This window comes from Sporosarcina jeotgali (assembly GCF_033304595.1).
GTDB classification, from domain to species: Bacteria; Bacillota; Bacilli; order Bacillales_A; family Planococcaceae; genus Sporosarcina; species Sporosarcina jeotgali.
Window position 1 is genome coordinate 335685 of the sequence record NZ_CP116341.1, and the last position, 57671, is coordinate 393355.

The window sequence follows — 57671 nt, forward strand, 5'->3', positions numbered from 1 at the left end:
AACAGACGAGCGGATCGACTACGAAGACGTTCGTCAAAAAGCACTTGAACACAAGCCGAAGATGATCGTAGCAGGCGCAAGTGCATACCCGCGCGAAATCGATTTCAAGAAGTTCCGTGAAATTGCGGATGAAGTCGGCGCATTCTTAATGGTAGACATGGCGCACATCGCCGGACTTGTTGCAGTCGGAGAACACAACAGCCCAATACCATACGCACATTTCGTGACAACGACAACACACAAAACATTACGCGGACCACGCGGCGGACTCATTTTGATTAATGAAGAGTTTGCTGAGCAATACGGCAAAAAGATCGACAAAACGATCTTCCCGGGTGTTCAAGGCGGTCCATTGATGCACGTCATTTCAGCGAAAGCAGTGGCATTTGGCGAAGCGTTGCGTCCTGATTTCAAGACGTACATTCAGCAAGTGAAAAAGAATGCAGTCGCTCTTGGCGAAACTCTTGTCGCTGAAGGCATCGACATCGTTTCTGGCGGAACGGACAACCACTTGCTTCTATTGAACTTGACGAGCTTAGGCTTAACAGGAAAAGTTGCAGAGCACGTGTTGGACGAATGCGGAATCACCGTCAACAAAAATACAGTACCATTCGATAAAGAAAGCCCGTTCATCACTTCAGGTATCCGAATCGGTACACCAGCAGTAACATCCCGCGGTTTCAAAGAAGACGACATGAAAGAAGTCGGCGCGATTATCGCGAAACTTTTGAAAAACCACGAAGACGATGCTGTGAAAGAAGAAGCAAAGCAACGCGTTAAAACACTAACAGACCAGCACGCGCTGTATGCGTAATTGACAGCCTGGCCGCCATCCTTGTGATGGCGGTTTTTTTGGTGAGGGAAAGCTGATGAGTCCTTTTGACATAGATGAATTGTGTGCGTTGGCTGATTAATTCGCTCACATGACCGATTGTTCGCAGAATCTGGCCGATACTTCACGCCAAGTGTCCGATTCATTACAGAAAGTGTCTGATACTATCCGCCATCTGGCCGATTCCACCCGAGCTGTTGGAATAGCCCATCCCTCAACAAGCGAAGCGCCACCAATTAATCCCTTAATGCAGTTGAATTGTGTTCCGTTATCGAGAAACTCCGCTAACTGATGAAGAAATACAAAGAGTTGATTGGTAAAGTGCACTTAGTGATGAAGAACCTGTGATGAGTGTCTGACAATCCGCTATAAGTGATCAACAACGCAAAAGCTGCACAGCACAACCGTGTAAATGTTCCGGAAATTCCAAACTTCGCACCAGACAACCGTTGGCGGCATCATTCTGGTATACTGTATTGGACTAAGTAAAAGGAGCGATTCTAATGGCTAAAGTACACGTATTCGATCACCCGCTCATCCAGCACAAACTTACATTCATCCGCGATGTAAACACAGGAACCAAAGAATTCCGCGAACTCGTGGACGAAGTTGCGACATTAATGGCTTTTGAAATTACACGGGAGCTCCCCCTTCAAGAAGTAGACGTTGAAACGCCGGTTTGCATGGCGAAATCGAACGTACTTGCAGGGAAAAAACTTGGAATCGTGCCAATTCTGCGCGCAGGAATTGGAATGGTAGATGGGATTCTAAAACTGATCCCGGCAGCAAGAGTAGGACACGTCGGTTTATTCCGCGATCCGGATACTTTGCAGCCGCACGAATATTTCGTGAAATTGCCTTCTGACGTATCAGAACGTGAATTGATCGTCGTCGATCCAATGCTTGCGACAGGCGGAACAGCAGTAGAAGCCGTCAATTCATTGAAAAAGCGCGGAGCAAAACACATCAAATTCATGTGTCTGATCGCAGCACCTGAAGGCGTAAAAGTATTTACAGATGCACACCCTGACGTAGACGTTTACATCGCAGCACTTGATGAAAAACTGAACGATCACGGATACATCGTACCTGGACTCGGCGATGCCGGGGACCGTTTGTTCGGAACCAAATAATTGGGGAAGGCGTGAACAGTTTGAAACGCAAATGGAAAGTAATGACTATTTTCGGAACGCGTCCGGAAGCCATTAAAATGGCTCCGCTCGTTCTCGAACTGCAAAAGCATGAAGACGAAATCGAATCGATTGTGACTGTAACGGCTCAGCACCGTGAAATGTTGGACCAAGTGCTGAAAACATTCGGGATCACACCTGACTTCGACCTGAATATTATGAAAGACCGTCAAACTCTTATCGATGTCGCAACTCGCGGACTTGAAGGCCTTGACGGAATTATGAAAGAAGCACAGCCCGATATCGTACTCGTTCACGGTGACACGGCAACGACATTCGTCGGCAGTCTGGCAGCATTTTATAACAAAATCGCAGTCGGACACGTCGAAGCGGGTCTTCGTACATGGGACAAGTACTCTCCATATCCGGAGGAGATGAATCGTCAGCTGACGGGCGTCATTGCAGACCTTCATTTCTCACCAACAGAAAAGTCGGCGCAAAACCTTATTAATGAAGGGAAGCCGGAAAACCGGATCTACATCACGGGGAATACGGCGATCGATGCGCTGCATACAACTGTCGATGACGCGTACACGCATCCGATTTTTGAAAAGCTCGGAACTGACCGGCTTGTCTTACTGACAGCACACCGCCGCGAAAATTTAGGGGACCCGATGCGCAATATGTTCCGTGCGATTAACCGCCTGCTCGAAAAACACGGAGACATTCAAGTGATCTACCCAGTCCACATGAACCCTGCAGTCCGTGAAGTTGCGGATGAATTGCTCGGAAATAACGACCGGATTCATTTGATCGAACCGCTCGAAGTTGTGGATTTCCATAACTTTGCGGCACGTTCGCATATCATCTTAACGGATTCGGGCGGCATCCAAGAAGAAGCCCCTTCACTCGGCAAACCGGTTATCGTCCTTCGCGACACGACAGAACGGCCGGAAGGAATCGATGCTGGAACACTCAAATTAGCGGGAACGGACGAAGAGACGATCTTCAACTTAGCAGATGAACTTCTATCTAACCAAACCGCCTACGATTCGATGGCGAAAGCGTCCAATCCATACGGAGACGGCCACGCATCCGAACGAATCGTAGAAGCTTTGAAAAAATATTTAAACGAACAAAATTAATTGTATAAAAGTCAGTGAAAAAGCAGAGACTGAAAAGAGGCCACTGAAAAACTTGCGTTTTTTAAGCTAGCAGGTTGTAAAAACAAAAAAGAGGCACCATTTCGTTCGAAATTGAACGAAATGGTGCCTCTTCCTTTAATTTTTCTTACTGCGCTTCCTTCATTAAGGTGATAATTCGTTTAAGATTGACAGCGAAAATCGATAGGGCTCCTTGCATCTGCATGCCAAATAAACCCCGGTATGTGGCAACATCATACCCGTGTCGATTTTTCAATTCACTATTTTTCGCTTCGATTTTGTAGCGAGATTTCGCTTTCTCCTTAAATTCCTCACTATTTTGAAACTCTTCTTGTTCCTTGTGTTCTGTTGACTTAATGGAGACAGAATAGGTCTTGCTTTTCGCTCCTTCTTTATAACAGCCTTCGCGGAATGGACAAACCTTACACTTTTCTACATCAAAATAATAAGTTTGCATTTTATTGGTCCTGAGTTTTTTTGTTCCGGTCCGTGCCTTTCGAATTGCCATATGCCCAGCTTTACAGACGTACATGCCGGCATCTTTATTAAATTCAAATTCCTCTTCTTTTGTTCGGGTGCCATGCGTGATAAAAGGATGTAATTTAGAAACCAATTGAAGCTCATTTTCTTTTGCATACTGAATATTATTTTTTCCTGAATACGCGGCATCTCCAATGACCGTATCGATTTCCATTCCTGTGTTTTGACTCTTCACGATTAATTCCTGTAGATATTTCCCATCACTTCTTTCACCAGTTGTGACAATCGCAGCCGTAATCAGGCGTTCGTCGTTCATCGCAATATGAGTTTTATAACCAAAGAAAGAGGTGTCCGCTGTTTTATGTCCGACTCGGGCATCTGGATCCGCTGAGAACGTAAGCCCTTCTTCATAATCCTCAACTACTTCCTTCAACACATTCAATTTTTCCTGAACAGCAGGAATTCGTGCAATATGTTCTTCCTTTTCAATGACGGAGATGACTTCTCGGCAATAGTCTAGTTCATCCTGCACTTCGTCAGAGGAAGCCTTTTCAGGAAACTTATCTTTCATGGATTCATCAATTTGATAGACTGCTTTTCGTACATTTTTCGATTTCTCCGTTAGAAATTCTTTCGGTGATTTTTGGTTATAACGCGATTTAGTATGGGTGGCATCCACAATGATGTGTTTACTTTGGATCAGGTTCTTTTCCAGTGCAATCTCGATCGTCTTATAAATGAGCATGTCCAATAACCCCGCATCTTGAAGACGGAGTCTACGGAACTTCGTCAATGAACTAGGATCGATCACACCCTCTTCCGGTGCCATGTCCAAGAAGTATTTAAAGGACATATCATATCTTGAACGGTCTACTATATCCACGTCCGACAAATCAAAGATTGATTTTAACAGGAGGTATTTGAACATGCGAATGGGTGGCACGGCATTACGTCCGTTCACCAGGCAATACTTACTTTTTAATTCCTCGAGAATGAATGTGAAATCAACCAGTTCATTAATTTGACGAAGCGTATTGTCCGCGGGGACAACGAGATCGTAGATTGCCATATAAGGACTGAGTTGTAAGGTTTCTTGGTTAGAGATCATGGGGACACCACCTGAATGTAATACATTTATTATACAACAAACGCAAAGAGCTCATCACTCGTTTCACGGATGATGAGCTCGCTATATTTAAGAATGTACCACTGGTCATCCTTTATGGGTGAATGACAACGCCCGTTGATTGGAGCGGAAGGCGGCGACTCCGGAGGGATCAGCGAAGATTGAAGACCCCGCAGAAGCGAAGCGACGAGGAGGCTGAAATCAAGCCCCTCGGAAAGCGTCCGCCTGGAGCGCAAATCAACAGTCTCCTACGCTTAACCAACTATTAATGGACTTTTTCAGTGGCCTCTGAAAACCCTCTGCTTTTTCTATTTCTATAGTTCTCTCAAACAGTACAAGTAAGGAAAATAAGAGAGAAGTACTTCAAATATGCTGAAAATCTAAATCTGCAAGTGTTATCGCACGATACCTGTTGTGAAAATTCACACGGAAAAGCAAGGGGAATCCCTAAATTTTAGAAATACGGCAAAATCCTATGAAAGTGTGACGATTGTTTGACAGTGCTAATAGTATGTGAAGAATTTCACGGGAATCAATTGACATCAAAATACCGCTATTGTATGCTTACAGAGGGTAATAATGATAGGGTTTATACATAGATAAATCAGCTGAAACCGCTTGATTTTTTGGCTAAGTTCTATCATCACTCGTAGCCTATCGCACTTGAATTGTTGGGCATCTGTGCGATACGTTGGACAACGTGTCCTGGTGAACGCCAAGCAGGCGGCACTTTTCTTACCATCTTCGTCCGGAACCTTTCCGAGACATCTGATCAGTAAGTGGTTGCCGTGCATCTCGGACAAGCCAACGCGTACCAACCTGCGAACCCGCTCGCTGTTCGGCTTCTAAACCAAAAGCCGGGCGTTTCAGTTTCTAACTAAACTTATCGTAATAGGAGACTCACCTACCATGCAGACAATGCAGGAAATTTTCGCAAGGCAAAAGAGAGCTCTATTTTTTTTGCTCGCATTGCTGATTTTAGGCTGGGCCTTTACGGGAGCGAAGGAGATTTTTGCTGGTCTTTTGCTGGGATTAATCTTCGGATTGTATAATTTTTGGATACTTATCCGCAGAATGGAACAATTCGACAAGAAACTGGATCAGGGCAAAAAGGTTTCGCTCGGTTCGGGATTGCGTTTCGCTTCCGGAGTGGCTGCGGCCGCCATCGCGATGTCGATGCCAGAATACTTCAATCTGATCAGTACTGTGATTGGTTTGATGATTCCATATGCCCTATTGCTGGTTGATAGGATCTTTTATCATGTGAAGCATCAATCTTAAACTGGTCACAAAAGGGAGGTGAACGAAACGTGGAACATAAAAATCCGAATATTGATCTCTTCGGTATAAGCTTTAACCCGGCTAACATTATGATGCTCTTTATTACCTGTCTCATCGTGTTCATCATCGCTGTGCTGTCTACACGCAGAATGCAGATGAAACCGACGGGCATGCAGAACTTCATGGAATGGATCATGGACTTCGTTAAGGGCATTATTAAAAACAACATGGACTGGAAAACAGGCGGCCGTTTCCACGTACTCGGCATCACGCTTATCATGTTCGTATTTGTTGCCAATATGCTAGGGCTGCCCTTCTCAATATCATGGGATGGAGAACTTTGGTGGAAATCACCTACAGCAGATCCAGTCATTACGATGACGCTGGCAGCGACTGTTATTATCTTGACGCATTTCTATGGAGTAAAGATGCTCGGTGCTAAAGGATATTTCAAGTCATACCTTCAGCCGATGCCATTCCTGGCACCGCTGAAAATCATTGAAGAATTCGCAAACACGCTGACACTCGGTCTGCGTCTTTACGGTAACATCTTTGCGGGGGAAATCCTGATTGGACTTCTTGCAACACTTGCAGCCGGCAGCATCGGCGGCTTTGTTGGAGCAATCATTCCTGCACTCGCTTGGCAAGGGTTCTCGATTTTCATCGGAGCAATCCAGGCATTCATTTTCGTTATGTTGACGATGGTTTACATGGCACACAAAGTGTCCACTGACCACTAAACATAAATCCCGCACGCGGGAACTTGCACGGCCAAACCAAACAATACTAGGAGGAAATAACACTATGACAGGTTCATTAGGTCTATTAGCAGCAGCTATCGCAGTTGGTCTTGGCGCACTCGGCGCTGGTATCGGTAACGGATTAATCGTTTCAAAGACAGTTGAGGGGATTGCTCGCCAGCCGGAAGCACGCGGCGTTCTTCAAACAACAATGTTCATCGGTGTTGCATTGGTTGAGGCTTTGCCAATCATCGCTACAGTTATCGCTTTCATCGTTATGAACAAGTAATTTACACAGATTCAATCCAGGTAGTTAATGAAACGGATAGGGCCTGGGCTGCAATGCGGTCTTGCCAGCCTGTATGACTCCTTCTATTATCTAACCACTTTATAAGAACGTTAAACAATGGCGAAGAATGGAAAAAGATGTATCCTTCGCCATTCGTTTATGTCATCGGATATCGGGCATGTCTATGCTCGAACTAATCATTCTAACCAGAACGTTTGTAGATCAGACGTAAGTTTTTGAAGGGAGTGAAACAATCGTGTTTTTGGATACCTTCGTCCTTTTGTCAAGCAATGCTGACTCAGGATTCTTATCCAGCCTGAACCAACGGCTGAACTTAGGTGATATCATTGCAACAGTGGTCTTCTTCACAATTCTCATGCTTCTTTTGAAGAAATTCGCATGGGGACCGTTGATGGGGATTATGGATCAGCGTGCTGAGATGATTGCAAATGAAATCGAAGCGGCTGAACAAAGTCGTCTAGACTCACAGAAATTGTTAGAAGAGCAGCGTGCTCTTTTAAAAGAAGCACATACAAACGCGTTAGTCATCGTTGAAAACGCGAAGAAGCAAGGCGAAGCACAGCGTGAGGAACTCATTCAAACGACACGCGCAGAAGTGGGTCGTATGAAAGAAAACGCAGCGCTCGAAATCGCAACAGAGAGAGAAAAAGCAATCGCGGCTGTCCGCGAAGAATTCGTATCTCTTTCAATCATGGCAGCGACTAAAGTACTCGGTAAAGAAGTATCCGAGGAGGATAACCGCGCATTGATCGAAGAAACGATTGTGAAGGCAGGGGAAGGCCGATGAGCCGTTCTATCGTAGCGGAACGTTATGCAACTGGGCTGTTCAAAGCAGCTCAGGAACAAGGCGTCTTGCTCGCAGTCCACACTGACGTTCGAGAGCTCCAAGCAGCACTCGACGGCAACAAAGACTTCGGGGAGCTTATGAGCTTACCACAACTGTCATTGATCAAAAAACGTGAATTGATTGCTAATGTCCTGCCGGGTGCACAAGAGTTATTACTCAATGCACTGTACGTGATGCTTGATGCGGACCGTATGGATGAACTTAGCGACGTTCTCGAAGACTTCCACCAGTTAGCAAACGATGCATCGGGTGTTGCGGAAGCGACAGTTTATGCAACACGTCCATTAACTGAACAGGAAGAAACAGCAATTTCCAGCGCGTTTGCTCACAAAGTCGGCAAACAGTCGCTTCAGATTCAAACAATTATTGAACCGAAATTGATCGGAGGCATCCGCCTTCAGATCGGAAACCAAATCTTCGACAGCAGCATTAGCAGCAAACTTGCTAAGCTGGAGCGTACGTTGATTGGTTAAAATCTTGAAAGATGAGGGGTGACATACATGGGCATTAAAGCTGAAGAAATCAGCACACTGATTAAGCAGCAGATTGCAGGCTATCAGTCTGAGATGGAAGTTAGCGAAGTAGGTACTGTTCTCGCAGTAGGTGACGGTATCGCCCGTGCTCATGGTCTCGACAATGTCATGGCCGGCGAACTCTTAGAGTTCTCCACAGGTGTACTTGGTATGGCGCAAAACTTGGAAGCGAACAACGTAGGTATCGTTATCCTTGGACCATATAAAGACATCAAAGAAGGCGATGAAGTACGTCGTACAGGCCGTATCATGGAAGTTCCAGTTGGAGAAGCATTGATTGGACGCGTCGTCAATTCACTTGGACAACCAGTGGATGGACTAGGTCCGATTAACACAACAAAAACTCGTCCGATCGAAAGCCCGGCGCAAGGCGTTATGGCTCGTAAATCGGTTGATGAGCCACTTCAAACAGGTATCAAAGCGATTGACGCACTTGTACCAATTGGTCGCGGACAACGTGAATTGATCATCGGTGACCGCCAAACAGGTAAAACGACTGTAGCGATCGATACAATTCTTAACCAAGCGGATCAGGATATGATCTGTATTTATGTAGCAATTGGTCAGAAGGAATCTACAGTACGCGGTGTTGTTGAAACGCTTCGTGAAAACGGCGCGCTTGACTACACAATCGTTGTAACTGCTTCTGCATCACAACCATCACCGCTTCTTTACCTTGCTCCTTATGCAGGTATTACAATGGGTGAAGAGTTCATGTTCCAAGGCAAGCACGTTTTGATCGTTTATGATGATCTTTCTAAACAAGCTGCTGCATACCGTGAGCTTTCGTTATTGCTGCGCCGTCCTCCAGGTCGCGAAGCATACCCAGGAGATGTATTCTACTTACACTCCCGTTTACTGGAACGTGCTGCTAAATTGAACGACTCCTTAGGTGGCGGATCAATCACAGCATTGCCATTCGTTGAAACACAAGCAGGCGATATCTCTGCATACATTCCGACGAACGTAATCTCCATCACAGATGGTCAGATTTTCCTTCAGTCCGATCTATTCTTCTCAGGTGTACGCCCAGCGATCAACGCCGGACTTTCCGTATCCCGTGTAGGTGGATCCGCACAGATCAAAGCAATGAAAAAGGTTGCAGGTACACTGCGTCTTGACCTTGCTGCGTTCCGTGAACTTGAAGCGTTCTCTGCGTTTGGATCAGATCTTGACCCAGCGACAAAAGCGAAACTTGACCGCGGACACCGTACCGTTGAAGTCTTGAAACAAGATTTGAACAAGCCGGTTAAGGTTGAGCACCAAGTTGTAATCCTTTACGCACTAACTCGCGGATTCCTTGACGATATCCCAGTTAAAGATATTCTTCGCTTTGAAAGTGAAATCAATATCTGGCTTGAAAGCAACCACACTGACGTATTGGAAACGATCCGTACTACGAAAGGTCTTCCTGCAGACGACGTATTTGCAGCAGCAATCAATGAGTTCAAAAAGAACTTTGCGGTTTCTGGACAATAAGTTAAGTAACGGACTACGGGACTAAAACTAAAAGGTGGTGAATAGCCAATGGCCTCATTACGCGAGGTAGAACAGCGCATTAAATCGACGAAGAGTACACGTCAGATCACAAAAGCGATGCAAATGGTCTCTGCTTCAAAATTGAGCCGTGCGGAAGCAAACGCGAAGAAATTCGTACCGTACATGGACAAGATTGAAGAAGTGGTCGGATCTATCGCTTCTGTTTCTCAAAACTCATCACATCCGATGCTCGTTACTCGCCCAGTCAAGAAGACAGGATACCTTATTGTCACATCTGACCGCGGACTTGTTGGGGGATACAACGCCAACGTTCTGCGTAAAGCGAAACGTGCAATCGAATCACGCCATGCATCTAAAGATGAAGTCGTGCTGATGGTAATCGGAAGTAAAGGAACTGATTTCTTTAAACGACTCGGATTCCAAGTTGAAGAGAGCCTTGTAGGTGTTTCTGATCATCCTTCGTTCGAAGAGATAAAAGACATCGCGAATAAAGCTGTTGGCATGTTCACGGAAGGCAATTATGATGAGTTGTATCTCTATTACAACCATTTCGTCTCCGCCATCTCCAACGAGCCGACGGAACGAAAATTGCTTCCGCTTACTGATCTTGAACCGTCTGGAGTGAGCTCATCTTATGAATTCGAACCTTCTGCTGAAGTGATTCTTGAATCCTTATTGCCGCAATATGCGGAGAGCCTCATTTTCGGTGCGGTCCTTGATGGGAAAGCAAGCGAACATGCATCCAGTATGACTGCGATGAAGACTGCTACAGATAATGCAACTGATTTGATAGATGACTTGACGCTTGTATTCAACCGTGCCCGTCAAGCTGCGATTACTCAGGAAATTACTGAAATCGTAGCCGGCGTTGCAGCTCTCGAATAGGCGTAACGAAAACGAACGTACCAGTACGACAGGAGGGAAAAGCATGAGTAAAGGACAAATTCTTCAGGTAATGGGTCCGGTTGTTGACGTTCGCTTTGCGGATGGACAGCTTCCACAGATCTACAACTCCCTGAAAGTCCAAATCAATCGCCCAGGTGCTGAAGCAGAAACGCTTACACTTGAAGTGGCCTTGCACCTTGGAGACGATTCTGTACGTACGATTGCAATGTCCTCTACAGATGGATTGAGACGCGGCGAAGAAGTAATAGATATGGGCGCGCCAATCTCAGTTCCAGTTGGAGACGTTACACTCGGACGAATTTTCAATGTTCTTGGTGAGGAAATCGATCATGGCACGCCGCTTGCGGCAGACGTCCAGCGCGATCCGATTCACCGTGAAGCACCGTCATTCGAATTCCTTTCTACGAAAGTAGAAATTCTTGAAACGGGTATTAAAGTTGTTGACTTGCTTGCTCCTTACATCAAGGGCGGTAAAATCGGTCTCTTCGGTGGTGCGGGTGTAGGTAAAACCGTTCTAATCCAGGAATTGATCAACAACATCGCACAAGAGCACGGCGGTATCTCTGTATTCGCTGGTGTTGGAGAGCGTACTCGTGAAGGAAACGACTTGTACTTTGAAATGACAGATTCAGGCGTAATTAAGAAAACGGCAATGGTCTTCGGTCAGATGAACGAGCCGCCTGGTGCACGTATGCGTGTTGCCTTGACTGGTTTGACAATGGCAGAACACTTCCGTGACGAACAGGGCGCTGACGTTCTGCTCTTCATCGATAACATCTACCGTTTCACACAAGCCGGTTCTGAAGTTTCTGCCTTGCTTGGCCGTATGCCATCTGCGGTTGGTTACCAGCCGACATTGGCGACTGAAATGGGTCAGCTTCAAGAGCGTATCACATCTACGAACCTCGGTTCTGTTACATCGATCCAAGCGATCTATGTACCAGCCGATGACTATACAGATCCAGCTCCTGCTACGACGTTTGCTCACCTTGATGCAACGACGAACCTTGAGCGTAAACTGTCTGAGATGGGTATTTACCCAGCGGTGGATCCACTTGCATCGACTTCACGTGCTCTAAGCGCGGATATCGTTGGTAAAGAACACTACGACATTGCAACGCAAGTACAGCAAACGTTGCAGCGTTACCGTGAACTTCAAGACATCATCGCAATCTTAGGTATGGATGAGTTGAGTGAAGATGACAAGCAGATCGTTGATCGCGCGCGTCGTGTTCAGTTCTTCCTGTCACAAAACTTCCACGTTGCCGAGCAATTTACGGGCCAAAAAGGTTCGTACGTTCCGGTTGCTGAAACTGTACAAGGCTTCAAGGGTATCCTTGAAGGCAAATACGACCACATTCCTGAAGATGCATTCCGACTTGTTGGACGCATCGAAGAAGTTGTGGCTAAAGCGAAAGAAATGGGCGTAGAAGTCTAATAAAAGGGACCAGGAGGGGAAATTATGAAGATAAAAGTTAATATCGTCACTCCCGACGGCCCTGTCAGCGAAACAGAAGCGGATATGGTGATTGCTGTTACCGAAACGGGTGAACTTGGTATTTTGCCAGGACACATCGCGATGGTAGCACCACTTGACATCGGCGCACTTCGTCTCAAAAACGGCAATTCCACAGAACACGTGGCAGTAAACGGCGGCTTCTTGGAAGTCCGTCCGGATGTTGTCACAGTGCTTGCCCAAAGTGCAGAACTTGCTTCTCACATTGACTTAGCACGTGCAGAACTTGCGCAGCGTAAAGCAGAAGTTGAACTCCAGCAGAAAAAGAACAAAGTGGAGCAGCAAATGGCTGAACTGAGCTTGCGCAGGGCCATTAACCGTATTAAAGTTTCCGGCATGTAAGGCGGATATGAGCGAATCGGACAGGGGAGAACCTTCTGTCCGATTTTTTAAAGCCGGCCAAAAACGTACTTCATGAAACTAAAGAAGTACGCGACGGGAGTAGATTATTATGAACGCATTAGGTGTCAATCCATTATTAGCAATCGGATCACACATTTTTTTCATCGGAATTTCGTTTTATGCTTTGCAAGCAATTATGCCGCAAGCGATCATTCGTAAAAATCGCGTGCTGCAAACACAACTATTATTTATTTTATTGAGTATTGCTATCGGTTCAGCGGTATCAAATTTCTTTTTAGACATATCCTATTGGTCGGGAAGACTTCCTTTCATCTTTTGATGATTCGTCTTATCGCCGCATAGACAATTTGTGCCTCTGGGGCAATGAGACGAAGTATTTCATTAGAATTTGATGAGATAGGTTTACGTGGAACCGCGCTAGGGAACAAAGTTGAATGTAACCTTTTTGTAATATAGCAGTCATAAAGAAATTGTAAAATACCCACACAGGACATCCCAGCCTTACATAATTTAGACTACAGCTATCTTTTGTCGGAAAGGGTCACAATGACGCTTGTGAACTGTGGCGTGTCGTTGTACAATGGACTGAGTTTGGATGATTTTTTTACCAGGTTATTTAATGGATTTTTGGATATGTAAACTTGTCACGCTTAAGAACGAATTATAACTTTGAGTCGGAGGGGCTTGTTTTGGATAAAATTATTATTAATGGTGGGCGACAACTGCACGGTACGGTGCGGGTTGAGGGAGCTAAGAATGCAGTGCTGCCGATACTCGCGGCTGCGTTGCTAGCTACTGAGGGCGTCAATGTCATCCGTGAAGTACCTAATTTGTCGGATGTTCGCACAATTAATGAAGTACTTAAAAGCTTATATGCAAAAACTGAATACAAACCTGAAATTGGCGAATTGATCATTGACTCTACGGAGACGCTGACGAGCGAAGCGCAATTCGAATACGTCCGTAAAATGCGCGCATCCATTCTAGTAATGGGTCCACTTCTAGCGCGTAATGGCTTTGCACGTGTTGCTATGCCGGGTGGCTGTGCGATTGGATCACGTCCGATTGACCAGCATTTAAAAGGTTTTGAAGCTATGGGCGCGGATATCTCGTTTGGACACGGATTTGTTGAAGCACGGGCTAAGAACGGTCTTCAAGGAGCAAAAATCTATTTGGACTTCCCAAGTGTTGGCGCAACTGAGAACATCATGACTGCAGCTGCACTCGCAACAGGAACGACATTGATCGAGAATGCTGCTAAAGAGCCTGAAATTGTGGACCTTGCGAACTTCATCAACGAAATGGGCGGAAGAGTCATCGGTGCAGGTACAGATGTTATCCGTATCGAAGGCGTGAAACAATTAGTAGGTGCTGTTCACAACATCATTCCTGACCGTATCGAAACAGGTACATTCATGGTCGCTGCAGCAATTACAGGCGGAGATGTAACGATTGAAAATGCATTGCCTGAACACAACGCAGCATTGATCTCTAAACTTCAAGAAATGGGCGTTGTCATTACTGAACTCGATGAAGGTCTTCGCATTACTGCGCAGCATCCATTGAAATCAGTTGACTTGAAAACAATGCCGCACCCTGGTTTCCCTACAGACATGCAGTCACAAATGATGGCACTTATGCTGAAATCAGAAGGTACGGGTGTTCTCACAGAAACAGTCTTCGAAAACCGGTTCATGCACGTGGAAGAATTCCGCCGCATGAATGCTGACATTAAAATTGAAGGACGTTCTGTTATCATGAATGGACCTTCCAATCTGCAAGGCGCTGAAGTCGCAGCAACTGATTTGCGCGCTGCAGCTGCACTAATCCTTGCCGGACTTGTTGCTGAAGGCGTTACAAGAGTCACTGAACTCATTCACTTAGATCGTGGCTACGTTAATTTCCATCAGAAACTGAAAGCACTTGGTGCAGATATCAGCCGCGTTTCCAGCGAATCTGAAACAGCTGACACAGAAATCGTGCATTCATAATAGTATGTAAAGCTGTCCCTTTCACCAGGGGCAGTTTTTTTATGCAGATAAATTCAAGGTGGTGTCATGTGTGCGCTCACTATTTGTCGGATGTTGTCACTGTTTCGCACAGACCTCTTCCAAACTTAAAATTGCCTCGTGCTCATAATTTATTGGAAACTAACATACCATGCAACATGGACAAACGACTATTAGCAGTATTCATCATTTTATTATTTTTTATACCTGTACTTCTAAACTTGAAGTACAACAGACCGCTAGACGTTAAGCCACCCGAGGAAATAGCTTGTGAGACCGAAATTACAGTAGAAGGAGAGGACAAGCCGCTGCCGCTCGAAGAGTACATTATCGGAGTCGTCGCATCTGAAATGCCAGTCGCTTACTCACTGGAAGCACTTAAAGCACAAGCGATTGCTGCACGCACTTATGCGCTTAAAGAAACGGCAGAAGGCACAAAACCAATCGGTCGGGACGTTACAGCACAAGTCTATTCAAACGAAAAAGAACGGAAAGAACGATGGGGCAAAAACTTCAAAGAAAACGAAAAAAAGATCCGTCAAGCAGTTGAAGAGACAGCGGGTTCCATAATTGTGCACGAAGAACAAATGATCACAGCTATGTTTTTCTCTACTTCAAACGGCAAAACCGAAACCGCAGAGAACTTCACGGGCAATTCAGTTCCCTATCTGCAAAGTGTGGACAGTCCCGACGAACAAACCGTATCTGAAGAAGTGGAACGAACAGTAGATATGCCGCTTACAGAGTGGAATAAAAAGCTCGGCATTTCTTGGAAGGAAAACGATTTCCGTGCACTTCAGCTCGTCAGAAACGAGACGGGACGAGTACAAAGCGTCCTCTCAGGCACATTCGAAACGAGCGGCCGGGAAGTTCGGGAAAAACTTAAACTTCCATCTACGGACTTCAATATAGGGTTCGATGTGGCCAATGAAATTGTCCACATTACTACTAAAGGATACGGCCACGGCGTTGGCATGAGCCAAAATGGAGCTGAAGCATATTCGAAAAAGGGATGGACCGCAGAACAGATTGTAAAACACTACTATACCGGCACAGAAATAAAAACTTTTAAAAAAACGAAAGAGGAATGTTTAAAAAATCCTTAACTTGCAGAGAATAGCGAGTGAGGTGATCATAAATGAGAGAAGAAAAAAAACCGAACGCCCCTTCTCAGAAAAACAAGAGCACGAAAAGCAACTGGTTCTGGCCATCTATCTATGCAAGTTTCGCCCTGCTGTTCGTTGGAATGGTATGGGGATATAATGCATTGACGAAACCAGACGCCGGGGATCAGGCAGCTGTAGACAAAGAGAAGCCACAAGAAGAAGTCACACTGGAAACAAACGCAGCAAACGAAACATTGAAGTATCCGTTTGACGAAGAACTTCTTGACCAAGTTGCTATTATTCAGGACTTCTATGATGCAAAAGCCGATGCATCCAGTCGTGAAAACGCACTGCTCGTATTTAAACAGACATACGTTACAAACGAAGGTGTTTCGATCGCGGTTGACGGCAAACCGTTCGATGTAGTCGCAGCGATGAGCGGAAAAGTGGAACAAATCGTATCAGATCCATTTAAAGGCAGTGAAATCGTACTCACGCACAAAGATGGATTGAAAACGATCTACCGCTCCGTTACTGGCATTCTCGTAAAAGAGGGTGACGAGATCCAGCAAGGTGAAGTCCTGGCACAAACTGCAGAAAACGAATGGAACCCGCAAGCGGGCGTCCACTTACACTTCGAAGTTCAAAAAGATGACGTAGCTGTGAATCCCCGATCTTTCTTGGCATTTTAATTAAATCATTGAGCCAGCCTGCCATCCTCCCGGCAGGTTTTTTTGTCGCTGGCGATAGAGCGTGTAGCATGTGCTCATAAAAGCGGGATAACGCTCATAAACTTGAGGAATCGCTCATAAATCCAGAATAGTGATCATAAACCTGCGAATATGATCATAACGCAGAGAAAGTGATCATAAACGCAAGAAGCTGCTCATAAGCATCCAAAAAGTGATCATAACACCAAAAATGGACCCCCTATTTTCACCGCAGTAAGCTTATACCCAATGAAATAGCCCGCCCAACAAGAGAAGCGCACCAATTAATCCCTGAACGACGTTGAAAATTCCTCAAAGTCTGAGAGAAGACCAAAGAGTTGATTGGTAAAGTGCACTTTAAAGATGAAGTGCATATTCTTAGAGATAGGAAATGCTCTGATCGTGAAAAGGAATAGCCCGCCGCCCTTTCGCATACAGTGAGAGAACAAATGGATTGACGGGAAAGGAAGAGGGTGTGCACGAACAAATTCGGAGACGCTGTGTTCGTCTCGGCAACCTGCTCATCGAAACCGGTCTTACTGTGAGAGCGCTCGCAAAAGCGACGGGCTACTCGAAAAGTACAGTTCACAAAGATTTGACAGAGCGTCTGCCTAATATTGATGCTCAATTGTCGGAAGAAGTTGCGAAAATCTTAGCCTATCACAAATCGATTCGTCATTTGCGAGGCGGGGAAGCGACACGTCAAAAATGGAAATTCGAACAGCGAAAACTGAATGAATCAGCAGCAACAGAGACGGACTAGCGGCTAACGCGGTCCGTTTTTTTGCTGGAAACGGTCAAATCCGAACTACCCGCCTCAAAACCGTGATAAAGCAAGGAAAATACCGTTTTTTTATGTTCTTTTTCGGAACACTGTGATAAAATGTTAAGTTAGGAGAACGTGTAAACGTACGAAATTACGCCTGAACGAATGGAAGGGGCAGGGATGAGATGTTTGCGAAAGATATCGGCATTGACCTGGGAACGGCAAATGTTTTAATACATGTAAAAGGAAAAGGGATTCTGCTTAACGAGCCATCAGTAGTTGCGGTCGACACGAAAACGCGCGAGATTATGGCGGTCGGAGAAAAAGCGAGACTAATGATTGGACGGACCCCTAGTAATATCCAGGTAATGCGACCATTGAAACACGGTGTCATTGCTGACTTTGACAGCACAGAAGCAATGCTGAAAGGTTTCATTGATCGTTTGAATGTCAAAGGGTGGTTTTCTAAACCGCGCATCTTAATCTGCTGTCCTACTGACGTGACAAGTGTAGAACAGAAAGCTATTAAAGAAGCTGTTCAAAAATCGGGCGGCCGGCAAGTATTTCTGGAAGCCGAACCGAAAGTGGCTGCAATTGGAGCAGGCATGGACATTTATCAGCCCAGCGGAAACATGGTCATTGACATCGGAGGCGGTACGACGGACGTCGCCGTTCTTTCCATGGGAGACATTGTCACATCCGAATCCATTAAGATTGCAGGCAATACGTTCGATCAAGACATTATCCAGCATATCAAGAAAACCCATAAGCTGTTAATCGGCGAACGTACGGCGGAAGACATCAAAATGAGCATCACATCCGTATTTCCAGATAGTCATTTTGAAGAATTGGACATTCGTGGACGCGATATGGTTTCAGGTCTTCCCCGGACGGTTACCGTCAATTCAACAGAAATCACAAAAGCGATGGAAGAGTCCATTGCGTGGATTCTTCATTCAGCAAAAAACGTTTTGGAAAAAACACCGCCAGAACTGTCAGCAGACATTATTGACCGAGGAATCATTTTAACTGGCGGCGGCGCACTTCTTCGGGGGCTGGACCAATTGCTCGCAGAAGAATTAAAAGTACCTGTTTTCATAGCGGACGACCCGCTTGGCTGTGTCGCTAAAGGGACAGGCATTATGCTAGATAGCTTAGATAGAAAACGAACCCGTTCTTAAACGACTTGCCACTGGATCATTTGCAACACACCTAAAAAGGAGGCGGGCTTATGTTCCGTGGATTTTATACAGCAGGATCAGGAATGATTGCACAGCAGCGCAGAACAGAATTACTATCAAACAATATGGCCAACGCGAACACTCCGGGTTTTAAGGCAGATCAGTCTTCGATCCGGTCATTTCCTGAAATGTACTTGTCAAACTTGGACGCAACCAAAGTGCCAGTTAAAAATAGCTTTCAGATGAAAGGCTTCGACCCGATAGGTGCTCTGTCAACAGGGACATACATGCAAGAGACAATGCCGCTGTTCACCCAAGGGCAGCTGAGGGAAACACAACTTACAACAGATATCGCACTTGTCGATGGGACGCTGCCTGTGAATCCTGATACAGGTAAACCAGGCGCAGTATTCTACACGTTGGAAGGAACAGATGGTGAACGCGCCTATACAAAGAGCGGCAACTTCGCATTGAACCCGGAAGGCTACTTAACGAATTCTGCAGGGAATTATGTGCTGGATCAAAACGGCCAGCGTATTCAATTGCCGAACGATGATTTCCAAGTGACGGAAGACGGCATCATCCAATACGGTGAACTGGAAGCCGCTGCAATCGGCATCAGCTATGCAGCGAATCCAGACTTGCTTGTAAAACGTGATAATGGACTGTTTTATGCACAGCAGGACTTGCCGAATGCAGCAGGTGCGCAAGGCGTCAGCTATTCATTCAAACAGGGGTTCATCGAGCAGTCGAACGTGGATGCATCGCGCACGATGACGGATATGATGACCGCTTACCGGGCTTTTGAAGCAAATCAGAAAGTATTGCAAGCATATGACCGCAGTATGGAAAAAGCGGTTTCGGAAATTGGCCGTGTCAATGGATAATCGCGAACTTCCGATAAGCGAAAGGGGTCAAACTAAATGATTCGTACGATGACAACAGCTGTTAATACGATGAACCAGCTGCAAAATAATCTGGATATCATCGGTAATAATTTATCCAATATAGGCACACACGGTTACCAGTCCAATCAGGCGAGTTTTCAGGAAATGCTGTATCAGCAGTTCAACAATGACAAAGCAGATACAGCGCAGCGCCAAACACCTGAAGGCATCCGATATGGTGTCGGAGCGATGCTGGGTCAAACGCAGATGAACTGGAAAGTGGGAACGCTGCAGCAAACAGGAAGAAACCTGGATTTCGCTCTCACGCAGCCGAAAAACTATTTCAACGTACTCGTGCAAGGTCCAGATGGTCCTGAAACGGTGTATACACGTCAGGGGAACTTCTATCTGTCACCTGGTCAGGGAAACCAGACAGCACTCGTTGACGGCGAAGGAAATGCCGTTGCAGACCGTGCGGGGAATGCGATCACGTTCAATGGTTCTGTAAATTCGTTTGAACTGAAGCCGGATGGCACAGTAGTCGCGAAGTCGGCAGATGGTACGGAGCAGACAGCTGAATTGGCAGTTACCTTAATCGAGCGACCCAACCTGATGACACGCTTGTCCTCGACGCATTTCACACTTCCTGCTAATTTGGATGAACTGAATGTAACGGAAGCCGATATTTTAACAGAAATTACTGGCCCGGACGTCGGTATACAGCAAGGTGCTCTTGAAGGGTCCAATGTTGACTATCAGAAAGAAATGACAGACCTCATCAACGTACAGCGAGCGTATCAATTCAACTCACGCACTGTTTCAATCGCTGATCAGATGCTCGGCCTGGTCAATAATATCCGGTGAGCTAAGTGGGGAGTATTGATATGACAGATGATAAAAGAACGACAGACATCCCGTCCAATTCGCCAGCAGAGCCGAATAAGCCAATTGCCAAAAGTCGAACCGAAGCAAGAGCGACCCATGCAGCAACGGCTCAATCTGCATCCGAAAACGAGCAGATAACGCGCAGTAAACGAAAATCTGAAGCGAAGCCTGTGAAAAAAGAGAAAGCTGTCCAAAAAACACGAGGCAAGCGCAGTGAGAAGACGGAAACCGAAGAAGCGGCGGAAGCAAAGCCGGTCCGCTGGGTTCAAATCCGGATTCTACCAATTTACGTACGCGTTCTTCTGGTGATTGTGCTGCTCGCTGCAGCTGCAGTGCTCGGGGCTTTAATCGGCTATAGCGTCCTTGGGGACGGGGCCGCAGGCGGGATCTTCCAAAAAGATACATGGATGCATATGTTTGATATTATGAGCGGTAAAGAGAAATGAACGAACGATTTCAGGACAACCTAAAAGGAGAATCACTATGCTGACAGCTGAACAAATCCAAGCAATCATTCCGCATCGCTATCCGTTCCTATTGGTTGACCGGATTCTTGAAGTTGAAGAAGGCGTGCGTGCAGTAGGGATCAAAAACGTAAGCATTAACGAAAACTACTTTAACGGTCACTTCCCGGGATACCCGGTTATGCCGGGTGTGCTGATCGTAGAAGCACTGGCGCAAGTCGGAGCTGTTGCGATTTTGCAAAAAGAAGAAAACAAAGGCCGCCTTGCATTTTTTGCGGGAATTGATAATTGCCGGTTCAAACGTCAAGTCGTCCCTGGCGACGTCATTCGTCTTGAAGTGGAAATCACACGTATGCGCGGTTCCATTGGTAAAGGGAAAGCAACAGCGACCGTCGAAGGCGACATCGCATGTGAAGCGGAAATCACATTCGCACTTGGGGCAAAAGAGTGATTTTCGGTTAATAGTTGCATCTGGCAGAAAAATCCGCTAAAATTTTACATAGTGTGTTTACACACTTTGGCGCGTGCAAATTTGCACAATCAGCCAATCAAGCATGCAGTTAACATAGCATGTACATTGTGGGAGGTACTAAACGAGAATGTTCAAAAGTCTTTCACCCAATCTAAAGAGCAGCATCACGAGGTCCATTACACAGACCTTTGAACAATACATGACGGAGATCGAATGGGATCCGGAACGCTATGATATGGCAGATTTCATGAAACGGTGGAGCGCGTACATTACGGAAAAAGCGCTTTGGTATGAGAAAATACCTGATGACGTCAAATACGCGACCCAATTTCACGAAGAAGTTGCAGTCCGTATCAATGAAGTCATAAAAAAAGTGTTAAGTGAGCCGCCATCGGAGGAGCAGATTGCATCGATTCAAAAAATGCAGGAAGCCCTGAATACGCAATTCGTATATGAATGTAAGGCTGAAGCTGCATTCGTTGAGGCAGAACTCAAAAAACGCTACGACGCATAAAAGAAATAATGGATAGTTCCCTTTTTTCAAGCCAAGCTATGTTGGATAGCTATTTGAAAGGAGGGAATTTTCATGTTGAAGAAAGTATTGCCGGCAGCACTTGTTGCAGGGTTCGTACTGGCTGGGTGTGGAACAACTAAGGACGAAATCCCAGACAAAAACGAAACACCGATGGAGGACTTGGACGACCGTATGCATGACGATCGTGATAAGGATTGGACACCGGAGATGGAAGGAAATGCGCCTAATGGTACAACAGGTCCTAATCTGGATGGACTGGAAGAAGATCGTACTGGCGGAGTTAACGAAGGTGTCTTAAACCGAGATGGCGTCGAAGATAACACGCTTGAAGGTGCGGGAAGTGGAGAAGGCGGTACAATTGGGGAAAACAGTACACCGGGAGGCGGAAATAGCGCTGGAACTGGTAACAATGGCGGTTCTCCAAAAGAAGATGACAGAAACATGTCTGGCGGGAAATAATTCATTAGAAAAACCACGGAGAACATTTTCCCGTGGTTTTTCTTTTCGTTCATTTCTTTTTTAAACGAGGTCTCGACCGCATGTCACTTTCAAATCGTTTGAGCAGATCCTGCCCCTCTAACCCCTGGTCCAGCAATTCGCTTAAGAGCTGTTCTGCATATTCAGAACGCTGACGCTTCAAACGGCCTTTTAACAGGACTGAAACGCGGTCTCCTATGTCATGAACGGCATCCACTGCAAGCACAAAGGCAGCCGGTTCGTTTTCGGGATAAGAAATCACTACTTTCGCTTCAATGAGTGCTTCTTCTGCTTTCAACTTTTCAAAACGCTCTTTGTGCGCTGCATCCAAAAACATCTCAAGAATCCACATGCGATGGCTGTTTTCCTGGTTAATAATAATACCGTCATGCATCGGTAAATAGTCGGCTGTATCGCCAGTCAGCAAGCCGAAGGAAATCATTTTAAAAGTCTTCATCCCGTCAGAATCCCCCTTTTTCACCCAGTATACCACAATCGCTTTAATCTTCTTTGAATATGGGGAAAGCCGAATTATCGCTAAAAGAACACAATTTGAAACCCTAGTCCCCCCAACGATAAAAGAGAAATCTTTGAAAAACGTATGTCCTCAAACTTCAGGTTCAGCTTTGAAATTCCCTTCAAATCCTGGAAACCCTCATTTGTCCAATTCCAACCTTATCCGTATGATGAAAGGAATTCAAAGAGAGGAGGGAACCAGGTGAATCATGTAGCACTAGTCGGGAGAATGACCAAAGATCCGGAAGTCCGAATGATTGGGGATGGAAGGATGCAAGCGAACTTTACTCTTGCGGTCAATCGCAGTTTCAAAAACCAGCAAGGCGATGTCGATGCGGATTTCATTTTATGTACCATTTGGGGCAAAACGGCAGAAAACACTGCGAAACATTGTGGCAAAGGATCTTTAATTGGAGTAAGCGGACGTATCCAAACTAGATCATACGAGCGTGAAGACCGGACGAGAGCGTACATCACGCAAGTTGCTGGAGAGGATGTTCGATTCCTTATTACAAAAAAGCCGTCTAACGAAGTACATGCTGCTGCCCAGCCGCAACGATCTTCTTCAGCAGCAGATCATTTTGAATTGCCTTCACAAAATCATGAAAAAGAAACCTTGCCGATTTTCTAATGCGCCCGTCAGATACATAGCGCATTGGGAAAGCAATGATCGAAGGGAGGAATGACAGCAAAAAACAACGGATAAACGATACGCCCATTGCCCATGGAAAGAGCAGTGTGAATGCGTAACGAGGGAGATACAAAGCAAAGAACAGCATCAGCAGGGGTGGGGATTCCTGCTGATCTAAGATGGAAGGTCAAGCAACAACCGTTGTTACAAGTGATCAGGCACAGGTAACAACGAAGCAGTACTCAAGAGGAGTGGTGGTTCCGCCACCAACTAACCGCCATTTTGCTGTCGGATCAGAAGAGACCGCTTCTTAAGTGGTCCGACTGCAAAATCGCCTAAAAGGAGAGAAGCGCATGGATTCAGACCATCAAATCATACTGCGTATGGAATTACAAATTGGACAGCTGATCCGGTTAGTAGCCAATTTGAACGAACGTGTGGATGAACTGGAACAGGAAAAAGGAAATCGCGAAATTCACAGAGTGCTTCAAATCAACCGGACTAATCGCGTATAACTGTTCATTTACATAAAAAAACCGCAAACCACGGGCGTGATTTGCGGATCAAGACTTCCGTTAGCCAAATGACAGCAAGTCATCCAATTCTCCATCGGATAGTTCTGTCAGCCACTGGCTGGATTGGATAAGGTCTGCTGACAATGCAGCTTTCTCCTCAAGCATTTTATCAATTTTTTCTTCAATAGTTCCGATCGTTACGAACTTATGGACATGCACGAACTTTTCTTGGCCAATTCGATATGCACGGTCTGTCGCTTGGTTTTCTACGGCAGGATTCCACCAGCGATCAGCATGCAACACATGATTCGCAGCAGTCAAATTCAGCCCGGTGCCTCCAGCTTTTAACGACAGAATGAAAATCGGGAACTCGCCTTTTTGGAACGCTTCGACAAGGTGATCACGCTGCCCTTTTGGCATACTTCCTGTCAGGAAAGGCACTTCGAATCCATAAAGCTCAGACAGGCATTGGCGAATAAGCTGTCCCATCCCAATATACTGCGTGAAGATTAAACACTGTTCACCATTACCCGCAATTTCTGCGGCCAATTTCACAATCCGCTCCAATTTGTCAGATCTCGACAGCATTTCATCGGCTTGCGTGAACGGTTCTTTCAAGAACAGCGCAGGGTGATTGCACAATTGCTTAAGCCGGCTCAACATTTTCAAAATGAGCCCTTTACGCTCAAATCCAGAGAGTGTCTGCAACTTGAACTTCGTCTCTTCGATGAAGCTCTCATAGATGGCGGCCTGTTCACTTGTAAGCGGAACATACTCATTTTGCTCCAGCTTTTTGGGCAGATTAAGCTGCAAGTCCGGATCACTTTTCGTTCTCCGCAATAAGAATGGGTGGATTTTAGAACGCAACCGACTTTTCGTCCGCTCGTCGTCATCCCGCTCAATCGGAATAATGAAGTCATCCGTGAATTTCCGGAAATTCCCGAAATACCCGCGGTGGATGAAGTCGAAAATTGCCCATAACTCCGCAAGACGGTTCTCGATAGGCGTTCCCGTTAACGCGATATGATGACCACCCCGCAGTTTTCGAATCGCCCTGGACTGCTTCGTTTGCATGTTCTTAATATTTTGCGCTTCATCCAATGTGATGCTCGCAAATGGAAATTCGATAAGGAATTCGCTGTCTTGCGTCGCGGTTCCGTATGTCGTCAGCACAACGTCAGGTTTCTCCTGAGCTAAAAACGCAGTGAACTGATCTTCTTTTAAGCGGCCAGGTCCATAGTGAATGGCCGCTTTCAAAGAAGGTGCAAAGCGTTCCAGCTCTTTCTGCCAGTTACCCAATACACTAGTCGGGCAAATGATGAGTGATGGAGTTGCGTCTGGATCGGAATGCACTTTCAACAAATAACTGATCAGCTGAACCGTTTTCCCGAGTCCCATATCATCAGCAAGACACGCACCGAAATGCTGTTCCCTCATAAACATAAGCCAATTGAAGCCTTCTTGCTGATAAGGCCGCAGCTCAGTTTGCAACGCCTCAGGGATTTTGACAGGAGGCAATCCTTTTTTATCCATAACCTGATCGACATAGCTTCGAAGGGACTGCTGCATCGTAAACGCAAGCAATGGATCCTCATCAAACTCATCGTCTTCACTCGGTACAATTTCTTCAGGGAGCTCCTGGAATAATAAATCTTTAACCGTCCACTCTCCGTTATCTGCTTGCTCCATTAATTCTTTAATGCGCTTTAACCAAGTCGGATCGATGTGGAACCATTCATCTCCCGTGCGGATGAATTCCCGATTTTCATCGACCATCTTTTGGAATGTATCCCGGTCGATTTCATTGCCTGCAAGTGAGAAACTCCAGTCAAACGAAAGAACTTCATCTAGACCGGCAGCTGATTTGTACGATTGAACGCCCGCATCTGTCCGAATCTTCATTTTCGTCTCAGTCACTGTCTTCAGCCAAGACGGCAAAAGAACCGCAAGTCCAAACGACTGGAATAACGGCAGATCATGCTGGATAAACATCCGGACTTCCGGATCGCTCATCGGCATATGGAGAAACGACTGTTCGTTCTCAGGTTCAATGGACTGCAGAAAAGAAATCATTTCAGATTGTTGCTCCGTAATAGCTGCTGCATATGGCTTCAATTTCGCTGGCAGCGCATTTTCGATGGAAGCCGACCGTTTCGATTTAGCCGGTACCCATTGTGTCCCGCGTTCATTCAGAATAACGGTTTCGAGCAACCAGTCTTCCATCCCTTCAGAATCAGGTTCTGTTAACCGAAGCGCAGGGCGGACTGGTATATCGGATTTAGTCTCTCCCGGCCACCCGTATGTTTTTAAATGAGGCAAGAGAGCAGGGACCATGTCAGCATGGACTCCGAGCGTTTGAAACTTGCTGGCAATGGCTTGCTTCGTCAGAAGTGCAGCCGATTCAGAAATGCCCGCTGCGTCACCCGCGAAACGAATAACTTGCTCAGCGTCCGGCTCGGTATAGGCCCACAAGTCTTTTGACAGCCACAGTTTCGCAGCTTCTTCTGCTGCTTCCAATTGCTCGGTATCTCTTTCTGTCGCACCTGTAAATTCAACGAACGGATGACGGTTTCCGCTTAATGCCTGAACCCACTCATGCGGATGCAGCAGGACAGTATTATCTTCGATGGGCACCGTTAATCCGAACAAGGATGTTTCGTCGGCAAAGAAGAAAAAGGAGACAAGTCGATCAGCAGGTATCGCTGTTCCATAGTCATCTGCAGCTGAAATCGCAAAGTTTCCGCGATCTGCAGGCTGGATGGTCAGTTGTAACTCACGTGCGAGTCGATGTGCAGGTCTCATAATTCAAGACTACCCCTCTCCATTTCTTCAACTAAAGCGCGAAGCCGGCGGTACTTATCCCGCACCGTTCGGATGTACCGGTTCCAAAATTCGGTTTGACCGCTTTTTTTGCAGGCAGTGCGCATGCGTTTGAACAGCTTCACTGCGCGGCGGTAGCTTAAGCGGTTCTTTTCGGCGATGAATTGCTGTGCGTAATCATGCAGTAAAGGAAGTGCCGCACCTGGCTGCTCAGCTAGCACAATCTTCAAGTCATCCTGTTCGACACTGTCGTACGGCACGTTGAAGCGGTGTAAAAGCGCCGCCCAATCCGAATACCGTTCCCGTTCGATTAAAAAATTTGAATATCTGGGAATCCCGATTTTTCCATACATGGCGAATACGGCTTCCCGTTCTTCATCAGTAAAATCACCGTTTGCGAGGAGCATGTCGATTTCGTGGGCAGCAGAAAGTTGTTCGCTCCGGCTTTTCTTTTCACTGAAATACCCTTCAATGGACGGATAAAGACCTCTGGCAATGGACGCAGCGGTAGGCGCAAGCGCTTCAGCGAGCGCAAATCTTGCGAGCGTCATCCAGCTGCCGAAGTCAGGATGCTCTTCTTCAGCAAGCGCATTTTCCAGGATGTCACCGCGTCCTTCGATGATGGCAAAATACATTGCGAACAACCGTGCATCAGCAGAAGCATCTTCTGCGAGCTGCAGTTTCTCTGCTTCGCGCTCGCTGCGGTCTATGAACAGCTGCCCCCATATGGCTTCGTAAATGCGGAATCGATATGGGAACAGATCGGTTTGATGGACACAGACGGAATGGACAAGCTCTTTTAACCGTTTCATGAACGGATCCGTTTCAAATAACTTTGGCTTGTTACTGAACGTCCCTGCTAATTTTTCAATATCGGAGATCTGATCATTAAGCCAAGTCGTGACTTGCCACGTCCCATAAGAATGTTGGGATTGACCGGATGAAAGTATAGAAGCGGCATACTCAAAAGCCGAATCCACTAAGTGCAGGCGATAGAATAAGTCGAAAAGCGGCTTCCACTCGTATTCAAACGGCATAAGCGGTTTGACACGATTCTCAATTTCCGCACATTCATATGTGAACACAGATGAGTTGGTCGATAAGGTAAGTTTACGAAGCGGGGCAGTGACCCGTGTCAAAACGGATTCCCACGCTTCAGGCGTACGCTCTGTAACTTTTAAGGCAAGCTGTTCTTTTACAGAAGTCCGCCATTCTTGAAACCACTCGGTTAATGAATGGAATTGAGAGTACAGGTCAAAGACGACCGTAAGCTGGTGGACGCAGCGTTCCTTGCGACCGCATGTGCAGCTTAACGTTTGCTCCTCGAACGAAAATCGTACAAATTCGGAAGCACGGTCATTGAGTTGTGCGAGGACTTCTCCGTCATCCTGAGAATAACGGTATGAAGAGATTGCCCCTCTTCTCACAGCAGTAATGGCGTTTCGGATGATCTCGGACTGGTCCGGATTATCGGGTCTAAATGTATAGTGGACATCATTCATCATCTTCTCGATTTCTCGTTCATGCAAATACGAAATACGTTCTGCAGCGACGCGCAAAATAAAACCACTCCCTAGACAAAGCATTCTTTCTATTATACATCAGTTCAGTGACCTTCGTAAATCATCACATACAGGAATCGAAAAAACATTTTAATCGTTATTACCTTATTCTATAAAAAAGGAGTGAACAGTTATTTCTGGACAAATGATCGTCTACATCCCGGGTTTGAGAAAACTGATTGCGAATCGGGAGAGTCTGTTGCAGACGAAACTGAAACCTGCGAGTTCGGCTGGAATTATCGATGTGCGAGAGCGTCAGACGATGTATATTATTTCGGCAACGGTAGGGGAGTCGTTTTTTGACTCGATTACAGTAGACTATTCAAGAGATACGATTACATTTAATCAGGTGAACCGATCGAATAGGCTGCTGGCGGAAGCTGTAAAAAAGGCATTGCGCGAATTTGGTATTGAAGAATTTCTGCCGCACAGCTTGTCCTTTTGCATGTTTTCACCTAATAATAACAAGGAATAAGCAATTAGCGAAATAGCCTCTCTCTCCGTAACATATAGTTACTTAAGTCAGGCATTTATCATTCACAAATAGAGCTCGGTTGTGATAAACTATAAATAATCGGAATATTCAAATTCGGAGGGGATTCAGATGCTATCAGTGAAACGAATGACTCCATTTTATACGAGTAAAGAAGATTTCCGTCTGCGACTAGTATTTGCATATCAGTACTTTTCGATTCTGAAAGGTCAAGAAGTCTTTCAATTTGTCCCGATTGAAGGGAAAGAAATCGTCATCAACATGAAAAGCCTGCAAGTCGAAAACTTAGGAGAGGTATTCGTTTTTCAGCGAGGCAGCCGGTTCATCCGATTACCGCTGTACCAATTGTTGCTGATTTCCGACTTGCACCTTCACTTATCAGGCGTATTAGAAGGCATCTTCCACCTGGCCCCGGAATTATCTGAACCGCAAGCACGTGAAATTGAGCAGCTGATTGGTGAATTGGAATTGGAGAACCGATTGCGTATGATTGATTATGCCTTGGAAAACAACGATAAAGCACTGTTCACTGAACTGACGGAAGGAATGCGCACACCGAATGTACAAACTGAATAACGCCACGTAAAAAAACACCTATCATTTGTTAAGAGATAGGTGTTTTTTAATGGATTTTTATGATTGGGTTTCTCATTATAGTCCAGTAAAAATGAATAATAGCACGACGAATAATGCTGATCCAGTTAGACCAAATGCAATATCTTGCCAAGACATATATACCATTTTTCGAGTTTGAGTATTATTTTCCATTGTACTCCGCTCCTTTTGTCGATTTCCCGGGAAATAACGCGCTATTTCCGGAAAGAATAATCCGTGATGTATGGAGTATAGTCAACTTGCTTACTAGTTATTCATTACCCACTTTAGGGGCACTTAGAAACACATTTCTAAAATTAAGTCTATCAATTTGTCTTTTATCGAATGTTTCCCACATGAAATCTTTGCAAATCTTGTAGATTTTGCTAAAGTAGAGCATAGGAAGTTATTATCAAAAATCCGTTTCCATCTTTGACAAGAAAGGAATTATCCCATGTTTTTCAACTTTTCGTTCTGGCGCTATGTAACGAATCCCTCACAACTCTCGATGAATCACCAAAGTTCGGCAATGCGCGGATTCAACTTACGAATTGTCTTCCTTTTTCTTTCTGGAATCGTAATCTTTGCATTACGTGACATATGGGGAATGACAACCGAATCTCTTAGCCCTATGCTTGCACTTGCAACAGATGGTGATTATACCATTGCGCGGTTTGTTTCCGTGATTGGTGCTATTTTATGGGCAGTACTCTACATAGCTTTTCATCTGTTCTTTGTTTCTTATATCCTTGGCCTGTTAACATCGATTCCGGTTCGTCGGATTGTGCCGCTTCAATTACTGGTTACCGGTGTGTTACTTATTGAAAAAGCACTTGTCTTCCTTGTGTTCACAGTAAAAGGGGAAGCGACAAATGTTTCATTTCTATCATTTGGTCCGCTGACTGCAACATTTTCGGACACATGGTTTTTAGTCATGTTCCTCAATCAGTTAACGATCATCTCTGCGCTCATCGTGAGTTTGCAGTTCAGTTTCATCCGGTCCTACACAAAAACGATGAACTGGAAAAGTCTGCTCGCAGTTCTTATCGGATTGCAGATCGTATTCGCTTTGCTGACAACGGCAATCGGGTACATTCCATTTGAACGCCTCTTCAACTATGTCACGTCAGGAGGCGCTTCATCATGAACAAAACTACAAATGCAGTAATTGCGGTTGTTGTCAGTGTTTTTGTCGCACTGAATCTTTACTTGATGTACTCGGATAAAAGTGTAATTCCGAAGTCAGTATATGTGAGCGACTACGAACGTATGTCAGCAAAAGAATATAAAGAAGTATTGCCGAAAGAAGGGCTTGTTGCGCCAGCTGAAACGTTCACAGTGTATACGAACGACAGCAATGCAATTGACACGTGGCTCGTACGTGAAGGCGATGCGGTGACGACTGGTGAGGAACTTGCGCGTCTGCAGACAGAACAAGCGGACGGTCAACGTGCCGTTTGGGAGTCTGAAAAAGAAGCGCTGCTCACTCAGCAAAATACAATCCGTTCGACAATTTCCGATTTAGAATCAGGAGATAAGACAAATAGCTCGAATTCATCCAAATCAGACCGGACTAAAACAGATGATGATACGAAAGTAGAGTTAAATGTCGATGTGAAAGTGGATGTTAACCAAACTGGATCTTATGCGCAAGCGGTCGCAGAAGCAAAACGGGATCTTGCAGATACGGAACGCCGACTGAAAGTAGTCGAATCCCAGTTAGAGCAAAACTCTGCAAGTCCAGCGCTGATCAGTCCGACAGATGGAGTCGTTGCACGCATTACGAGTGATAGCGATCAGCCGAAAATCATCATTTACAGCAATGAACAAGTGGTTGAAACGTACGCAGAAGACGAAGAGTGGAGCCGACTTGCGAACGGAGATCCAGCAGTGTTGGATGCAAAAGGCACAGAAGGTACGCTGGAAGGTTCTGTCGAATCGATTGATCAAGTCCCTGCAACACCCAACGAATTTTTGAAGGCGTACAAAGCGCTTGCGGATAAGAAGGTTACCAATCCTTTAGCCTATTACCGAGTTCGTTTGAATGCGAATGAAGGAGAAGTACCAGCTCCATTTGGAACACATGTAAACACAGTCATCACGACAAATGTTGCGCAAAACGCCGCAGCAGTCCGTACAAAATGGCTTACGGGCGCAGGCACGGATCAGGCACTTGTATGGCGACTGGATGAAAAGGGATATGCAGCCTCGACAGGAGTTGCGACGCCGTTTGAGTATCTCAATCGCACGGTTGTCTCAGAAGGTCTCGCTTCAGGGGATGTTGTGGTTCACAACAAATCCATCCGTGATCACGAAAGTGCGCCCCGTGTATTCTTCCCGATGCCTTTAGATATGCCGGCAAAAGCTGAATGGAAAGCATTTGGCTGGAAAAACTACTTTAAAGTGCTGTTGTTAAAACAGCCGTAAACCATTGACACGCAAAATTCATAAAAATAGTCCGTTTTGACAGTGAAACTGTTGAATCGGATTATTTTTATATAGTATTATGAAAACGATACCATGTAGATTTCAGAACACTGCAGCTAACCAATAGTCGGTATTTTATTGGAATTTAAAATAAATCTTGAATTCAGGAATACTTTTTAGAAAATGGGGAAATAGAAAGTTATTATACTAAGGGACGTGCAACTTATGGAGACTCAAAGAAAGATTGTCCAGGCGCTCTTGAATCAGCAGCCGATGCAGAAAAACATTCGTGTCAGAAAACAATCGAAAAGCAGCAATTATATAACAACAGAAGATTGTCATCAGGATTACGTAGTACTGGATTTTGAAACAACCGGAATGCGCGCAGGTGCAGATAAAATAATCAGTGTACTGGCAATCCGTTATGAAAACCATATTGAACAGGAGCGATTTGAATCGCTGGTAAATCCTCAACGGCATATTCCATTGGAAGTGACGCAACGGACAGGGTTATCGAATGAAGAGATCACAGCTTCACCGATTATGGAGGATGTGATTCAACCCTTAATTTCTTATATCGGGGAGTTGCCGATTGTCATCCATGACAGCTCTTTTGAAATGGGTTTTTTAGAGTCACTTCATGATTTCTCACTTATTCATTTACCTAAATATACCGTAGTAGATACAACGAAATTAGCGCGACAAGTAGCAAGTCAGTTAACGGATGTAGAAAAAATGAAAAAGTTAGCTTTTTTGCTCGGCACCAAGCAAGAATCCATGAGCGGCATAACTGACTGTCGTGCGACTGCGAATATTTATCAGTATTGCTGTAAGGTCAACGATGAATTGAATAATTGCTAATAAAGAAAACACTTCGTAATCGTGCGAAGTGTTTTTTTTGGGGGGGTGAGAAGGGAGAAGCTGATTATTTGGCTAAGCGCTCCATTCAGCGGGGGAAGCGCTCGTTACCGCCGGCTAAGCGCTCGATTCAGCCAAGTAACCGCTCGTTGCCGCCGGCTAACCGCTCCATTCAGCGGAGTAAGCGCTCGTTGCTGCCGGCTAAGCGCTCGATCCAGCCAAGTAAGCGCCCGATACCGCCACCGAACCGCTCCATTCCCGCGGCAATATACTTCCTCCAATCCACTTCCGATCTCGCGACCAATCCATCTTTCCCCGAGCAAAACCAAGACTGATTGGTGTGCTCCGCTACGCTACGCATTTAGGGATAAAAGAATGAGAGCTTGCAATGGTTCGCCGGGCTATCGTCCATGGACCCGCTCGTTTGGCTAAGCGCTCGATACCGCCGGCTAACCGCTCGATCCGGTCAAGTAACCGCTCGTTGCTGCCAGCTAAGCGCTCGATTCAGCCAAGTAAGCGCTCGTTGTCGCCGGCTAAGCGCTCCATCCAGCCAAGTACTCGCTCGTTGCACCGCCAAGCAACCCGCCCATACCCAAAATAAACCCCAAAAAACTCACCCCGCCAAATGACCTATACCACCTTAATCAGACATACATCACGGAATCCGAAATATCATCCACTTCCAACGAACTACTCCACATGACCCAAACGAATGCCTATTGAACGATTTTTCTGAAAATGGTGTCAAATCATGTAAACCTCGCCATTAAGCCATTCTCATATCTTCTAAACTATGATATTGTCATTCTGTCACTTAATTTAGTTAAGTCTGACAACAAAAGTTTAAGGGGGAAGAAGAATTGACCAATAAGAAATTCACGAGATTTCTCAGTACATTTCTAACACTCATCATGGTCCTTTCGCTTGTTCTGCCGTTTTCAAGCACTGCCAACGCAGCGCTGTTGAAACAGCCGTTCAAGCCGAATCCGCAAGATGAAAGTGTGCTCCAGCAAAAAGCTGCGATTGCACAGCAGACAAGCTTGCTGGAAGGGGATGCCAAGCTCCATAAAGATCTGCAGGATCTCTCTGGCAGCCAGGAAGTCCCTGTTATCATTCATTTATCCGAAAGCTCGGTCGGTTTGGAACAAGGGATTCAGAAGCTCAATGGGAAAAAGATGAGCCAAGCTGAAGTCACACAAAAAAAGAAAGATATTAAAACTCAGCAAAACACAACTCGAAAAGAAATGACGATCAAAAACGTCAAATTCGACCAAGTTTACGCATACGATACAGTCCTCAACGGTCTCTCCGGTACAGTCAAAGCGAACGACCTCAAGAAACTCCTAACTATTAGCGGCGTGAAATACGTCGAACCCGATACAACTGTCTATGCTTCTGAAGGTCTTCAAAAAGTAGACCCGAAACTAGATGCGAAAATGGACACAAGCATTCCATTCTTAGGCATTAACAAGCTTTGGGAAGAAGGAATTGAAGGACAAGGCGTCAAAGTTGCCGTCCTCGATACGGGCATTGACTCTTCTCATCCTGATTTGAAAGCGGTTTATAAAGGCGGTAAAAACTTCGTTCCTCACACAGACGGCGAGTATGCACGTCCGCGCGCAGATGACGACGGTTCTGAAACGTCACCGCTCGATCGTCCAGCAAACAAACCAGAAGTGAACGAGAAAGGAAGCACTTTCTACACAACTCACGGAACGCACGTAGCTGGAACAATCGCTGCACAAGGCAACAACGCATTCGGCATCAAAGGAATCGCACCGAAAGTTGACCTTTACTCGTATCGCGTTCTTGGCGCATACGGAAGCGGTTCAACTTCAGGCATCATCAAAGCAATCGACACAGCAGTAATCGAAAAAATCGATGTTATCAACCTATCGCTCGGCGGCGGTGCAAACTCTGAAACGGACGGCGCATCATTTGCCATCAACAACGCAATGCTTGCAGGAACGATTTCTGTGGTTGCGACAGGAAACTCAGGTCCGAACCGCGGAACAATGGGAACTCCTGCGACATCACGTCTAGGAATCGCAGTTGGTAATACAACAAACCCTGAAACACATTTCAAAGCGAACGTAAACGTAACAGCGGGAGACTTCACATATAGCAAAGTGAATGACCTGATGGCAACAACATTCGGTAAAGACGTAGAAACACAATTGACAGGCGACTTCGATCTAGTTGCAGTCCCTGGCGTAGGTGCTGAAAAAGACTACGCAGGTCTGAATGTAACTGGCAAAGTGGCACTCGTTTCCCGCGGAGAAATTGCGTTTGTCGATAAAGTCGCAGCGGCTAAAGAAAAAGGCGCAGCAGCGATTATCGTCCACAACTTTGCTGGCGGTACAAACGCACCGAACAAATCAGATGTATTCCTAGGGGATGCGTTCGAATTCATCCCGACATTTGATATGTCCGTAACAGACGGCGATGCTCTTCGCGCAGCTTTAGCAGCAGCGCCAGGAACGATCTCATTCGATCAATTCTCAAGCGTTAAAACAACAGGCGATGCAGTCAACGATTCAAGTTCACGCGGTCCATCCACACCGAACTTTGACATTAAGCCTGACGTATCAGCGCCTGGTACAAACATCATGTCCACAATTCCAATGTACGGGAACGACTTCCCGGACGCAGATTACAGCGAAGCCTACTCACGCAAGACAGGAACTTCCATGGCAACTCCGCACATTGCGGGAATTGCAGCACTCGTGAAACAAGCGAATCCGGCATGGAACGCATTTGACGTAAAAGTAGCGCTTTCGAACACAGCAACCATTCTTGATACGAAGAAATATGACGTCTTCGCTCAAGGTGCAGGACGCGTAGATGCTTACAAAGCAGCACACGCAGACGTTTTAGCATACGCAATCGACACAGCGAATAACGACGGCACAGAAGTTGAAAACTTAAAAGGAACAGTAACATTCGGTCCTCAAAAGTTGGATAAAGACCTATCCGTCACGAAGAAAATAAAAGTAAAAGATTTGAAATCAGCTGGCGGCGACTATAGCGTTTCTGTTGACGTGACAAAAGGATTTGGAGACGCGAAACTGACAGTCGACAAACCTGAATTCACATTGAATGGCGAACAAACGCTCAACGTCACGCTGACGGCATCTAAAGCAACGACAAAAGCTGGAGATGAAATTCTCGGCTACATCCACATTAAAGGCAATGGTAAAGATCTTTCATTGCCATTCGCTGCTGACTTCGGCGGCGCAGCTGCAGTTGCCGTAAAAGACATGAAAATTACAGAAACAGACCTTTCATTCGACGGTGACGGCGTGAAAGACGAAGCAGTTCTTTCATTCACAATCACAGGTGATGTAGGTGCGAACTATATTGAACTCTGGAATATCATGGATCCAACAGGTGGTGAATTTGAAGATGGTTACATTGGATACTTACATGCAGGTACTGAATTAGACGCAGGATCTTACACACTTCCAGTCAAGGGTGCCTATAAGCCATGGGGTGGAACTGGGGAAGCGCAGATCCCGGACGGCTTGTATACAATTGACTTTACAGCTGATCCGAAGTCAGGCAGTCCTAAGACAATCTCTGCTTACGTTGGACCCGTTGTCGTGAAATCGACAGCAGGCACAATCGAAGGATCCGTTGCAGACGGAAAAGCTTCTGGTAAAGTCATCGACAAGTACGTAGATTACCAGAAAGAACTTGTGAAATTCGGAATGGGCTATGACATCAACACAAAACTTGCAGCAACATACGAAGTGACAGCAGGGGGAACAGTTGTTAACTCTGGTGCGGTTAAACTTGAACAGGATGGTTCATTCGCATTCAACCTTCCAACGTTTGATAAAACCAAAAATAACGTCACTGTGAAATATGCAGACGCTGCAGGCAACAAAGCAGAACAAGTCATCTACACAGCAGTCGACACAGTTTCAGTTTCTGTGGATCAATCCGCACTTGACTTGAAAGCGGGCGACACGGCTCAGCTTCTAGTGATTGAAACAACAACGAAGCCAGACGGCACATCAACTGTCCGCGACGTAACAGCAAGTGCAACATTCGCTTCAAGCGATGCTGCTGTTGCAACAGTTGCAGGCGGGAAAGTTACTGCAATCGCTGCAGGTAAAGCGGGCATCACAGTCACTTTCAACGACTTCACGCAAACGGTTCCTGTGACAGTTACAGCTGAACCTGTGAAAGAAGAAGTCAGCTACGCACTGAACAAGAAAGAACTATCACTTGGGGTTGGTCAGCAAGAACAGCTGATCATCACTGAAACGAAAGTAAAAGCTGATGGCACAGTCGTGAAAACAGACGTAACGCCAACAGTAAGTTTCAACGTAGTGGATAACTCAATCGCGACAGTTCACCAAGGTCTTGTAACTGGGCACAAAGCAGGAAAAACGCAAGTCCGCGTCATGATCCCGGGACAAGATACACGCTTCGTTTATCTAGAAGTGAAAGATCTTCCTCAAGACACAGTGACGTATTCGGTGAATAAAAACGCGCTGAAACTAGGCGTTGGTCAGCAAGAACAATTGACAATTACAAAAACGACAGTGAAGCCGGACGGCACGGTCGTCGAAAAAGACTTCACACCATCCACAAGCTTCAACGTAGTGAATAACAAAATCGCAACAGTTTCAAAAGGACTTGTCACTGCACACAAAGCTGGTAAAACACAAGTCCGCGTGATGATTCCGGGAGAAGACACGATCTTCGTTTACATTGAAGTCGTCACACCACCCCAAAACATCGTCACATACTCTGTCAATAAAACCGACGTGAAAATGCAAGTGAATCAGCAAACACAACTAAAAGTAACAGAAAAGACAGTAACGCCAGATGGCAAAATCACTGAAAAAGACGTAACGGGCGCTAGCAGCTACAGCGTCGTCAACAACAAAATCGCAACTGTTAAAAAAGGGTTAATCAGCGCGCTGACACCTGGCAAAACGCAAGTGAAAGTTGTCTTGCCGAACGGTGAAAGCCTCCTCGTCTATTTGACAGTTAAAGGCGAGCCCGCTCCAATCATTACGTATTCACTGGATAAACATAGTGTCTCCTTGAAAGCGGGGGACACAGCGTCTGTCCAGCTTGTTGAAACAACAACGAAGGCAGACGGCACGTCAACTACAAAAGACGTAACCACAAACGCAGCTTACCAGTCCAATAATGCGAACGTCGCAAAAGTATTCCAAGGTAAAATCACAGCAATCGGAGCAGGAGACGCAGAAATCAGCGTCACTCTCGGCGACTTCACAACGACTGTTAAAGTTCACGTGGAAGCCGCTGCACCGAAGGCAGTAACAGTAACTGAAGAGATGATTGCTTCATTCATCGGAGACAAAAAAGCGAAACAGATCATCGTTGATGTACCTGCAGCAGCGGGCACAATGGACGTGGAATTCTCGAAAGTAGTATTGAAGCAAATCGAGAAGTCTGGCAAAGATCTTGTCCTGAAAGCAGGCAACGCAGCGTACACATTTGAAGACGATGCAGTGGAAGAATTGCTGAGCCGCGCAGGCGACGCAGTGATCACACTTGGCACATCTTCATCGGCTAACGTGAAAAATGCCGTCACAGATGTCTACTCAATCGAATTTTCAAAAGGCACAGCAGCTCAGAAATCAGCTGTTAAAAAGTTCGAAGAAGAAATCTCAGTGGCAATTCAATTGGATGAAGCAACAGCGAAACAGTTGAAGAAAGCAGAAGTCCTCAACGTAAGCACAAACAAGTCTTCAAAAGTCAAAGTGAAAAAGAACGAAGTGCAGTTTGAAATCGAAGCTGCCGGAAGCTACGTAATCGTACAGAAGTAAGGTAAAAGGCTGCCCTCCCTCAGGCAGCCTTTTTGCATGCGCTCGAATGTGCCGGTCAACCGCTCGATCCCGCCGCCGAAGCGCTCCATTCATCCGAGTAAGCGCTCGTTGCCGCCGGCCAAGCGCTCCATTCAGCCAAGTAAGCGCTCGATCCCACCGGCTAAGCGCTCCATTCAGCCAAGTAAGCGCTCGATCCCGCCACCGAACCGCTCCATTCCCGCGGCAGCATACCCCCTCCAATTCACTTTCAACCTCGCGACCACTCCATCTTTCCCCACTTCAAAACCAAGCCTGATTGGAGTGCTCCGCTTCGCTGCGCATTTAGGTGTGGAAGAATGAGAGCATTGGAGGACGTTGGTCACAGGCATAGGTAGAAAACTTTCCCTCCCCCCACCAAACAAAGTAACCCAACAGTTGACCCGCCACCTCAAATATCAACCAAGAGTAGATTGAATCTACCACCAATTAACATATACTAAAGAGAGAACAGTTAAGGAGGAGACACCATGCTCCGAATCGGCTCCATTATACTGCGTGAACGTCAGCGGATGAACATCACGCAAGAAACACTTGCCGCGCATTGCCAAGTCACAAAAGCATCCGTCTCGAAGTGGGAAAAAGGACAAAGCTATCCCGACATCACATTGTTGCCGAAACTCGCCGCTTACTTTGATATTACGGTCGACGAACTGCTTCACTACGAACAAGAAGTATCCAAGCAAACCATCCAAGAACTCTATAACGACTTCTCGCAAAAGTTCGGGAAAGAACCCTTTCCAGGCGTCTTCGAAGAAGTTGAAAACCGAGTGAAAACGCACTATCACCATCCTTCGCTGCTCCTGCAAATGAGCATTCTTATGCTCAATTATCATCATCTTGCAGAGGACAGCAAAACGATTCTGGACAAAATCACCCAATGGCTCGAGCGAATTCGCCAGATCAGCGACGACGTCTGGGTGCTCAGACAAGTGAACTCTCTGCAAGCACACGTTGCACTCATGCAAGCAAATCCGCAAAAAACACTCAAACTTTTAGACGGTGTCATCCAACCGACCATCGGAGACGAAGTGTTGCTCGCAACTGCCCACGAACAAGTCGGAAATACCGAAGAAGCAACACGGGTGATCCAAGTGATGATGTACCAGAGCATCCTTCAAATCGTTGGCAGCAGTCCAATCTATTTAAGACTCACAGCGTCCAAACCCGCTTCTTTCAATGAAACCGTCCGCCGCATCGACGGATTGATTGAGCTATACCAACTTCAACAGCTTCATCCGAATATGTGCATTCAATTTTATGTAAGCGTCGCACAAACAGCCGCCGCACAACAAAACCGCGACATGCTGTATACCTACCTCACGAAGTACGTCGACGTGTGTATCCACGATCTTTGGCCAATCGAACTCCGGGGAGACGACTACTTCAATCTATTAGAAGATTGGCTGGAGCAATTGGATCTAGGCAAAAATGCGCTGCGCAACAATGAAATCATCAAACAATCGATTCTTGATCTCGTGGAAGCACCATTTTTTGAATCCTATCAAGAAGATGAAGAAATGCGCACGTTAATAAAGAACTTACAATGGGGATTGGAGGATAAATAATGAACACAGATTTAGAACTGCTCATAGAGTATTTGCCGTTCATCATACCGCTCGTACTGCTCCAATTCGGACTCGCTATTTTTTCCGTCATTCACGTCATTCGCCACCCGCATTACCGGTTCGGCAACCAAGTCATGTGGCTGCTCATTGTGCTTTTCATTCAATTCATCGGACCGCTCATTTACTTTATCGCAGGAAGGGGAGACGAAGATGGTCGTGTCCATTCATAACGTCACCAAGCGATTTGGCGAAAAAGAAGTTCTCAAAAACGTCAATCTCGCCATACCTGAGCACTCGATTTTCGGCTTTGTCGGTGCGAATGGTGCCGGCAAAACGACACTCATGAAATGCATGTTGGGCCTGCTCCCGCTCACATCTGGCACCATCACAATCGCAGGTGAAACCGTTACTTTCGGTCAAACAACTACGAACGCTCATATCGGTTATTTGCCGGACGTCCCTGAATTTTATCCGTATTACACGGCACGCGAATACTTGCAGTTATGCGCCGTCATCACAAATATGCCGAAGTCAGAGCGTAAGCCGCGTATTGAAGAATTACTGAATCTTGTCGGATTAATCCAAGTAAAATCTCCCATCCGAACGTACTCAAGGGGTATGAAACAGCGGCTCGGCATTGCGCAAGCACTTCTAAACCGTCCAAAACTGCTCATTTGCGATGAACCCACGTCCGCTCTCGATCCAGTCGGACGCGCACAGATTTTATCCATTTTACAAGCAGCTAAATCCGAAACAACCGTATTCTTCTCCACGCACATTTTGTCCGACGCTGAGCAAATCTGTGACCGCGTCGCCATGCTGCATGACGGAACTATCATCTTTGAAGATGATCTCACTGTACTCCAGCAACAAGTAGACCATCAATTTGTCTTCACATTTACAGTAACGGCGGAGCAGGCGCTCTCACAACTCAAGGAAACGGAGTACTCCATATATATAGAAGAAAGTGCATTCATCGTACAGTTATCGAGCGACACCGAACGCTTGCAATTCATGCGCGAGCTCATAGATCGAAACCTTGTCATCCAATCCATGCATCCCCATACAAAACCGCTCGAACAAGTCGTTCTGGAGGTGCTGAAATGAGTGCATGGCTCGGTTTTTTCAAGAAAGAGTGGACAGAAAGTGTAAAGTCCTACAAGCTGCTGCTCACCATCCTGATTTTTTCTGTACTCGGTATCTTAAATCCGTTCACCGCAAAAATTACGCCTGCAATCATGGAGAACTTCATGCCTGAAGGTACGGTTTTAAATTTGCCTGAACCAACTGCACTCGATTCGTGGCTGCAATTCTACAAAAACTTTCCCCAGATGGGACTGTTCATCTTCATTCTTTTGTTCAGCACGATGATGTCGAAAGAACTGGAAAAAGGCACACTTGTGATCTTGCTCACAAAAGGGCTGCGCCGGAGCACGGTCATCACCGCGAAATTTGCGACGGGCTTTTCTTACTGGACGCTCGCATTTATGCTTACATTCATCATCACATACAGCTACACCGCTTTTTATTGGGATCAAACCATCGTCCAGCACGTGTTTCTCGCAGCGGGCTGCGTCTATGTATTCGGGTTGCTCCTATTTACAATCACCCTCTGGGGCAACACCTATTTCGCATCCGCGTATGGCGGTCTTTTAGTGACAGTCATCGCTGTCATCACATTATTCATCATCGCGATTTTCCCGGAAACTGCATCGTGGAATCCACTGCAATTGTTGACCTCACCTCCACGAATGCTGACAGGGGAAGTGGCATTGAAAGAAATGCGCACACCATGTATCATCGCAATTAGTGCACTATTCGTGTTTCTATTAGCAACCATTTTTCATTTTAATAAAAAACGTTTGTAACACTTTTGCAAATTAAACATACAGTCTGTTTTGTGCGGTCGTTCCGGGGTATACTAGCCATAATAGGTTCGTAGAGGGGGCAATCATGTGGATATCCACGAAAAAGCGATTCGGCTGCTGCAAGAAAAGGCCGAGCAGCCAAATCGTTCACGCAAAACAACTGCACAAAAATATAAAAAAAGTACAAAACCCGTAACCGATTACGTCGTGCTGGATTTTGAGACGACCGGATTACGGGCAGGCGCAGATAAAATCATTCAAATTGGTGCGATCCGTTATTTCAATCACTGGAAAGACGAAGAAATGGACGCCCTTATCAATCCACAGCGCTACATTTCACCGACCATCACCCGCATAACGGGCATCTCCAACGAAATGGTCGAAGAAGCACCGACGATCGATGAAAAAATTGAAGAACTGATCGAATTCATCGGGGAATTGCCGATCATCGCCCACAACGCCTCGTTCGACATGGGCTTCCTATACGCGCTCGAGGGGTTAAACGGCGTATCCATCCCGGAATACACCGTCATCGACACCGTCAAAATCGCACGCCAGAAAATCAAAGACACACCCAATCATAAACTCACAACACTCACGCAATACCTGCAACTCGAACACGACGCCCACAACGCAATCGGCGACTGCCTCGCAACCGCCGCAATTTATCAATACTGCACCAAGTAAAAACCCTGCCGCCGCAGGGTTTTTTTGGTGCCGTGAGCAAACAATTCCACTGAAACACTGTACATTTGCTCAAGCTGACTTCCGATCCGCTCAAGCAACGCGATATGTGATCAAGTTCCATGGCGATCTGCTCAAGCAACGCCAGAAGTGATCAAGGCGAATGGGAATCTGCTCAAGTCATCCTTACATATGATCAAGCCCTATCTGAATCCGCTCAAGCACCATCTCTACCTACGCCCGCGGAGTTGGACCAATAGCCACACAACTCAAACTCGCGACCAATTAATCTCTCCCATGCTTGAAAGCCGAAACCAAGATTGATTGGTGTGCGCCGCTCCGCGCCGCATTTTCGAGCAGAAATCTCTCCGAAGCTGGAAAAGGTGATCAAGAAAATGTGTGATCCGCTCAAGCAAAGCTGAAAGTGATCAAGCACAAAGCAATCCGCTCAAGCAGTCGAAAGAAGTGATCAAGCCCCCACACAATCCGCTCAAGCAAGCCCAAATGTGATCAAGCTAAACTCCAATCCGCTCAAGTAATCCAATCAACTAATCTTTCCACGCCTGAAAACCAAGATTGATTGGTGTGCGCCGCTCCGCGTCGCATTTTCAAGCGGAACTCCCCTAGAAATAGAAAAGGAGATCAATCTCCATTGAATTGTGTCAAAACCCCAATAATTCGGCTTTGCGACATTCTATATCTTTTCCGGGAGAGACAAGCTAGACTATATAAAAATGGAGGTGAATCTTTGTTATACAAACAACGAACAATGCCAAAACTACTTCAGGGACTTCTCTCCTTGGAGAAACGATTAGCGCCCACTCACCCGCAGTATGACTACATACAAAAGGAACTCTACAAAACACGTGCAGGCTATGGAGGTGAGGTGGAATACGACCGCTATATGAAAGAAGTCCGAACTAACTACCCGCACGCCATCCTCCATGATCTTTCCTTACAGCAAGAAGGCATCTATTTTCAAATCGATTCTCTGTTCATCACGCCAGATGCAATCATCATCACGGAAATCAAAAACAGGGCGGGAAAAATTCTTATCAAGACGAACCCAACGCAGTTCCTGCAAATATCTGCCGAGGGAGAATCTACAGTGTTTCGAAGTCCAATAGTAGAGGTGAATCGAAAAAAACAGTTTTTGGAAAGGTGGCTCGCCAAGCGGAATATTTATATCCCCGTGCGAGGTATTATTGTGTTTGCTCACAATAACGAGCTGCAAATAGAGGAACAACCTCCGATGCCGGTGCTAACTTCCTATGAGGCACCTGTTTATTTTAGATCCCTGGAGATTCAAGACCGCGTGTTGGAAAAGAGAATGATAGAAAAGATAGCGACCGCCCTTGTGCAAAGTAATCGACAATACAAACCTCCACTATTAAGTGAGCGCTACAGATTTTTCAAACACGATGTGATTCCAGGAGTGTTTTGTCCAGAATGTAGTGGAACTGAAGTAATGCAATGGGATAAACTTCGCTGGAATTGTCTGAGGTGCGGCAATGTAAGCGCAACTGAACATGAAAAAACATTAGTAGAATGGTTTCTGCTCGTCTCAGGAAATATCACTAATCAGGCGTTTTGTGAATTCACCGGAGTACCAGATCGGCATACCGCCAAGAGACTTCTAGCCCGAAGTCAGTTGCATAGGAGAGGGAAACGAGCTGGAAGTGTATACGTTCCTATCAATAAATAAATTTAAGATGCGCTTCGCTCAGTCGAAGCGTATTTCTATTGGACTAAGGGGGACGGGATTTGCTCAAGTGAGTATCCGATCCGCTCAAGGAACTATAAAATGATCATGAGCCAATGGAATCCGCTCAAGCAACACGAAAAATGATCAAGCGCAACATGAATCAGCTCAAGCAAGCCTCAAAAGTGATCAAGCACCCACACAATCCGCTCAAGCATCATCCATTCCCACGCCCGCGGAGTTGTACCAATAGCCACACAACCCAAACTCGCGACCAATTAATCTCTCCCTTACTTGAAAGCCAAAACCAAGATTGATTGGTGTGCGCCGCTGCGCGCCGCATTTTCGTAAGAAGAACTCTCGGAATTAGGGGAAGGGTGCTCAAGCAAGTGTCCAATCCGCTCAAGCAACTTGGATAGTGATCAAGCCCCTAGGTATTCCGCTCAAGCAAGCATCGAAAGTGATCAAGCACCCACACAATCCGCTCAAGCAAGCCCAAATGTGATCAAGCAACCCCAAAATCCGCCCAAACACCCCAAATTCCCCCTACCCCCCATCCACAAAATAGGCTATACTCAACAAAAACCCAACATACACAAAAAGGAGACACCGTCATGCGACCCGACACACCCAAATCACCAAACGCACCACAACCCAATCAATACAAACAAGACCCGCGCTTCAAAACCGCGCACAAAGAAGCATGGATCGGCGTCGCGCTCGCCATCTTCAACTTCATCTGGTGGTTCGGTTTTGCCTATGGACTCGGTGGCCGTCCCGTCGAAGAATACACATACATACTCGGCCTGCCCGACTGGTTCTTCTGGAGCTGCGTCGTCGGCTTCATTCTCATGAGCCTCATCACCGTCGTCCTGGCGAAATTCGTCCTCACCGACATGCCGCTCGACGACGACCCGGCCTACCATCCAAATCCACCGAACTTTCACGATCAGAAAGGACCGAACTCATGAACATCGGCGTACTCATCCCGCTCATCCTATTCTTAATCGCAATCTTTGCCATCGGGTTCATCGCCTCCAAACAAATGGGCAGTGGCGGCAGCTTCCTGCAAGACTACTTCCTCGGCGGACGTGAACTCGGAGGCTTCGTCCTCGCGATGACCATGGTTGCCACATACGGAAGCGCATCCAGCTTCCTCGGCGGCCCCGGAACCGCATACACCGTCGGCTTCGGCTGGGCGCTCCTGGCGATGACACAAGTCGTCACCGGCTACTTCGTCCTGCTCGTGCTCGGTAAAAAGTTCGCCATCCTGAGCCGCCGCTACGACGCTGTCACGATGATTGACTTCTTGAAGGCGCGCTACAACAGCCCGGCCGTCGCGATCCTATCAGCCATCGCGATCATCGTTTTCCTATTCTCCGCGATGACCGCGCAATGGGTAGGGGGCGGACGTCTCATCGAATCGCTCACGGGACTCAGCTACACATCGGCGCTCTTCATCTTCGCGATCAGCGTCCTCGTCTACGTCACAATCGGCGGATTCCGCGCCGTCGCGCTTACCGACGCTGTCCAGGGCGCAATCATGATCGTCGGAACGCTCATCCTGCTCATCGGAGTCATCATCGCAGGCGGTGGAATTCCAGCCATCATGCAGGATTTGTTGAATGAAAACCCGCGCCTCGTCACGCCATTCGGAGCAGACGGCAGCCTGACCGCAGCCTACGTCTCAAGCTTCTGGATCCTCGTCGGAGTCGGAGTCGTCGGCCTTCCGCAAATGGTCATCCGGACAATGAGCTACAAAAGCTCCCGCGCCATGCACCGCGCACTCGCAATCGGCACAATCGTCACAGGATTCATCATGCTCAACATGCACCTAATCGGCATCTTCGCGCGTCCCGTCCTGCCAGGAATCGAAGTGGGGGATAAAGTCATCCCGCTCATCGCGCTCGAAGTCTTGCCGCCGTGGTTAGCCGGCATCGTCCTGGCAGCACCAATGGCCGCCATCATGTCCACCGTCGACTCGCTCCTGCTGCTCGTCAGCTCCGCGATCGTCAAAGACGTCTACTTGAACTTCATCAAACCGGACGCACCCGAAAAAAGAGTCAAAATGCTCAGCTTCGGCATCACAGGCGTACTCGGAATCATCGTATTCCTGCTCGCCCTGCAGCCGCCGGACCTGCTGATCTTCCTGAACCTATTCGCATTCGGAGGACTAGAAGCCGCCTTCATCTGGCCGATTGTCCTAGGACTCTACTGGAAACACGGCAACAAATACGGCGCACTCCTATCCATGCTCACCGGAATCGGCAGCTACATCGCCATCCACTTCTACAACCAGGAATACGGCAACCTGCTCGGAGTCCACACCGTCACCCTCCCAGTAGTCCTATCCCTGCTTGCATACCTAATCGGAAGCCTAGCCGTAAAACGGGAACCCTTCCAGTTTTAAAATTAAAACGCTCGAGGCCATCCATAGCCCCGAGCGGTTTTTTCACTTACTCGTTTACTCAATTCAATGTTGTAATTAATGCTTACAAGATGCGTCGAACGAAGCGCAGGCCGGCGACTCCGGCGGAATAAGCGAAGATTGAAGACCCAGGACTGAGCAATTTGGAAACAACCTAAGTTCGCGGCATCGTGCCGCAACGGTTGCATGACCTACATCCTGTAGGCCCGCGGCTGAAATCAAGCCCGCGGAAAGCGTCCGGCCGGAGCGAAGAGAGACACCTTCCTCCTAGCCCTCCCTTTTTCAAATAAATCCAAATTCAACTAGTCGTAACACTCTGAAACTGATATGATAGACGTGCATGTCCAAACTACTATTCTAGGGGGCAATTTCGAATGAAGAAGAAGACTAGATTCATGGCAACGACCATCACAGCGGCAGCAGTCGCAACTGCACTGGCGGTACCAAGCGCATCAGCCGACTCCTCGAAATTCACCGACGTATCTGATCGTTATGCAGACGCGGTCAACTTCCTATGGGCAAATAACGTAACATCTGGCATTAGCGAAACAAAATTCGACACAATGTCCCAAGTCAAACGCGCAGACGCAGCGATCTTCATCGCAAAAGTCATGGGTCTTGAGCCAGGCGGCGTATACAAAGACTCAGGCTTCACAGACGTACCGAAAAACGCAAAGTGGGCAGTAGACGCACTCGCTGAACACGGAATCGTCAACGGAAAAACGACAACAAAATTCGGCGCTTCCGAACACCTCACACGCGGTGAAGCAGCAGCGATGATCGTCAAAGCTGCAAAAATCGAAGCAGACAGCACAAAAACAAAAACACAATTCACAGACGTCAACAAACGCTTCGCGCCGTATGTCCAAGCACTCGTCGACGAAAAAATCGCAAGCGGAAAAGATAGCAAAACATTCGGCACATCCATGCCCGTCACACGCGGCGAACTAGCCCTATTCCTCAACCGAGGAAACGCGAAATTCGGCTACTTCGACCTCATGGTGATGCACATGAATGACCATCACGCATACCTCGACAACTTCCCGTACATCTCGACAGTAGTTAACGAACTGCGTGCAAACAACCAAAATAATCTCCTGCTTCATGGCGGAGACGTATTCTCAGGAGACCTTTACTGGAATAAATACAAAGGACAAGCCGATGTTGTCATGATGAACTACCTGGGCTTTGACGCTGTCACATTCGGTAACCACGAATTTGACGAAGGCGGCAGCGATGTAGGACACCAGGCACTGCGCAACTACATTCTTGGAGCACAGTTCCCTGTACTCGGCGCGAACCTTGATTTTAAAGGTGATCAAAAACTGAAAGATCTCTATAAAGGCGGCATTGCGGATAATGCAGGCGGCGGGGAAATCTATGACGGCACAATCGTCGAAATCGACGGACAGAAAGTCGGAATGTTCGGTCTGACAACTGAAGATACTGTCAACATTTCAAGCCCGGCAGATGTCGAAGTACTCAGCTATATTAACCGTGCGAAAGAGACAGTCGCTGCACTTCAGGCGAAAGGTGTCGACAAAATTATTGCACTGACACATGTTGGTGTAGACGAAGCTTCTCCTGAAGGAAGCGACCAGACGCTTGCGAAAGCGGTGCCGGATATTGACATCATTGTCGGAGGGCATACACACACTGCGTTGCAAGAACCTATTACAATTACCAATGCTAACGGAAACAAAACGCTTATCGTCCAAGCCGGCCAATACGGGGACTATCTCGGAACGCTGGATGTGAAGTTCAATCCTCAGGGAGAGATCTATTGGAACCACGGGGAACTGATTAAGATTGATCCGAAAACGATGAAAGCCGACAAAAAGGCAGCAGCTGTTCTTGCACCGTTTAAAGCAGGGAAGGAAGAGCTGAAGAAAGAACCGATTGGCGTGAATTCAGAAGTCGAATTGAGCGGCGCACGTGACTCTAACGCAGAAGGCACATCTAGTGTCCGCCACAATGAAACGAACCTTGGAAACTTAATCGCTGATGCAATGCTGACAAAAGCGAAGACACTACCAGGTATGGATAAAGAGACAGTTATTTCCGTACAGAACGGTGGAGGAATCAGAACGAGCATTGAAGCCGGTGACATTTCTGTCGGCAGTGTCATGCAGGTACTGCCATTCGGAAACCCACTGGCAATCATTAAGTCGAACGGTAAGGAAGTAAAAGAAGCACTTGAACGCAGCGTAGGCGGATCGTTGATTGACGGCGGCAAAGGGCTAAAAGAAGACGGCGGTTTCCTTCACGTCGGTGGCATGAAGTTCACTTACGATAGTTCAAAAAAATCCGGAGAGCGTGTGCTTGAAGTACTCGTCCTAGAAGGCGATAAGTATATACCTCTTGAAGACGACAAAACCGTTTATATTGCAACAAACTCTTTCACAGCACGTGGCGGAGATGATTACAAAGTGTTCGAGAAAGCATCTAAAGAAGGTCGTGTTTCCGACCCTGGCTTCTCAGACACACAAAACCTAATCGAATACCTTCAGTCACTAGGCAACAAAATCAACCCTAAAGTCGAAGGCCGCATCATCGATACATCTCTTGAAACTCAGCAAAATGGATATAAAGTTCCAGTTGAAGGCGCTAAAAACTAAATAAAAAAATAAAAATAACGCCGAATCATCCCAAGAAAGATGATTCGGCGTTTTCTGCAAAATGCGCCCCTCTTGGCTTTGTAGCAAGCAAACAAAGAAAACAGGGACTGATTAGCTAGGTTAGAAGAACACTAACCTATTAACATACCCCAATTTAGGTCGATAGAAACATAGAGAAATACAAAGAATTGTTGTATCCTTTACGGTAACGACAAATATTTGGAGGATTGTACCATTGAAGAAACTCGCAGTATGTCTTACCTTATCTCTCGCAGCGCTTGTCCCATTCGGACAAGATTCCAAGGCCGCAGCCAACTTCACGGATGTCGGAACGACGCATCGTGCACAGGCTGAAATCTATTATCTTGTCGAAGGCGGGATTACAAGCGGAGTCTCTGAAACTCGTTTCGTCCCGGAGCAGCAAGTGACACGTGTACAAGCCGCAGCCATGCTCGGACGTACACTGAACTTGAACGGAGAACAGCGTGCAACGAACTTTAAGGACGTTGGAAAGAACAACTTCGCTTCCGGCTACATACAGCAGCTTGTCGACAAAAAAATCATTTCCGGTTATCCGGATGGCAGCTTCAAACCGAACAACACACTAAGCCGCGGAGAAATGGCGGTCTTAATCGGACGTGCTTTCGAGTATAAATCCAGTTCGGTTAGTGTAGCAGCAAGCTCGCTTATTAACAAAGGGATTGCATCTGGAATCGCGGACGGATCATTCGGTGAAACCCAGACAATCAAACGCGGAGACTTTGCTGTATTCCTAGCACGCAGCATCAACGCAGACTTCCGTACAGCGGATAATGAGAAGTTCGAGCATAATGCCTACGTGGACACGAAAGACGGATCGAAATTGAATCTCCGCACAGGTCCGAACACATCTTACCCGTCTATCGCTTCAATTCCGTCCGGCAAAATCGTTTCCTATTCGTACTCCGTTGGAGAATGGGTATACATTACGTCTGATAACGTAAAAGGATTCGTACACTCTGCTTACTTACAGTCGGACAAGCCGTCAGACAAACCAGTTGTGACACCACCGACATCACCAACACCGACACCAACACCGCCGCCAACGAAGCCGGTTCCTACGCCTCCAGGCAAAAAGCCGTTAAGTGACATTACTGTTGTCATTGATGCAGGGCATGGAGGATCGGATCCAGGAAGCTCAGGCCACGGATTTATCGAAAAAAACGTAACGTTGAACGTAGCAAAGAAAATGGAAAAGTATTACGATAAAGTACCGATGAAAGCGAAAATGACGCGCTCATCAGACACGTACGTTTCGTTGAACGCACGCGGTGCTTACGCTTCTAAAGTAAAAGGCGATATTTTCGTATCGATTCATACGAATTCCCATACTACTGGTTCTGCTAACGGAACAGAAACGTACTATTACACACGTTCAGCAGCAGTTAATCCAAATGTGTCCCAATCTAAAGCTCTTGCGAAATATGTCCAGAATCGTCAGCTTGAAGCATGGGGGTTAACGGATCGAGGAGTAAAAGTCATGAACTTGGCTGTCCTTCGTCAAAACACTGTACCTGCCGTACTCGCTGAACTAGGATTCATCTCCAGCAGCAAAGATATGGGCATTATGGGAACAGAAGCAGGCCGTGAAAAAATGGCGAAAGCATTATTTATTGCGACGCTAGACTATTATTATTACTATGAAAACAGAACGGATGTTTTGCCTTTGTATAGCACGGTAAATGCTACACCGAGTGGAAAACTTCACTAAAAACATCGATTCCACTCGTTCGTAAGACCGAGTGGAATTTTTTTGTGGAAAACGGATCGAAAAGGACTGATAATGGGTATAGGAATCATATCGTACATAAAGGAGTGATCATGTGAAAAGAATAGTAGTTTCAGTGGCCCTGACGCTCGGTTTACTGCTTCCCATACAAGCACACGCCGAAGAGCGCACAGACTGGTTGCTCCATGGATCGGATACAGACTTACAGGAAATTAACCAAAAAGTGAGTCCATTCACGAGAGAGTTTAAAAATGCACCACTTGGTGAAGTCCAATTGACCCAGCAAGAAGTGGAAGAAATTCGCACTCATTATCCAGACGTCAGCATTTATCCTAACCGGGAATACGGAGTCGCAGAAGCACCCGTTTCTCCAGCACCGCCATCTCAGATCACGTACCCTAAACGATTTACCCTCATCAATACCACGCCAGAAGCAATCGCTCCTTATACAGGAAAGGGCGTTCGCGTTGCGATTCTTGATAGCGGAATCGACGGCACGCATAGTAAATTGAACGTCAAAGGCGGGTTCTGCGCCTTGCCGAAAGAACAGTGCGCTCAGGGAGCGGTACCTTACGATGATGACCTCGGTCATGGAACGCACGTGGCAGGTATCCTTTCAGCAGCTAAAGCGAGTAACGGCACGATGGGTGTTGCGCCAGGCGTGGATTTATTTGCCATCAAAGCCATCAACTCATACGATTCAGGCCGCACTGTCGATATCATCAATGGTGTCGAATGGGCAATCAACCACAATATCGACATTTTGAATATGAGCATTACGACCAACCGCAACGACCCGGCATTGAAGCTGATGCTGGACAAAGCGTACACAGCAGGAATGATCATCGTTGCGTCAGCTGGGAACGAAGAAACAGGCGACTTGAAAGACTCTGTTCAGTATCCTGCAAAATATCCAACGGTCATCGCAACGACAGCGATTAACTACAACAAAGAACGATTCCTAGAAGCTTCCATTGGACCTGAAGTAGAACTTGCAGCGCCAGGCGTCGACATTTTTAGTACGTTTCCGCGTGCACTCGACGACGATGGGAAAAAAGACGGGTACTACGAGTTATCAGGAACATCGATGGCGTCACCGCACGTGTCGGGGATAGCGGCGCTCCTGAAAGAACGCTTCCCTGAAATGACTAACGTCCGATTGCGCTCGATTCTAGCGAATGCGGCAGAAGACGTAGGCGCAAAAGGACGCGACAAACACTTCGGTTATGGGCTCGTCAAATACCCAGCCAAAGTCGATGAAATTCCGATGATGTCTCAATACACACAAAACGGCCGTGTCGTATTTGAACTTTCGAACGCGAACAAAACGACAACTCGACAATTGAAAATCGAGGATCGTACGATTAATGAACAATCACCAGGCAAGTGGGAGACATACCTTTTACCGGGTACGTACAAGGGCAAGTATGCCATCATGACGAATACCGGCAAACAAATTCAAGAGGACATCCTCGTTAAAATTGAAGGCGCAAGTTATAAAGACGTGTCAGGCTCAAAATGGTACTCTCCGCAGATTGCGTATTTGATGGATAAAAAACTCATCTACGGGTTCGAAGGCAACCTCTTCAAACCGGATCGTAAAATCACACGGGCCGAAGCAGTTGCCATCATGGGGCGTGCCGCAGGACTGAACGGGGAAAAACGCAAAACGCAATTCAAAGACGTCAACCCGAACAGTTTCGCTTCTGGCTACATCCAATCTGCACGAGAAAAAGGACTGCTCGGCGGATTCCCAGACGGTACATTCCGTCCCGACCAACCCGTCACGCGTGGTGAAATGGCGCTCTTGCTTCAACAAGCATTCAGCCTTCAATACGATGCAAAACAGAAATCTCCATTTAAAGACATGACGCCGAACGTATCCAGTTACCAAGCAGCACTCGCGCTAACACAATCGGGCGTCACAAAAGGATTCCCAGACGGTACATTCAAACCTCAGGAAACCATGACCCGCGCCACATACAGCGTATTCCTGGCTGGCGCAGAAAACCCAAGTTTGTTCAAATAAACCACAACACCGCGCAAAGCCCCCGGGCCGCGCGGTTTTTTCATGCTGGCATCGGTAGTCGTGGCTTTGCCGCCGCAACCGCTCCATGATTCCGGCTAAGCGCTCATTTCTCCCAGCTAAGCGATCCATACTCATGCCTAATCGCTCCATTCACCACGCGAACCGATCCATCCATCCGGCTATCCGCTCGATACCTACAGTCAACTGCTCCATGCCCCGAGAAACTAACATTCAACCAGTATTAAAACCAAGATTAATTAGTGTGCTCCGCTTCGCTACGCAATTTAATGCGGCGTAGTCATGGATAGTGAACTATTCGTTCAAGCAATTTGACATGTGATCAAGCGAATGGGGAATCTGCTCAAGCAACTCCAAATGTGATCAAGCGAATAGAGAATTCGCTCAAGAAATTTAAAATGTGATCAAGCAAATAAGGAATTCGCTCAAGTAACTCGAAATATGATCAAACAAGCACAAAATCCGCTCAAGCATCCCCACACACCGAGCCCGCGGAATATCTCCCAAGTCCATCCCACTCCATATCGCGACCAATCAGCACTGCCGAGATTTAAAACCAAGACTAATTGGTGTGCTCCGCTACGCTGCGCATTCAGTTAGGGGAAAAGGGGGACTTATGATTCTCCCTCCAACACATGCATTCCAACCGCGTTCATTAAAACTAATCAAAACTACCCATTATATCCCCAACTCTATGAAAATAAACTAGACTTCCATACTTGTAACACAACTGTAATATTCCATGTCAGTCTTTTCTGATAGGATATAAGTAGAGCTAGAATTCTAGGTAAATAGACGTTAGAAGCAGTCAATCATCCTAAATCGAGGTGGGACATGAGAAAGCAACTGGTAGTCTTTTTGGCCTTTATCTTAATGTTTGCAAGCGTCTTCACAGCGGCCCCTCAAAAGAGCCAAGCGGCTTCAGCAGACAACATCATTGCTTACGCTAAAAAATTCGAAGGAACGCCGTATCTATTTGGTGGAAATACCCCTGACGCATTCGATTGCTCAGGTTACATCCTTTACGTGTACAAGTTTTTCGGCATTTCATTGCCGCGTACATCCGAAACACAATTCAATGTCGGAACGTCCGTAGCACGGGCTGACCTGCGCGCTGGAGATCTCGTTTTCTTTGAAAATACATACAAGCCTGGTATTTCCCATACCGGCATTTACATCGGAAGCGGCAACTTCATATCTGCAGAATCTAGCGGCGTAAAAATTTCGAATCTGGACACGAACCCGTATTGGGGACCGAAATACGCAGGAGCTAAACGGGTTGCTGGAATCACAGCAGCACCGCCTGCAAAGCCGGTTGTTCCAGCACCGACACCATCTAAACCAGCACCGCCAGCACCATCAAAGCCAACACCTGCACCAACTCCAACGCCAGTGCCGACACCAACTCCGTCCACATCATTCAGTGACGTAGCGGCAAAGCACCCGGCGTTCGAAGCAATCGAAACACTCAGCACACAAAAAGTCATCAGCGGATTCCCGGACGGCTCATTCCAGCCGGACACGCAAGTCACTCGTGGACAAGCTGCAACGATGATTAACTGTGTATTGAAATTACGTCCGCGTTTCCCGCTCAGCTACAGTGACGTCCCTGCAGCGCACGCATTTGCAAAAGACATCTCCGCAATGAGCGACGCAGGCATCTTGAGCGGCTACGAAGACGGTTCGTTCGGTATGTACGATCCATTGACAAAAGCACAGCTTGCCATCATCTTGGATCGCGCATTCAGCATGACGTCAACAGCTTCAGTCATAACCAAACCGCCGTACATTGACGTTCCAGTAACGTATCGTGCGGCTAATGCAATTAGCGCACTAAAGAAAATGGACAAAACAACGGTTTTCCAAACACCGAATTTCTCAATTGATGCAAATGCAACACGAGCTCAATTCTCAGCTGCGCTCTTCAGCGTCGCTGAACTGCATTCATAAAACAAAATGCCGCCCCAAGCTCTTGCGAAGGGCGGCATTTCTTGTTCAAGTCACATAAACGAACGCAACTAGAAGGAGGCAGCATACACATGAAATCACTTCGTTCCCTAACAAAACTGGCGGCTGTATTATCCGCAATCCTATTACTCGTCACCCTGGTAATCCCGGCATCCCCGGCACATGCCGATGAACTGACAGGACGCACGCTTGAAAAAGAACTGCGTGAAATGATCAGCAAGGATATCCTTTCCGGATACACAGACGGTACATACCGCCCGACGGAAAACGTCTCTCGCGGACAATTCGCTGCTTTCATCGCACGGGCACTAAAGCTCCCGGAAGCGAACGGAAGCTTCAATGATGTTCCAAACACTAGTAAACTGGCAAAAGACATTTACAGAGTCCAAAAAGCGGGGCTCATGAATGGCTATAGCGGAGGCATCTTCAAACCCGACGCGCCGATTACCCGCGAGCAAGTATCCATCACCATGACCAATGTCTTGAACTACAGCGGAATGGTCTTGCAGGAAACACGCATCAACTTCACGGATCTTAACGAATTCCAATCGTCCGGAAGTGTACGCTCGGCATACTACAACATCCGCTACGGCATCATTAGCGGAATTCCGAACAAAGACGGCTCGATGCGGTTCGAACCGAAATCGAATACAACACGCGAGCAGGCAGCAGCATTCATTTCCCGTTACTTAAAAGCAGCCGCTGCGTATGAGCCGCCGGATTTACCTGAAATTCCGGATACACCTGAGCAGCCGACACCGCCAGAAGATCCAATTAAACCGGAACCGCCAGCACCGCAGCCGCCGACTGTCCAAAGCGATTACTACTTGGCAGCACTCGAAAACGGCAAGTTGAAGAAGCAAGCGACCGGTTACTCCGATTATTTAAAAGCAGCAGAACTATTCAACAGCTCATCCAAGTACACGGCGATGTACCGCGGAGACGAACTCATTCGTGTCCGCCGCGGAATGGCTTTCGGAGATAAATTATCAAAAGCGAAAGTGAAAGAAAACACCATTATTTACTTCGATCCTGAATTCAAAAAGCAAGCAACCTATGTGCAGCATGGCAGAGAGCTCAAGTATCTCGGCTCCACTGACAAGTTCGTCAAAGTACAGGTGGGCGCAACGGAAGGCTACGCCAAGCACTCAGAAGTTGATCTCATTCCAATCGAATTGGTCACAGACCGAGATCATTACACCGTCAGTCAGTGGGGAACGCTCACTCATCACACTTATAACTATGTGGACAAGAAGTCCGCATCCTATTATGTGCAGCTTGCACCGGACTTCCTGAAAAATAACGGCACATATCACAGCCCGGATGGCGTTCATTTCTATGAAACGAACGGAAAATTTGTCGGGACGTTCCTGCCGTACTTCCAGTTCTTATCCGCAAGGTCCAAAACCAGCTATACGGGAGCAGAGCTAGATGCCTTGATCATGAACGTCTTGAAAGAACGTGAACAGAAATACGCAGGACGCTACACGGATGCTTCTAAAAAATCAAAGCTCATCGGTCTGGGCTCAAGCTTTAAGAAACTTGAAGACGACTATCACGTCAATGCGCTGATGATCCTGTCGCTCGCGGTACACGAAGGCGACTACGGCATGAGTGAAACAGCACAAACGTGCAACAACTTGTTCGGTCTTTACAAATACGATTCCCTTACGAAATTATGCCCGGACAAAGGGACATTCAAGAGTCCGGGAGACAGTGCAGTCGCACTCGTCAAAGACTTCCTGAATCCGAACTATATGGATCCGACGAACGCATTGGGCCGTGCGCAAGGCGCAGCTTTCGGCAACAAGACAACCGGTTTCAATGTGAACTACGCATCCGATCCGACGTGGGGCGCAAAAGCAGGCGCACACATGTATGAGCTGGATAAAGCAGCAGGCGGCAAAGACTACGGGCGCTACAAGCAATTCGCGTTGACGAATCTTGAAATCCCAACCAATATCCGCACGGCACCCAGCACGAACGCTTCCATCCTGTTCACATACAAAGCCCGTTATAACGGGGTATACAAAGATACAAGCAGCGGACTGGCACTCGGTTATCCGCTCACCGTCATCAGTTCTGTGAAAGGCGATGATGGCATGACCTGGTACGAAGTCTTCAGTGACAAAGCCGGCACTGGAACAGGCTACATCCGTGAAGATGTCGTAACCATCATTAATAATTAATCAACCCTAAAATCCCCACACGCAGATAATCCTGCGCGTGGGGGTTTTCAATATGTATAGGACTCAGCAAAGTGGAGCCCGCTCAAGTAGGCGTCAAAGTGATCAAGCAAGAGGAGAACCCGCTCAAGTAGGCGTCAAAGTGATCAAGCAAGAGGGGAATCCGCTCAAGCAAACGTAAAAGTGATCAAGCAGGAGGCGATTCCGCTCAAGCAAACGTAAAACTGATCAAGCAACAGTTTAATCCGCTCAAGGCAGCCAAAGGAAGACAGTCTAAGTTCGCCGCGTCCTGCGGCAACGACTGCCTGACCTGCATCCTGCAGGCCTCAAAATAAAAAACAGGGGCACCC

50 protein-coding genes (1 of these 50 only partly in view) are annotated in these 57671 nt (G+C 46.7%); 45 read left to right on the top strand and 5 right to left on the bottom strand.

The window, feature by feature from the left end:
* The 3 genes from glyA to wecB form a co-directional block, all read left to right on the top strand.
* Window positions 1-814, top strand: the 3' portion of a protein-coding gene (gene glyA, locus PGH26_RS01700) for a serine hydroxymethyltransferase (RefSeq protein WP_323692310.1). 440 nt of this gene lie to the left of the window's left edge; 814 of the gene's 1254 nt are visible here — the last part of the coding sequence; its start codon lies beyond the left edge, outside the window; the stop codon is at window positions 812-814.
* Window positions 815-1335: 521 nt separating this feature from the next.
* Window positions 1336-1965, top strand: a complete 630-nt coding sequence (gene upp, locus PGH26_RS01705) for a uracil phosphoribosyltransferase (RefSeq protein WP_323692311.1) — start codon at window positions 1336-1338, stop codon at window positions 1963-1965.
* Between the two features lie 41 nt (window positions 1966-2006).
* Window positions 2007-3107 (top strand): non-hydrolyzing UDP-N-acetylglucosamine 2-epimerase, encoded by a 1101-nt coding sequence (gene wecB, locus PGH26_RS01710; RefSeq protein WP_431312528.1) that lies wholly within the window; start codon window positions 2007-2009, stop codon window positions 3105-3107.
* Between the two features lie 145 nt (window positions 3108-3252).
* Here wecB and PGH26_RS01715 read toward each other — a convergent pair whose 3' ends face one another.
* Complete coding sequence (locus tag PGH26_RS01715) at window positions 3253-4713, bottom strand: IS1182 family transposase (RefSeq protein WP_323692313.1); 1461 nt, start codon at window positions 4711-4713, stop codon at window positions 3253-3255.
* Between the two features lie 927 nt (window positions 4714-5640).
* Here PGH26_RS01715 and PGH26_RS01720 point away from each other — a divergent pair.
* From PGH26_RS01720 to PGH26_RS01820, 21 genes are all read left to right on the top strand, one after another.
* Window positions 5641-6012: an ATP synthase subunit I gene (locus tag PGH26_RS01720; protein WP_323692314.1), complete on the top strand. Its 372-nt coding sequence runs from the start codon at window positions 5641-5643 to the stop codon at window positions 6010-6012.
* 29 nt (window positions 6013-6041) lie between these two features.
* A complete protein-coding gene (atpB, locus tag PGH26_RS01725; protein ID WP_323692315.1) occupies window positions 6042-6752 on the top strand; it encodes a F0F1 ATP synthase subunit A in 711 nt (236 codons plus the stop codon).
* A 64-nt stretch (window positions 6753-6816) separates the two neighbouring features.
* Window positions 6817-7041 (top strand): F0F1 ATP synthase subunit C, encoded by a 225-nt coding sequence (gene atpE, locus PGH26_RS01730; RefSeq protein ID WP_116019578.1) that lies wholly within the window; start codon window positions 6817-6819, stop codon window positions 7039-7041.
* A gap of 256 nt (window positions 7042-7297) precedes the next feature.
* Window positions 7298-7849 carry a F0F1 ATP synthase subunit B gene (gene atpF / locus PGH26_RS01735; RefSeq protein WP_431312512.1) on the top strand — a complete coding sequence of 184 codons (552 nt, stop codon included), beginning with the start codon at window positions 7298-7300 and terminating at the stop codon, window positions 7847-7849.
* The gene (locus PGH26_RS01740) at window positions 7846-8382 is read left to right on the top strand and encodes a F0F1 ATP synthase subunit delta (RefSeq protein WP_323692316.1); all 537 of its coding nucleotides are present in this window, start codon (window positions 7846-7848) and stop codon (window positions 8380-8382) included. The genes atpF and PGH26_RS01740 overlap by 4 nt, the downstream gene beginning before the upstream one ends.
* Before the next feature lie 27 nt (window positions 8383-8409).
* Window positions 8410-9921 (top strand): F0F1 ATP synthase subunit alpha, encoded by a 1512-nt coding sequence (atpA, locus tag PGH26_RS01745; protein WP_323692317.1) that lies wholly within the window; start codon window positions 8410-8412, stop codon window positions 9919-9921.
* A 48-nt stretch (window positions 9922-9969) separates the two neighbouring features.
* Entirely contained in the window at window positions 9970-10827 is an 858-nt protein-coding gene (gene atpG / locus PGH26_RS01750) for an ATP synthase F1 subunit gamma (protein ID WP_323692318.1), read from the top strand.
* 43 nt (window positions 10828-10870) lie between these two features.
* Complete coding sequence (atpD, locus tag PGH26_RS01755; protein ID WP_323692319.1) at window positions 10871-12286, top strand: F0F1 ATP synthase subunit beta; 1416 nt, start codon at window positions 10871-10873, stop codon at window positions 12284-12286.
* 21 nt (window positions 12287-12307) lie between these two features.
* Entirely contained in the window at window positions 12308-12706 is a 399-nt protein-coding gene (locus PGH26_RS01760) for a F0F1 ATP synthase subunit epsilon (protein WP_323693447.1), read from the top strand.
* Between the two features lie 109 nt (window positions 12707-12815).
* Window positions 12816-13046 carry a DUF1146 family protein gene (locus PGH26_RS01765; protein ID WP_323692320.1) on the top strand — a complete coding sequence of 77 codons (231 nt, stop codon included), beginning with the start codon at window positions 12816-12818 and terminating at the stop codon, window positions 13044-13046.
* A 370-nt stretch (window positions 13047-13416) separates the two neighbouring features.
* Window positions 13417-14718, top strand: coding sequence for a UDP-N-acetylglucosamine 1-carboxyvinyltransferase (gene murA, locus PGH26_RS01770; RefSeq protein WP_323692321.1), 1302 nt, complete (start codon window positions 13417-13419; stop codon window positions 14716-14718).
* 176 nt (window positions 14719-14894) lie between these two features.
* Window positions 14895-15842: a stage II sporulation protein D gene (gene spoIID, locus PGH26_RS01775; RefSeq protein ID WP_323692322.1), complete on the top strand. Its 948-nt coding sequence runs from the start codon at window positions 14895-14897 to the stop codon at window positions 15840-15842.
* A 32-nt stretch (window positions 15843-15874) separates the two neighbouring features.
* On the top strand, window positions 15875-16534 hold the full coding sequence (locus PGH26_RS01780; protein ID WP_323692323.1) for a M23 family metallopeptidase: 660 nt from the start codon (window positions 15875-15877) through the stop codon (window positions 16532-16534).
* 493 nt (window positions 16535-17027) lie between these two features.
* Window positions 17028-17315 (top strand): sporulation transcriptional regulator SpoIIID, encoded by a 288-nt coding sequence (locus tag PGH26_RS01785; protein WP_323692324.1) that lies wholly within the window; start codon window positions 17028-17030, stop codon window positions 17313-17315.
* 188 nt (window positions 17316-17503) lie between these two features.
* Entirely contained in the window at window positions 17504-18499 is a 996-nt protein-coding gene (gene mreB / locus PGH26_RS01790; protein ID WP_323692325.1) for a rod shape-determining protein MreB, read from the top strand.
* A gap of 50 nt (window positions 18500-18549) precedes the next feature.
* The gene (locus PGH26_RS01795; RefSeq protein WP_323692326.1) at window positions 18550-19386 is read left to right on the top strand and encodes a flagellar hook-basal body protein; all 837 of its coding nucleotides are present in this window, start codon (window positions 18550-18552) and stop codon (window positions 19384-19386) included.
* 36 nt (window positions 19387-19422) lie between these two features.
* Entirely contained in the window at window positions 19423-20250 is an 828-nt protein-coding gene (locus PGH26_RS01800) for a flagellar hook-basal body protein (protein WP_323692327.1), read from the top strand.
* 20 nt (window positions 20251-20270) lie between these two features.
* Window positions 20271-20717, top strand: coding sequence for a DNA-directed RNA polymerase subunit beta (locus tag PGH26_RS01805; protein ID WP_323692328.1), 447 nt, complete (start codon window positions 20271-20273; stop codon window positions 20715-20717).
* Window positions 20718-20754: 37 nt separating this feature from the next.
* Window positions 20755-21186, top strand: coding sequence for a 3-hydroxyacyl-ACP dehydratase FabZ (gene fabZ, locus PGH26_RS01810; protein ID WP_323692329.1), 432 nt, complete (start codon window positions 20755-20757; stop codon window positions 21184-21186).
* Between the two features lie 148 nt (window positions 21187-21334).
* A complete protein-coding gene (locus PGH26_RS01815; RefSeq protein WP_323692330.1) occupies window positions 21335-21721 on the top strand; it encodes a hypothetical protein in 387 nt (128 codons plus the stop codon).
* A 72-nt stretch (window positions 21722-21793) separates the two neighbouring features.
* On the top strand, window positions 21794-22201 hold the full coding sequence (locus tag PGH26_RS01820) for a hypothetical protein (RefSeq protein WP_323692331.1): 408 nt from the start codon (window positions 21794-21796) through the stop codon (window positions 22199-22201).
* Window positions 22202-22250: 49 nt separating this feature from the next.
* On the opposite strand, the gene PGH26_RS01825 is transcribed toward PGH26_RS01820, so the two are convergent.
* Window positions 22251-22676, bottom strand: a complete 426-nt coding sequence (locus tag PGH26_RS01825; RefSeq protein ID WP_323692332.1) for a YwpF family protein — start codon at window positions 22674-22676, stop codon at window positions 22251-22253.
* A 261-nt stretch (window positions 22677-22937) separates the two neighbouring features.
* Between PGH26_RS01825 and PGH26_RS01830 the strand changes: the two genes are divergently transcribed.
* Both PGH26_RS01830 and PGH26_RS01835 read left to right on the top strand, forming a co-directional pair.
* Window positions 22938-23366 (top strand): single-stranded DNA-binding protein, encoded by a 429-nt coding sequence (locus PGH26_RS01830; RefSeq protein WP_323692333.1) that lies wholly within the window; start codon window positions 22938-22940, stop codon window positions 23364-23366.
* A 353-nt stretch (window positions 23367-23719) separates the two neighbouring features.
* Window positions 23720-23881, top strand: a complete 162-nt coding sequence (locus PGH26_RS01835; protein WP_323692334.1) for a hypothetical protein — start codon at window positions 23720-23722, stop codon at window positions 23879-23881.
* Window positions 23882-23941: 60 nt separating this feature from the next.
* Here PGH26_RS01835 and PGH26_RS01840 read toward each other — a convergent pair whose 3' ends face one another.
* Complete coding sequence (locus PGH26_RS01840) at window positions 23942-26683, bottom strand: DEAD/DEAH box helicase (protein WP_323692335.1); 2742 nt, start codon at window positions 26681-26683, stop codon at window positions 23942-23944.
* Window positions 26680-28260: a hypothetical protein gene (locus PGH26_RS01845; RefSeq protein WP_323692336.1), complete on the bottom strand. Its 1581-nt coding sequence runs from the start codon at window positions 28258-28260 to the stop codon at window positions 26680-26682. The genes PGH26_RS01840 and PGH26_RS01845 overlap by 4 nt, the downstream gene beginning before the upstream one ends.
* A gap of 202 nt (window positions 28261-28462) precedes the next feature.
* On the opposite strand from PGH26_RS01845, the gene PGH26_RS01850 reads away from it, so the two are divergent.
* The 5 genes from PGH26_RS01850 (at window position 28463) to PGH26_RS01870 (ending at window position 32638) form a co-directional block, all read left to right on the top strand.
* Window positions 28463-28738: a hypothetical protein gene (locus PGH26_RS01850; RefSeq protein ID WP_323692337.1), complete on the top strand. Its 276-nt coding sequence runs from the start codon at window positions 28463-28465 to the stop codon at window positions 28736-28738.
* Between the two features lie 129 nt (window positions 28739-28867).
* Complete coding sequence (locus PGH26_RS01855) at window positions 28868-29332, top strand: IDEAL domain-containing protein (protein WP_323692338.1); 465 nt, start codon at window positions 28868-28870, stop codon at window positions 29330-29332.
* 472 nt (window positions 29333-29804) lie between these two features.
* On the top strand, window positions 29805-30497 hold the full coding sequence (locus tag PGH26_RS01860) for a hypothetical protein (protein ID WP_323692339.1): 693 nt from the start codon (window positions 29805-29807) through the stop codon (window positions 30495-30497).
* On the top strand, window positions 30494-31777 hold the full coding sequence (locus PGH26_RS01865) for an efflux RND transporter periplasmic adaptor subunit (protein WP_323692340.1): 1284 nt from the start codon (window positions 30494-30496) through the stop codon (window positions 31775-31777). The genes PGH26_RS01860 and PGH26_RS01865 overlap by 4 nt, the downstream gene beginning before the upstream one ends.
* A 225-nt stretch (window positions 31778-32002) precedes the next feature.
* Entirely contained in the window at window positions 32003-32638 is a 636-nt protein-coding gene (locus PGH26_RS01870; RefSeq protein WP_323692341.1) for an exonuclease domain-containing protein, read from the top strand.
* A 104-nt stretch (window positions 32639-32742) separates the two neighbouring features.
* Here PGH26_RS01870 and PGH26_RS01875 read toward each other — a convergent pair whose 3' ends face one another.
* Window positions 32743-32964, bottom strand: coding sequence for a hypothetical protein (locus PGH26_RS01875; protein WP_323692342.1), 222 nt, complete (start codon window positions 32962-32964; stop codon window positions 32743-32745).
* Between the two features lie 531 nt (window positions 32965-33495).
* Here PGH26_RS01875 and PGH26_RS01880 point away from each other — a divergent pair.
* The 14 genes from PGH26_RS01880 to PGH26_RS01945 all read left to right on the top strand — a co-directional run bounded on the left by PGH26_RS01880 (window position 33496) and on the right by PGH26_RS01945 (window position 57324).
* Window positions 33496-38448: a S8 family serine peptidase gene (locus PGH26_RS01880; RefSeq protein ID WP_323692343.1), complete on the top strand. Its 4953-nt coding sequence runs from the start codon at window positions 33496-33498 to the stop codon at window positions 38446-38448.
* Between the two features lie 506 nt (window positions 38449-38954).
* Entirely contained in the window at window positions 38955-40052 is a 1098-nt protein-coding gene (locus tag PGH26_RS01885) for a helix-turn-helix domain-containing protein (RefSeq protein ID WP_323692344.1), read from the top strand.
* Entirely contained in the window at window positions 40052-40282 is a 231-nt protein-coding gene (locus PGH26_RS01890) for a PLD nuclease N-terminal domain-containing protein (protein ID WP_323692345.1), read from the top strand. The genes PGH26_RS01885 and PGH26_RS01890 overlap by 1 nt, the downstream gene beginning before the upstream one ends.
* A complete protein-coding gene (locus PGH26_RS01895; protein WP_323692346.1) occupies window positions 40263-41159 on the top strand; it encodes an ABC transporter ATP-binding protein in 897 nt (298 codons plus the stop codon). Before PGH26_RS01890 ends, PGH26_RS01895 begins: the two co-directional genes overlap by 20 nt.
* Entirely contained in the window at window positions 41156-41920 is a 765-nt protein-coding gene (locus tag PGH26_RS01900) for an ABC transporter permease (protein WP_323692347.1), read from the top strand. Before PGH26_RS01895 ends, PGH26_RS01900 begins: the two co-directional genes overlap by 4 nt.
* 87 nt (window positions 41921-42007) lie before the next feature.
* Complete coding sequence (locus PGH26_RS01905; RefSeq protein WP_323692348.1) at window positions 42008-42607, top strand: 3'-5' exonuclease; 600 nt, start codon at window positions 42008-42010, stop codon at window positions 42605-42607.
* 745 nt (window positions 42608-43352) lie between these two features.
* Complete coding sequence (locus tag PGH26_RS01910; protein ID WP_323692349.1) at window positions 43353-44309, top strand: nuclease-related domain-containing protein; 957 nt, start codon at window positions 43353-43355, stop codon at window positions 44307-44309.
* A 611-nt stretch (window positions 44310-44920) separates the two neighbouring features.
* Window positions 44921-45277, top strand: coding sequence for a YhdT family protein (locus PGH26_RS01915; RefSeq protein WP_323692350.1), 357 nt, complete (start codon window positions 44921-44923; stop codon window positions 45275-45277).
* Window positions 45274-46716 (top strand): sodium/pantothenate symporter, encoded by a 1443-nt coding sequence (panF, locus tag PGH26_RS01920; RefSeq protein WP_323692351.1) that lies wholly within the window; start codon window positions 45274-45276, stop codon window positions 46714-46716. Before PGH26_RS01915 ends, panF begins: the two co-directional genes overlap by 4 nt.
* A 392-nt stretch (window positions 46717-47108) precedes the next feature.
* Window positions 47109-49352: a 5'-nucleotidase C-terminal domain-containing protein gene (locus tag PGH26_RS01925; protein ID WP_323692352.1), complete on the top strand. Its 2244-nt coding sequence runs from the start codon at window positions 47109-47111 to the stop codon at window positions 49350-49352.
* 235 nt (window positions 49353-49587) lie between these two features.
* Window positions 49588-51102 (top strand): N-acetylmuramoyl-L-alanine amidase, encoded by a 1515-nt coding sequence (locus PGH26_RS01930; protein ID WP_323692353.1) that lies wholly within the window; start codon window positions 49588-49590, stop codon window positions 51100-51102.
* Window positions 51103-51214: 112 nt separating this feature from the next.
* A complete protein-coding gene (locus PGH26_RS01935; RefSeq protein ID WP_323692354.1) occupies window positions 51215-53149 on the top strand; it encodes a S8 family peptidase in 1935 nt (644 codons plus the stop codon).
* A gap of 852 nt (window positions 53150-54001) precedes the next feature.
* Window positions 54002-55117 (top strand): C40 family peptidase, encoded by a 1116-nt coding sequence (locus PGH26_RS01940; RefSeq protein ID WP_323692355.1) that lies wholly within the window; start codon window positions 54002-54004, stop codon window positions 55115-55117.
* An 89-nt stretch (window positions 55118-55206) separates the two neighbouring features.
* The gene (locus PGH26_RS01945) at window positions 55207-57324 is read left to right on the top strand and encodes an S-layer homology domain-containing protein (RefSeq protein ID WP_323692356.1); all 2118 of its coding nucleotides are present in this window, start codon (window positions 55207-55209) and stop codon (window positions 57322-57324) included.
* Window positions 57325-57671: the final 347 nt, after the last annotated feature.

Bases quoted from the DNA above. Each gene is read 5' to 3' on its own strand.
- upp (WP_323692311.1), top strand. From the start codon at position 1,336: ATGGCTAAAGTACACGTATTCGATCACCCGCTCATCCAGCACAAACTT.
- wecB (WP_431312528.1), top strand. From the start codon at position 2,007: ATGACTATTTTCGGAACGCGTCCGGAAGCCATTAAAATGGCTCCGCTC.
- PGH26_RS01715 (WP_323692313.1), bottom strand. From the start codon at position 4,713: ATGATCTCTAACCAAGAAACCTTACAACTCAGTCCTTATATGGCAATC.
- PGH26_RS01720 (WP_323692314.1), top strand. From the start codon at position 5,641: ATGCAGACAATGCAGGAAATTTTCGCAAGGCAAAAGAGAGCTCTATTT.
- atpE (WP_116019578.1), top strand. From the start codon at position 6,817: ATGACAGGTTCATTAGGTCTATTAGCAGCAGCTATCGCAGTTGGTCTT.
- PGH26_RS01740 (WP_323692316.1), top strand. From the start codon at position 7,846: ATGAGCCGTTCTATCGTAGCGGAACGTTATGCAACTGGGCTGTTCAAA.
- atpA (WP_323692317.1), top strand. From the start codon at position 8,410: ATGGGCATTAAAGCTGAAGAAATCAGCACACTGATTAAGCAGCAGATT.
- atpG (WP_323692318.1), top strand. From the start codon at position 9,970: ATGGCCTCATTACGCGAGGTAGAACAGCGCATTAAATCGACGAAGAGT.
- atpD (WP_323692319.1), top strand. From the start codon at position 10,871: ATGAGTAAAGGACAAATTCTTCAGGTAATGGGTCCGGTTGTTGACGTT.
- PGH26_RS01765 (WP_323692320.1), top strand. From the start codon at position 12,816: ATGAACGCATTAGGTGTCAATCCATTATTAGCAATCGGATCACACATT.
- spoIID (WP_323692322.1), top strand. From the start codon at position 14,895: ATGGACAAACGACTATTAGCAGTATTCATCATTTTATTATTTTTTATA.
- PGH26_RS01780 (WP_323692323.1), top strand. From the start codon at position 15,875: ATGAGAGAAGAAAAAAAACCGAACGCCCCTTCTCAGAAAAACAAGAGC.
- mreB (WP_323692325.1), top strand. From the start codon at position 17,504: ATGTTTGCGAAAGATATCGGCATTGACCTGGGAACGGCAAATGTTTTA.
- PGH26_RS01795 (WP_323692326.1), top strand. From the start codon at position 18,550: ATGTTCCGTGGATTTTATACAGCAGGATCAGGAATGATTGCACAGCAG.
- PGH26_RS01800 (WP_323692327.1), top strand. From the start codon at position 19,423: ATGATTCGTACGATGACAACAGCTGTTAATACGATGAACCAGCTGCAA.
- PGH26_RS01805 (WP_323692328.1), top strand. From the start codon at position 20,271: ATGACAGATGATAAAAGAACGACAGACATCCCGTCCAATTCGCCAGCA.
- fabZ (WP_323692329.1), top strand. From the start codon at position 20,755: ATGCTGACAGCTGAACAAATCCAAGCAATCATTCCGCATCGCTATCCG.
- PGH26_RS01815 (WP_323692330.1), top strand. From the start codon at position 21,335: ATGTTCAAAAGTCTTTCACCCAATCTAAAGAGCAGCATCACGAGGTCC.
- PGH26_RS01820 (WP_323692331.1), top strand. From the start codon at position 21,794: ATGTTGAAGAAAGTATTGCCGGCAGCACTTGTTGCAGGGTTCGTACTG.
- PGH26_RS01825 (WP_323692332.1), bottom strand. From the start codon at position 22,676: ATGAAGACTTTTAAAATGATTTCCTTCGGCTTGCTGACTGGCGATACA.
- PGH26_RS01835 (WP_323692334.1), top strand. From the start codon at position 23,720: ATGGATTCAGACCATCAAATCATACTGCGTATGGAATTACAAATTGGA.
- PGH26_RS01840 (WP_323692335.1), bottom strand. From the start codon at position 26,683: ATGAGACCTGCACATCGACTCGCACGTGAGTTACAACTGACCATCCAG.
- PGH26_RS01855 (WP_323692338.1), top strand. From the start codon at position 28,868: ATGCTATCAGTGAAACGAATGACTCCATTTTATACGAGTAAAGAAGAT.
- PGH26_RS01860 (WP_323692339.1), top strand. From the start codon at position 29,805: ATGTTTTTCAACTTTTCGTTCTGGCGCTATGTAACGAATCCCTCACAA.
- PGH26_RS01865 (WP_323692340.1), top strand. From the start codon at position 30,494: ATGAACAAAACTACAAATGCAGTAATTGCGGTTGTTGTCAGTGTTTTT.
- PGH26_RS01870 (WP_323692341.1), top strand. From the start codon at position 32,003: ATGGAGACTCAAAGAAAGATTGTCCAGGCGCTCTTGAATCAGCAGCCG.
- PGH26_RS01885 (WP_323692344.1), top strand. From the start codon at position 38,955: ATGCTCCGAATCGGCTCCATTATACTGCGTGAACGTCAGCGGATGAAC.
- PGH26_RS01890 (WP_323692345.1), top strand. From the start codon at position 40,052: ATGAACACAGATTTAGAACTGCTCATAGAGTATTTGCCGTTCATCATA.
- PGH26_RS01895 (WP_323692346.1), top strand. From the start codon at position 40,263: ATGGTCGTGTCCATTCATAACGTCACCAAGCGATTTGGCGAAAAAGAA.
- PGH26_RS01900 (WP_323692347.1), top strand. From the start codon at position 41,156: ATGAGTGCATGGCTCGGTTTTTTCAAGAAAGAGTGGACAGAAAGTGTA.
- PGH26_RS01915 (WP_323692350.1), top strand. From the start codon at position 44,921: ATGCGACCCGACACACCCAAATCACCAAACGCACCACAACCCAATCAA.
- panF (WP_323692351.1), top strand. From the start codon at position 45,274: ATGAACATCGGCGTACTCATCCCGCTCATCCTATTCTTAATCGCAATC.
- PGH26_RS01925 (WP_323692352.1), top strand. From the start codon at position 47,109: ATGAAGAAGAAGACTAGATTCATGGCAACGACCATCACAGCGGCAGCA.
- PGH26_RS01940 (WP_323692355.1), top strand. From the start codon at position 54,002: ATGAGAAAGCAACTGGTAGTCTTTTTGGCCTTTATCTTAATGTTTGCA.
- PGH26_RS01945 (WP_323692356.1), top strand. From the start codon at position 55,207: ATGAAATCACTTCGTTCCCTAACAAAACTGGCGGCTGTATTATCCGCA.